Here is a 57,671-nt window from a genome sequence, read left to right as displayed (position 1 = left end):
GCGAGTAGGTCATATCGCCTCATCCCGAAGATCGGCTGCTAAACGCTAAAGTTCAGCCGCTCGTAGGCGATGCCAAATTCAGCCCTACGATAGTTGTCGAACGACGAATCGCGCTCACCCGGGCGCGGAAACTCCGTATCGGCAGTAAGAAGATCGATGCCGCTTTTGACCGCCGAATTTACGCGTGCGGCAATTATGGCTTGTTGCAAACCCTGCTTACGATAGTCGGGCATCGTCGTGTCGAATCCTAACCATCCGCAGCCTGCGTGGACGAACATTGCCCCAGTAGCCACCACGCTATCTCCGTCTATCGCCCCAAAGATCTTCCAGCCCGGCCGCCTCAGCATCTCAGCGCTGCCGGAACGGATCCCGGGCGGGAGATCAAAGACCCTCTCGATGGCGAGCGCGAACTGAGTCGCCTCCCAAAGATGAAGTGGCCGGACCACCAATCCCGTTTCGGGTTGTTCCAAAGCACCAGGCACCCGCAGGAATCTTGCCCAAGAATGATCCGATGCGACCAAGCCGTGCTTGACGAGCATCTGGCCGAGTTGGACATCTGCGGCTCTGATCTGAAATGACGGATGAACGCCGCTCGTCTGACGGAACGATTTGAGAGACGAAACTATGGAACCCACGCCTTCTGAGGTGCTCTTTATAGGCCCGAAGAACCTGTTGAGTACTTGCCCACGCCAGGACGGCAGAGAAATTAGCAACCCGCCCTCGATCTTCTGGTGCTTCGGCGACGCTTCGGAGGCTTTCGCAGACAATGCCTCGAAGTAGTCTGCCCAAGATGCTACCTCTGCATTATCGATGCGATCAAGCGTGCTCACGCTCGGCGGGAGGAGATCGTTGCGGGGCATTTATAAATTCCTTCTTCAGCGCGCCGCTCGTTTTTCGCAGGGCAACTGCAGGTCGTTCGAAGTCGATACACTTGGCCGCATCAAACGTGCGAGGAGGCTTGGTCGGCGAGCAGGGGAACGTTCCGAATCAGCACGCGAGTTCTATCAAAAATGGCCCTGAGCGCTTGTTCGCAATCGTGAATAGGTCGTTGAACTGTTCCATCGTCTCAGCGCGGGCACCCTCAACACCCATTCCCGCGGCAAGTTTGACGAAATCCAGGTCTGGATTTGTAAGCTCAAGCATTGAGAGCGCCGTTTTCCCTGCAGAGGCTCGCACGTTTTCCAACTCGGCGAGAAGAATTGCATATTTTCTATTCGAGAAGATAACGGTCGTCACATCAAGCTTCTGTCGCGCCTGGGTCCAGAGTGACTGGATGCTATACATCGCCGACCCGTCCGCCTGTAAGTTGACTACGCGCCGCCTGCCCGCGGCAGCGACCGCCGCACCGGTCGCCAAAGGCATGCCGCCACCGATTGCACCGCCCGGGACCGCCATCCAATCGTGAGCCGGCGCATTGTGTGTACCTGAAAAAACGGCACGACCGAAGGTTAGACCTTCATCCGCGATGATTGTGTCCTCGGAAAGCAGCGCTGTGAGAGATTGAGCGAAGGCCTCGCTTGTGACTGATCCGGAAGCTGGATGGGGACGAGGTGTTCCAAGCCGCCTTCCCGTTTCCCCTAGCGCTCCAACTTCAATTGCCAAAGCGGCCATCGCGGCGGCCTGGTCGTGTTCGGGTCGGGTCATCACGTGCGTATGGGCGTCGCCAGGAAACGGACTGGCCGGCTTGCTTGGATAAGCAAAAAAGAACGGCGGCTTTGCCGTCCCGATAAGAATTATCTGTTTGATGCCGCTGAACTCCAAAAGTGCCGGCTCAACGACATAAGGTATGCGATCGATCGGCGAGCGCTTCCCGCCCCTTTCGATCAAGGCATTGAAGTTCGGGGCGACGATTTTGGCCCCAGTGGCCAATGCGATCTTGTAAGCAGCGGCGATCGTGCCTGCCCGCAAAGCCCCGTTCCCGAGGATCATCAGGGTGGGCGCGCCGTTTTTGAGCAGGCGAGCCGCTTGTTGAATGGCATGCGGATTCGCCGTCGGCGGTGACGGCACTGCCAGAGCACGAGCGGGCACACCACCGGCATCCCAGCAAGTATCAGACGGAAGGATCAAGGTCGCTATCTGGCCTGGCGATGTCATTGCCATTTGCACTGCGACGGCTGCATCGGCGCCCACCTGCGTCGCATGTGCGGCGGTACGGACCCAGGCGGATACGGTTCGCGCAAGACCTTCGGTATCAGCAGTCAGAGGAGCATCAAGCGGACGGTGGTGAGTGGCCTGATCGCCGACGCAGTTCACCATCATGGTGTTGGCGCGCCGAGCATTATGCAGGTTGGCCAGGCCATTCGCCAGTCCTGGCCCGCAATGCAACAACGTTACCGCCGGTTTGCCCATGACCCGCGCGTACCCGTCGGCCGCACCGGTCACGACTCCCTCGGACAGACCTAGCACACATTGCATCCCAGGCACATTATCCAAGGCAGAGACGAAATGCATTTCGCTTGTGCCAGGGTTTGCAAAGCAAGTATCGAGTCCCGAATTTAGCAACGTCCTAACGAGACTTTCTGCACCGTTCACGTGTGTCATACCCTTCAATTCATCGATGGTCTGATTGCTTGCGAGTGTGCGGCACCGCAATTGAGCCAGACCCCCTTGTGTCAGCACTCACCGGACGCACCCAGATGGGCACCCCATAGTCTGTCGTAAGCGCAGCCAAGCCTCTTACCCCAGCCCATAGCAATAACTGGATCGCCAAGGAGCGACCAACGACTACTGCGTTGAGGGCCACCAATCAGAACAACGGCACGTCGACTCTCTCTTTAGAGCTACCGGCGCGGCACCCATACTAGCCGCATCCGGCGATCATCGGCCAGACGGCGGCAAGCACTCGGGCAAGGTTTCTACCGACAGCCGCGATTGCTGCGTCGAACGCAAAAAGACCGAACCGATCAAGCTCAGGCATCGACTTGCCCCCGGGCAATTCGACGAGCGATAAGCATCGCAATTCCGCCGGATCAGGCAGGACACTCAGACTCCACGCGAATAGCGTCAGGTCTTTGTCTCTGAGGTAGATATGCGTCCCCAGGGAACGCAGCGCATCGGGAGTGGCCTGCAGCCCCGTTTCCTCAAACAACTCCCGCAAGGCGGCTGTCACGAGTGGCTCACCCGGGTTTGCCAGGCCTTTCGGGATGTCCCATCGGGGCGAGCGAGAGGCGTGGCCGAGGAGCACGCGCACACCATCCGTGACGAGCACGCCGCAAGACATCCGCCGCGCTCGGGCTACCACGCTAAGGACCGATCGCAGACTGCGTCGTATTTGAACATCAGCGACAGCGGTCAGCCGCCGAGATCAAGTTGCTCGGCCACAAGACTGGGTCGCAGCTCCTGCTGCAGCTGTTCCCGGGTGCATTGCTTCGGCGCCTTGTCGGGGCGCCACCGGCGTAGCATTGTCCCATGCCTAAAACGACCATCCGTAACCTGATCATAGGTGATTTCCACGACGAGCTCCGTCCGCAGCGGCTGCCAGTCAGCGGACCCTTCGGTGCCCCAGCGACTTGGACCACCCGGCGCATTCCCAGTGAAGCCCTGGCCACCCTTGATGGCCTCCAGCTTCGCGGTCAATGCAGGCCGCTCAGCATTGGAGATGGCGGAAGTGAATCCGACATGATCCAGCGTTCCGTCCCCGTTGTACAGCCCGAGTAGAAGTGAGCCGACCTGCCGCGATCCTTTGACGTAGCGGAAGCCACCCACCACGCAGTCGGCGCTTCGTAGGCGTTTGACTTTCACCATGGCGCGCTTCCCCGGCTCATATGACTCGGCCACGCGTTTGGCCACCACACCGTCAAGAGCACCCCGAGTGTCATCTAGCCAATGCCGCGCCTTGGCGGGGTCGTGCGTCAGCGGAGTGAGGCGCGCCCGATGCGCCCTGCCAAGGCCAGTCATAACGCGTTCCAGCTCGATCCGGCGCTTTGTCAGCGGCGCCTCCATCAAGCTGCCGGTCTTCGCCGTTGCCAGGCAGTCGAACAGGATCAAGAGCCCAGGGGTTTCCACCGAAAGCTTCTTGATGCGGCTCGCCGCGGGATGCACGCGGTCTTGAAGAGCGCCAAACGACAAGGTGTCTCCGATCGGAACGGTCAGCTCGCCGTCCAGCACGAAGTTATCGGCCTTGGCGCCGCGCACAGCGTCCACCATCTCCGGAAAGTAGCGGGAGAGCGACTTGCCCGATTTGGCGCGGAGATCGACGTCCTGTCCGGCCTTGAACACCAGGCAACGGAAGCCGTCCCATTTCGGTTCGAACTGCCACCCCTCGCCCTCCGGCAGAGCGTCGAGAGATTTTGCCTCCATCGGCTCCGTATCCAGCGCGAGCAGGTAGGACATCTACGTGCCCAATCGCTCGCTGAAACTCACCAGGCTGTCCGGTATCCCGGGCACAAAGGCACTGGGATGTTTGATGAGCTTCTTCATGGGTAAGGCTCCACCGTCTCGACGATCAGGTCGCAGGGTGGCGAGCCACCGCTGGCAACGCCCGCCAATACCGCCGCGCCGTAGGCGCTCAACTCGGTCTCGCGCACCGTATGGATCGGGCAGCCAAGAACGCTCGCCCGTAGAGCAAGCAGCGAGCGTGACTGCGCCCAGCCGCCGGCGGCGAAAATCGCGCCACGGGGCACACCCATCTCATACAGCGCTCGCAACCTGTCTCGCGTCATGGCGGCGCTGTTCTCCAGCAGTTTGCGTAGCAGCGGCCCCTCGCCCGGCCTTCCAGGTACAGGCGCGCCAGCCATTACGTCGCGAAAGCCCGTGCCTGTTTCGTCCTCAGCTTCCATCAAGGGCCGAAGCACCGCGGAAAGCTCCATCACACCCAAACAGGCAATACCTGGGCCGAAGATCGGCCGTGAGAAGGCGAAATACGGATGGGCGGGCGGCGGCCGATCGCCCGTCACCTCGCCGTAAAGCAACTCGGCAGTGCCCATGGAATCGATAATCGCATCGGGAATCTGTCGGCGGATCGCGAAGGCAGCCAATGGGTGATCGTGGCCGCCTGCGACTATAACCGTATCGCCATCCGTCACGCCTGCCGTCAATAACCGCGCGGATTGCACTGCCCCGACAATCGTGCCGCCGGACAATACGGGTGGCAGCGGCGGAGCGCCGCTGGCCTCCAGAAGGGGCTCGATCCAGGCGCGCGCGCCGATATCATAGCAAGCCGTGCGGGCGGCCAGGCTTTCGCTCATGAAAGGCCGTCCGGACCAACGCGCCGCCGGATAATCCGTCAATGCTAACCAGCCGGCAGCCGCCGCCAGAGGCGCCGGCCGATGGTCTCGGCTCCAGGCCCATTTCGCGGCCGTTCTGGAGTAGTCGAGCGTCACTGGCATGCGCGGATCCCGCCACAGCCGCTCGGCCGCGCGCGCGCGCGCAAGGGCATCCGCCCTGCGGTCGAACCAGGGGATGGCCAGATCGAGCGCCCGCCCCTCCGCATCGATCGGAACACCGTCCTCGCCCGTACCACCAACAGCGATTGCCGCCAGCGGCTGAGCAAGCGCCGCGCCGTGGTGCCCACGCATCATCATCTTCTCTACGAGGTCGAGGAGGATGTCGGCATCCGCGCAAGGTCCGATGCCGTCCGACACGCGAGGCGTCGGCTGGCTATCGCGCCAGACAACCCGCCCATCTTCCGCCAGGAAGAGGATCTTGACGTTGCTGCTGCCAAGATCGATCCCGCACCAGACGATATCCGGCACCGTCATTCGCCCATCAGGGTTCAGAGAGCGACGTAGTTCTCACGCGCGATACGGTTGAGTTCGGCCATCATGCGCTCTGCCTCGGCAGGCTCGCGGGACCAGACGTTGCGGCCAACGATCAGGCCCTGCGCCCCGGCCGCGACCGTGTCGCGCACCTCGCGCACCGCATCCTCGAAACTGCCCGTCATAGGGCCGCCGGCGATCACCAGTGGCACCTTCAGTTCCTGCACCAGCTTGGCCGTGTAATCAGGCCCTGGGAAAGCGATCTTCACGATATCCGCGCCAATGTCGTAGGCGATGCGCGCAACTTCGAACTCTGCTGCAATCACTTCCTTGCTACGCGGTTCGCCGAGGAGAACGGGTTCGATCATAACGGGCATATCCCACTTCGCAGCATCCGATACGACCTTACCCAGACGCTCGGTTAGATTGACCTTCTCTTGCGTCGAGACGTTCCACGGCATCAACAGCTTCACGCAATCTACCCCGAGACGCACGGCATCTTCCACCGTCGCAATGAGGTTGCCGATGCCAGTGGCCGCGTCGGTGAGGTTGTAGAAGCCATCGAGCGCCATGACGCGCGACAAGTGGCTTGCCTGCCCAAGCTCGACCTGCGTTTGTTTGACGAGGCCCGGACTCAACATGAAGCCGGTGGCGCCGTGGGCGGAAAGTCGGTTGAGCACGGCAACCGGATCTTCCAAGCCCCGCATCAACGCGCGCGGAAAAATTATACCGTGATCGATGGGGCAGATGATCGCGGCACGGCCCTGCGGAAACAGGCGCTGCATGCGGTAGGAATTGAGGAGGTTTGGCACGTTCTTCACTGCGGTCATTATAAATTTCTCCAGGAAATCATGGAAAATGTAAGCCGGGTATCTACGCAACCCGCACCGCCATGCTTTGGATGGGGGCGCCAAAATCTATAACGCTGCAGCGCCCTGTCGCGAGGGCCCTGCGGCAGGCACTAACCTACCCTTTCTCAGCCTTGGCCGGCAGCTCTAGCCGCGGCTGTCCGCGTACGAGCGCTCGGCTTGAACCTCGATCTCGACCGCGACTTCCTCGCTGCGGACCCAGGAAGAGTAGTAGTCGAACACCCGCTCATTCGCGTCCCAGGACACCGAGCGAATCAGCAGTAATGGTTCCCCTGCGCGGATCCCCAGATGCGCCGCTATCTTCTTCGACGCGGCGACGGCCGAGAGTGATCGACGCGCACCATGGACCTGCCATCCGGCCATGCGCAGCACCCGGTTGAGCGACGCCTTTCCACCGAGGGTGCTACCATCACCAATCACAGGCGCGAGGCTCGGGATCAGGTAGTTGATGCCGTAAAGGGCCAGCGTGCCGTCGAGACTGCGAAGACGCTCGATCATCACGCCCGCACTTCCCTCGGGCAGGCGCAACGCGTCGCAGGCGGCATCCGGAAGCGTCGCATGCTCTACCCGGAGTACCTGCGTATCGACGACGCGCCGATGGAAATCAGCCTCAGTCTCCGAAAACCCTTCGGTAAACTGCAGCATCCAGCTGCGCTGCTGGGAGCCGCATACAAAGGCGCCGCGGCGCTGGACGATCTTGATCTTGCCGCGTTCTTGAAGGCTGCGCAGCGACTCCCGAACCGTAGAGCGGGACAGCGAGAACTGTCGGCACATCTCACTTTCGGTCGGAAGCTGATCCCCAGATCCATAGCGGCCGGAGGCAATCTGCTCTTCCAGCCAGCGGCCGAGTTGCAGGTAGAAGGGCTCTGGAGAACTCCGGTCGATATCGCCTGCAGACATCATTGATAAGTCTTTACGTGTTGTACGGACAAGCCGTACGAATCCGACTAAGAGAGTGAAAGACCGATGTCAAGTAGAATTGTCTAGCGCCGATAAGTTAGTACATCCGTCCGCCGCGACACCATTACGGGTCAGCCAGCCACGCAAGGCAATTGTGGCCTTGAACAAGCAAGGCTTTGGGAGATTCGTTGTAACTACAGCACCGCTCTACTCAGAGCCTATGACAGACAGCCTCGATGTTGTTGCCATCGGGATCAAGAATATACGCGCTATAGTAACTCGGATGATAGTGTGGACGAAGTCCGGGCCCGCCATTGTCTCTGCCACCCGCTTCCATGCCCGCGCTGTAAAACGCGTCAACGTCGGCTCGTGATTGTGCGGTGAATGCGACATGGACCGTCCCGGCAGCACGACCGCCATCTCCAATCCAGAAGAACGGCTTGCCGTCCGCCCCGAACCCCGCGTGAGCACCGCCGCCGGTCTGTTCCGCGGTTACTTCAGCGAGAAGCTCAATGGAGAGTGGGGCCAATGCCCTGATGTAAAAGTCCTTACTCCTCCCGAGATCAGTGACCGCGAACCCGGTATGATCGAGCATGTCGGACTCCCTTTGGTGATATTGGCGCGGTATACCGCCCTCTGCGCTACAAGCTAAACGAACGGTGTCGAGGCTCAGGGCTTTGCACTAAGGATTATTGTTCCCGTAGTCCGTGCCGGCGCCCTTATCAGTCGGGCCAAAGATCGCATGGTCATGTTTCTTTTGCGGCGCACAAGACGTCAGAGAAACCGAGAGCAGAAGAATTAGGAGACGGGAAATCCCGCGCATCGAGCCGGAAATCCCTTTTTGCTCAGCGATATCGTTAGTCAAACGAGTGCAATGGCGTCGAGTCAAATAAAAAGATACTTGCAGACGGTCTAGCATCAGCATAGACAATAGAGAGTTCATTTTCTCTGCTCCACCACGCAGTTAGACACGGCCACACGCTCGCGGAGCCTTGCGAAATAATCGAACACCGACGTAAACGCAACCGGATAGTGCGACTGTGTTCAGACTGACACTGCGCCTCAGCCGAATCCAAATTTTAGTCCAAAACTTGGCCCGAGAGACACTGTCCTAACGTCCAGGGCGAACACGCGAGAAGGCCACGGTTGTGTACACATCTTCAACCGCGGATGCTCATCCTTGAGCGCGGCTACACGAGAGCGGCCAGCAGAGCATGCTGGAGAGCCTAGCCTGAGAGGCTATAGCCGACGCCGAGTTCGTTGATCACGATAGAGGGCCGATCTGGATCCCTCTCAATTTTCTGGCGGAGGTTCCGGACGATCGAATGTAGCCGGTTCAGTCGATGCTCAATCTCACGATTCCGCACATACTGCATCAGCTGACCGTAAGTGATGACCTGACCACGATGCTTCGCGAGCTCGGAAAGCACAGAATACTCGTTCCAGGTGAGACGCAATTCCTTGTCGGCTTTTACGACCCTGTGGTTTACGAGATCGATCTCCAGTTCTTCCACAACAACCTTGGTCCGGGCGCTTTGCGCATTCAGGCGGTGGCGGAGCCCCGTCCGGATACGAGCGAGTAGTTCCTCGGCAATGAAAGGCTTCACGATATAGTCGTCGGCACCCAAGCTTAACGCCGTCACTTTCTCATCAACGGCGTCGCGAGCAGAAAGCACGAGAACAGCCGCAGTCGTGAGCTGCCTGATCATCGGAACGAGATCGAGCCCCTCCCGATCGGGCAGTCCCAAGTCGAGAAGGACCGCATCGACTGCAAAGTCAGACAGTGCCTTGAGTGCTTCCTCACCAGACGATGCTTCCAATACGTCGTAGCAATCACCACGCAGGATGGTATGCAACGACCGCCGTATCTGGCCGTCATCGTCGACAACGAGCACCGTCTCACGCCCAGTCATGGCGATTCCTCCAACCCACAAAATCCGGCCCCGACCCGAACCGGCGGAATACCCTCGCGGCGCTTATCTCCGAAAGGTCGTCCAAAACGTAGTGGGGGCGTCTTCAAAACCATTCCTATGCGAGCTCCTAAGAGGGATGCACCACGCATCATCGGCACAAGGGCACAAGTGGCGCCGTTGCATCCTCTTCCAGAGCCTTTCCCAGGACGAAAACGTCGTCCTGGCACGGTCCCTCTTCGGCTGAGGGAATGGATGTCGTGGGTCCAGCGTAAATCCTGAACGACCACTTATGAGAAGATGACACCATCCTCATAGGATTTCGATGGGGGTCGTCGCGGCGCCATATAGTATTCTCGTATACTGAGGCGCTGGCTCGAGCCAATCTCAACCATAGCGAAGTGGGTTTCGCATTCCCGCACCCGTCTATGCATGCTCATGGCGGGCCGCCTTGCATTCGCTCAGTCGGCAGGCTCTCCGTGGGAACAACCGACTATGCGACGGCGTAGCGCAACCATCGCCATCCCTTACTCGGTATGTTCCGAAATATTGGTGACGATCTGTTCCAACAACGCGAGGGAAGCCTCGCCGGTTTCCGAGATCGCGCTCAGTTGAGTGGGGTTTGGCAACGTTTCTGGGCCGCTGGGCGTGGCCTCCGGCGCCGAGGCGCTTGGCGAGCCTCTCAAGGCGGCGCGCCGTGTCAGCGAAGCCGGCGGATTCCTGGTCCTCCCTGCCAATCCGGTACTCGGCAAGGTGCCGTCGCCACCCACCGTCGACACCGTTAAAGCCTATTCACTCCCCGACCTGATCGACCTGCGGAATCGAGCGGTCCGGCGACGCGAATCGCCTGGAACGATGCGCGGAACCGCGGTCGCCGCCGGGATTGCCGAGAGCGCCTTCCTCCCGAACATAACGGCGAGCGCCATTGGTGGTTATCAGGGCAGCAGCGATCATCAAACCACGCTCGGGGCAAGCTCCAGCGACAATTCCTCGCTGGACAGAACGGTGTCCGCCTTGCCCCGCAATAGCTCCTCTCGACTTTGGGGAGCGGACCGCCGTTGTGGTTGCGGCGAAGCAAGGATCGGTGATCTCGAACATCGCCTTCACCGTCGCGCATCAGCAGCTCATTTGCAGCGTCACTCTCGCTTCCTACAATCACGCCCCTGCGCGAGCCCACCTCGCCACCGCGACGCGATCCCCGAAACGCGCACGATGCATCGGGCACAAGGCCGTCGCCTGCGGCGAACGTCCTCAGAGGCGCATCGAGCGTGATGAATCGCTTCTATGAAGAGATCGACGGTCATCGCGGTGCTATCCCCAACGCGTCTGTTGCCAACGCCGATGCAGCGGCGGCCGACGGGGCTGTGCTGTAGGCGTTGATGGACGCATTCGTGTCCAATTGGCCGCCTCATTTAGGCCGCGCGAGACTGGCCAGCGGCGCTATATTGCCCCAACAGGCGCAGTGTCTCAGACTTGGCGTCGAAGATCGCAAACTCGGCGGCCAGGCGTTGCGCGTTCCTCAGGTAATCGGGATTCTCGAATGCCGCCCGCACGGCGGCTCTGATGGCTTCTGGCGTCGGATGGTTCGTCCCCAGATTGATTCCTGCGCCTGACCAATCAATGCGGGCATTGACGTCGGCCTTATCCTCCGTCATCCCCGCGGCAACGATCGGTATTCCACAACTCAGCGATTGATTGACGCTGCCATAGCCGCCGTTTGTGACCATCACATCGACCTTTGGAAGCAGCCATTCAAACGGCAGATACTCCGCCAGGCGAGCATTGGATGGAATCGGACCCGGTATGGCGTCGACCGAACGGCCGCCGCCGGTCGCCACCACGAGAATGTCGGGCTCATTTGCAAGTGCCGCGAGGGTAGGGCCAATCAGAAGACCGAAATCATGATTGGCGACGGTGCCCTGCGTGACGATGACAACCTTGCGCTTCCCATCCAGATCGGCCGCCCAAGACGGCAGTGGAGCCTGATTGGGGATGATCGGAAGCGCACCGATGAAGTTCACGCAAGACGGCAGGTCGCGGGGGAACTCGAAGCTTGGCACGGACAATTGCATGTAGGTGTCCGCCAGCGCGACGATAGCCTCAAAGATGGGGGTCGTTAGAGCGCCGCGCCCAAAACCCTTGAGTTCAGCGTTGGCTTTCTTGAGGGACGGCTGCGTAACTTTTTCGTCATAGTCAGCGGCAATACGCTCATACTCTTCGAGTTCGGCGGACGTGGTGGCGGGCGGCAGGCCGAGGAAAAGGGGCGCCCCGTCAGCCCGGCGGCAGTGGAGAATGGAGGTCCCACAAACGATGACAGGGGGCCGGCTCGCGCGCGGCCCTAGCAGCATCGGCAACAGGCCAAAGAACATATCATCGGCGATGATCGCATCTGCCGAAAATTCTCTGAGTCCTTTCTGGATACTTTCAGTCTGGTCGGCAATCCTGTCGATGAAGATCCTCTCCAAGGCGATACGCAGCCAATCCAACCCAGGTTCCATGCTCGCGAGTTCTGGCGCGATGGCCGGCAGGTCTCGGAGATCGACATCGGCTTTGCCGAGAAGCGCTTGGAACCTGGCCCCGCTGCTTTCGATACGACGCTGAAATTCGCTTCCCGAATGGAAGACAACATCATGGCCGTCATCCACCAGAAATCGGGCGATCGCCACGAGCGGGTTGATGTGGCCCGTCGCTGGCGTCGAAGCCATCAGTATTCTCATGAACGCATCCTTCGCTGCAGCACTGCCACTGATCGACGAGGCAGTCTGATCGCAGAAGGGTGCCAGCCCTCGATTACGAGACTATTTGCGCTTGGCCCATTAGCGTTACCACTGCAACACTCGAACCTAGCGGCCGCTGCGTATCTCGGCGTCAATGTCGCGGACGCATTTCACATGGCGGAAAGCACGGGTACGTAGAAGATGAGTCGGCCGATCCCCTGTCACGAAGCCGCGTTCCTCGCGTGGAACGATCAAGGTGGCGGCCGCCATCTCACGCTAGCTGCCGCCGACTTACGCTCCTCGCATGCGCCCTATATTATTCCCATCGCTTGGCGTAGGCAGATCGCTCATTCTGCGCTTCGACCTGTCGGTGACATCAGCGCCAATTGAGGGCAGGCGCGACGTGCGTGAGAATCGCCTCGATGCCATGCGCACAATAGGCGACACCCAGCTGATTTGGGACCGTCAGGAGCAGCGTGTCAGCCTCGGAGATCGCCTCGTCACCTCTGAGTTGTTCAATGAGAACATCCGGCTCAGCGGCGTAGCTCCGACCGAAGATGGCTCGGGTCGTCTCGTGGATAAAGCCGATTTGGTCCTCCTGCTCGCCTCCGCGTCCGAAGTAAGAGCGATCGCGATCATTCATCAGGGCGAAGATGCTGCGGCTGACCGAGACACGTGGCGCTCGGGCGTGTCCAGCCTCCTTCCAGGCGGCGCGGAATGCCCGGATCTGGGTGGCTTGTTGAATGTGGAAAGGCTCTCCAGTCTCGTCATCCTTCAGGGTCGAGCTTTGCAGGTTCAAGCCCAGCTTCGCCGCCCAGACCGCTGTGGCGTTGGAACCGGCCCCCCACCAGATCCGCTCGCGCAGCCCCGCCGCATGAGGTTCGGGGCGTAGCAGGCCCGGCGGATTCGGAAACATCGGTCGCGGGTTCGGCTTCGCGAAGCCTTCGCCACGGAGCACATCGAGGAACACCTCCGCGTGGCGCCGACCCATATCGGCATCACTTTCGCCCTCGGTCGGGTTGTAGCCAAAATAGCGCCATCCATCGATGACCTGCTCCGGCGAGCCACGGCTGATCCCGAGTTGCAGCCGGCCGCCGGCGATAAGGTCGGCCGCGCCCGCGTCCTCAACCATGTAGAGCGGGTTCTCGTAGCGCATATCGATGATCCCGGTGCCGATCTCGATACGGCTGGTCTTGGCGCCCACGGCCGCCAGCAGAGGAAAGGGCGAAGCCAGCTGTCGCGCGAAGTGATGGACGCGGAAATAGGCGCCGTCCGCGCCCAGCTGCTCGGCTGCAACGGCCAAGTCGATGGATTGCAGCAGGGCATCCGACGCCGATCGTGTCTGCGACTGCGCGGACGGCGTCCAATGCCCGAACGAGAGAAAGCCGATCTTTTTCATGAGGCGGAACCTACCAATGTAATGGAGCCGCCCGACACCACTGCAATCACGCGGCGGCCACCGGCGCCCGAAGCGGTCGGTCCGGCCATGCTCAGAGGTCCAGCAGCTTGGTGGGGCTGGCGGCGACGGTTTTCGCGCGTTTGCGGTAGCGGCGCGTCGTGTTGACGTCCTTTTGCCGGGCATGCGCCATCACCTGCTCGTCGAGCGCGCCGTTCAGATAGGCCTCGGTAATGAAGCCGGCGCGCATGCCATGCGGCGAGAGGCGCTCGCCGTCATCGACCACCATTTCGACTTGCGCCGCCAGACGGCGGAGGATCTTCCACACGCCATTGCCGGTCAACCGCCCTTCATTGGTGCCCGCCGCGGTCAGCCGCGGGAAGATCGCGCCATAGGTGATGCCGGCACGGCGCAGCCAGATCTCCATGGCCCGCACCGGACAGGTATGCGGCCGGCTGCCACGGGCGATCCCGACATCGGCCCCCTCGCCTTCCTGGTCGCCTTTGGAATGGCGGATGCGCAGCACCAGCCCCTCCGGCGTGAAGCGGACATCCTCGCGGTCGAGCCCCACGAGTTCCGAGCGCCGCAGACCGCCGGCGAAGCAGGTCAGCAGCAGTGCCCGATCGCGCAGGCCCGGCAGTCCGGCGGCCCCTCCAGGATCGTCGCCGCAGCCGCTCAGCAGCAGGCGGATTTCCGTCGAGGTGATGGCGGCGGCCGGCCGCACGGGGCGCTTCTGCTCGCGCAGGATGCCGCGCATGACGGTCGCGATGACGGGATCGCCGGACGACCAGAGATGGCCGGCGCGGCGGTGATGGAAGGCGATGGCGGCGAGCACCAGGCGCAATCCGCTGCGCCCGAGTGTCGCCGCGCGTCCCGCGAGATAGGCGGCGACGATCGCGGGGGGTGCCGGCAGATAGGGTGCTCGATGATCGAGGCACCAGTCGCGAAAGGCGTTCCAATCGTCGGCGTAGATTTTCTCGGTGGTCGGCGACACGGACCGCTGAGAGTAGTTGACAGCCTTCGCCAGGGCATCGCCGAGTGCCCCGGTCGCGAGATGGGCCAGTTCGGGCGGCAGCGCCTCGCCGGCGATCCGCATCACGCGCCGCGCCGCCGGCGAAGTCTGGTCCACGTCCGGCGGCAGAACCGCGATGCTCACCTCAGCCGCCATGCTGCCCCAAAACCCTCCGCCACACTTGCCCGCGAGGCTGCGCACAGTCTGAGTCCTGCCGGCAACCATGGCAACTGGTTCTTCTCACCTAAAATCAGACGCCCGGCTCAGGTCACCATCACTCAATGAGAGGAAGTACCGTCCAAGCTGCGCAAGCTTGCTACAAGGTATCCACGAAGCGACGGAACTCAGCGGTGTGTTTGCCCTTGCTCCGCGGCGATGTCAGTCAAGTCGACGTCAATAAAATGTCAGGAGCCTTCGAATGAAGCCGCCTAAAAGCGGCATTGTGACAAGTCGTGCGGAGACGATAAACCTTGCGCAGCTTGAGGAATGATGGACGCAGTCGCTCGGCAGCCTACGCAAAACATAAAGACTTGCGGACTAACCCTGAGTGCCTCGTGGATAACGTCGTGCGGCTATGCCGCGCTAGATAATGAGAGCGCGGGTTGCAAAACTGGTTCGAAACAATGCTTCGTGTGCTTGCGCGTCCGGATCATAACAGCAATCGCGCAGGATATGGATGTGATAGTCGGCATCGCTGGACCAGCCCATACTAGATAGCAGCACGCCACTGCTCGCTACCCCGGCCGCATCAAGTCCAGTTACGGGCGTCGGCTCGCGAAATAATCCCGTCTTCTTGATATTTACTGTGAGAAAATTGTTTTCATAGACCGATTCGTGGTTAGAACCGAGAGTGAAAATTGGCGAAGACTATTGGACGCCCGGTGTCGCGCCACGCTCCGATGAGCGCTTTTGCACGATCAAGCAAGTCAGTCGGAACGCTATCCGAAAACTGCAGTAAGTTACGTCCGCTTGAAAGAGCAGTATCAATCGTGCCGCACGGTGAACGTCAATAGTGTCCAGATCGTCATGGTATCTACCCGGTAGATGTCAGAAGCGCGCCTGTCCTGCTGATCAGACCCGTCGCTTTGAAGCCCCGGGTTGCAACGGCCGCCACCTCACCCTCCCTCTCCCCACTCTCGATTATCGTCCACGTCCGGAGGGTCAATTCGTGCGGGCAAATTCAGCATCGATGACCAGCTGCACGGTGGGACCAAGAACGGCTGGAAGGCCAAAGTCGGCCGTCTTGAGACTTCCCACCGCTTCGGCGCCGAGCCGAGGATGTCCCATAATGCCCTTGCCCGCACCGATGAGTTCAACGTTCAACGTCAGAGGAGCGGTTTTCCCGAACAGGGTAAACTCTCCTTCAACCCGCGCGTGCGTGGGGTCGATCTTTGCGAAGCGTGTCGAGATAAAGCGCGCCTGCGGAAAGCTTTCGCTGTTCAGGAACTCCGGCCCAGCCAGCTGCGCCGAAAATCCCGGCACGGGGGTGGAGATCGACGCCGTTTCAACTGCCGCGTCAAGGGCGTCGGCCGCGCCGCTTGGGTCCCAGTGTAGCGTTCCTTCGACCCGATCGAAGCGGAAGACGCTCAGGGAGTAGCCAATGTGCGAGACCTTGGCGAGCACCGCCGTGTGAGCGGTGTCAAGGGCGTAATCTCCTGGGGGCGCCAAGGTTGCGTCAGGTTCACCCGCGAATACACCTGGGGGCAGCTGGGCGCGCGCTCCGGAAGCCGGGTAGATGGCGGCGCCGATCGCCAGGGCAGTCAAAAGTCGCTTCCACATGTGGTCCTCCAATACAAGTGACCTCGGGACGGCTGAAGCCGTGGGAGCCGACATGATGGTCGCATCTTTCTTCTCGGTTGTCTGGCGATGCCGCGCCGTCCAGCGCGTGATGATCGCACGGAATGCGCTCCATGGTCTCCGGCAGGCCTGGGCAGCCAGCTCGCTTCAGAGCCTTGTGTCTAAGAGCGCAAGGCGACCATCCACAAACTGATAGCGCTCAGCACCCAGCTCGGCCTCGCCCAAACCTCAGCCCCTATTTTGCTCGAGGCGAATCGGCTCGTGGCAGGGCGGCAAGCCGTTCCCGACCGACCGACCAACCGACCGAGCCCAGCAGTGCTCAGTTCGGCCGTGACTTCCGCTATCTCGCAACTCCAAGGAGAGGGCAAGCGCGCAACAGAGAATGAGGCGCTTGCCCATAACCCGAGCTCGCCATTACTTGATGATTCCTATCTTCTTGCGGTCGATCGTCACGAAGACCGCGCAGATCAGCACAGCGCCCTTGATGATATTCTGGAGGTAAGGATCGACGCCTGCCATGTTCATGCCACTCGACAGCAAGGTGATGATCAGCACACCCAACATAGTGTTGACGATGCTGCCCAAACCGCCAGTCAAAGGCGTGCCTCCGACCACGACCGCCGCGATGACGTCGAGTTCAAGGCCCAGGCCAAGCTGCGATGTCGCCGCCATGGTGCGCGCGCCTTGCAGCAGCCCGGCCATACCGCTCAGCGCTCCCAACAATACGAACATCAAGATTTTGACGCGAGTGACAGAAATGCCGGTGAGGATCGAGACACGCTCGCCGCCGCCGATCGCCCGAACCTCGCGACCGAAGACGGTGTAGTTGATGATGCCCCAGGCCAGGAGCGCCAAAGCGAGACCGATCATCACGGAATGCGGGATGCCCCAGGAATAGTCCGAATAGGTTCCGAGGAAGCTATCGTCATCGATCGAAACCGGTGCGCCGCGGGTGAAATACAGCACGAGACCGCGGTAGACGACCATGGTGCCCATCGTCGCGATGAAGGACGGCACCTTGCCCACCGCCAAAAGCAGGCCGTTGATGCAGCCGCATAGCGCCCCGGCCGCGATGGCGGGGATGATCGCCCAGGCACCGAGCGTATCCGCGGTCAGGGCCGCCACCAGCGCCGAGACTGCCACGATCGCGCCAACCGAGATATCGATCGACCCGGCCATGATGATGAAGGTCATCCCCAGCGCCGCGACGAGCAGCACAGTACCTTGTTCGAGCACCGTCGAGAGGTTGTCCAGCGACAGAAAGCGCGGCGACATGATGGTGAAGACGGTGATCAGGATAACGAGGAAGATCAGCGGGAACCCACGCCGCAGCAGGTCGATCCGCGGAACTTTCCAGCCGCCAACTGGAATGACGGTATCGTCTCCGGCGTTCACACCGCTTACTTCGTTCATCACCCTGCCTCAGGTCATATACTGGACGACGTCATGCTCTTGGACGCCTTCTGCCGAGGGAAATTCACGAGCAATCACACCCTGGCGGAGAACAACGAGACGGTCCGACATGCCGATGAGTTCCGGCATATCCTCCGACGACAGGATGATGGCAAGGCCCTCGGCCGCCTTCTGGCGGATGAGCCCATAGATCTCAACGCGTGCACCCACATCCACACCGCGCGTCGGATTGTTGAGGAGGAGCAGCTCCGGACCCACCGCGAGGCATTTGCCCAGCACGACCTTCTGCATATTCCCGCCCGAGAGGGAGCGGCAGGGCGCATCCGCGCCCGAGGTCCGGATGCCGATGAGCTTGATGAGCTCCTTGGACATCGCGCGGGCGCGCGACCTGTCGAAAAATGGCCCTCGCCTCGGCGGCCGCGCCATGACCAGATTGTCGAGCACGCTGAATCCCGCGATCAGCCCTTCATTGCCGCGATCGCCCGGAAGATGGGCGATCCCATGCTTCCAGGCGGCGCGCGGGTTGCTCGGATGATAATTCTTGCCCGCCAGCTGCATAAATCCGTGGCGCAGAGGCTCGTCACCGACGATGCCGGCGAACAGCGCCTCCGCCCCGGCACCCTTCAGACCGGCGAGGCCGAGGATCTCGCCGCGCCGTACCTCGATGGTGATCTCGTTCAGCTCCCGGCCGACTGCGACCTTCTCCGCGCGCAGAATCGCCGGAGCGGATAGAGCGGGCGGCGATGCCCGTGGCGGATAGGTGCCGTGCGTAAGATCGCGTCCGACCATGAGGCGATGGATCTCGCCCTCCTCGACCTCCGTCGCGCGAAAGGAGCCGACGAATTGTCCGTCCTTGAGAATCGTTAGATCATCGGCGGCGGCCAGCACTTCGCTAAGATGATGCGAGACGAAGCCAATCGTCATGCCCTGAGACTTCAGCTCTCGCATGACACGGAGCACGGCATCCACTTCCCGATGATCGAGATAGGCCGTCGATTCATCGAGCAGGAGGGTGTTCGGATTGGAGGAGATCGCCCGGGCAATCTCAATGCACTTCAACTCACCGAGATTGAGGCGGTCGATGCTGGTGGAGACGGAAATATCGACGCCGATGCGATCGAGGGCCGCCTGCGCCACCGTCGCCATCTGCTTCCGCTTCATGATCCCAAGCGGTCGTGCGTAGCTCCGCAGGTTGCCGATGAAGATATTCTCGGCGATGTTCAGCGAGCGGTTGATGGTGATTTCCTGATGCACCAGCGCCACGCCGCGCAATGTCGCATCGACGATGGACTGCGGAGCATAAGGTGCGTCGCGCAGCGTCATCTCTCCGCTGTCGGGGCGTGTGGCGCCGCCCAGCATGCGAAGCGTGGTGGACTTGCCGGCACCGTTCTCACCGACGATGGCGTGAACCGTTCCCGTCCGCAGCGTGATCGACACGTCGCTGGCTGCTCGCGTCGGTCCGAACTGCTTGTAGAGATGCGCGGCAACCAGCGTCATGAATCGGATCGTGCCTGAAATAGCCGGTTCGCCAGACCACGCCGCATGCGGCGGGCCTGGCGAATAACCGGGCGTGTCGGAGTCTTAGTTGGAGTAGTGCAACTCATAGGCAGGGGAAGGCGCATTCGCGGTGTAGGTCTTGGAATGGGCCTTGAAGTCATAAGCAGGCTGTCCGCCCGGATAGTCCTTCACATACTGGTCGACCTGCGCCTTCGTCATCGGCAGCAGCTTGAGCTTGATGGTGGCGTCGTCCGCGGCGATCTTGTGGCCGTGCAGGTAGTCATACATGACGACCAGCGCGATGCCGCCCTGTACCCAGTGGCCGCCGATATCATAGAGCTGCTCGCCGCTCTTTACCTCGTCCACATTCTCGGGGTTGAGGTCCATGGCGGAAATCAGAACATCCTTGCCGGGAACCTTGCCCTTACTCTTCAGCGCCGCGATGACGCCCATAGCCTCGGCGTCATTGCCCGCCCAGACGCCAGTGATTTCAGGATGCCCTTCATACAGCGCCTCAAAGGCGGACTGAGATTGGTCGCGCACAAAGTTGCCGTCGACTTCGCCGGCGATCTTGACGTTGCCGTCTTCGGTGATCGCCTGGGCGAGGCCTTTGCGGCGATCGATGGCGACCGAAGTGCCGGCCGTTCCGTTGACGATGCCGATCACCTTTTTGCCGTCCGCGCCGGGCTTCACTTCAGCGAGAAGCGCCTTGCCCATCCGATAGCCGGCGTCGAAATCGCTCGGTCCGACGAAGGCGATGTAATTCGTGTATTTGCCGGTCTGGGGCGAGAACTTCGGATAGCTATCCGTCAGGATGACCGGAATGCCCTTGCGCTTGGCGAAGAGAATGGTGGGAGCGCCTGTCGACCAATAGCCCACGGAGATGATGCCGTCGACCTTCCGGGCAACGAGATCCTGGATCGACTGGATCATCTGGTCGGGCTTGTTGTCGGCGTTCAGAACTATCAGGTTCACGCCGAGCTGCGCGGCCCCCGTCTTCAGGAAGCTTATATCCTTGTTCCAGAACTGCGCATCGAGGGTCGGCACGACGACGCCGATGGTCGGCTTGTCCGCAGCCATCGCTGCGGAAGAAAAGCCCAATACCGCCGCCGCGGCTATAGCCGCTTTGATAGTAGACAGTCGAGACATGTTTCGTTTCCTCTTTAACTCTTGTTTGGCGATGCCCAGTCCACCGGCGGCTCGACTTTCGATGCCGGCTCGTGCTCTTCCCTTCGTAAGCCTCTCTACTGGCCTTGAATATAGACCACATGCGTCTCCGTGAACTCGTAGAGCCCATGCTTGCCGTCCGCGCCACCTATGCCGGAACGCCGGCGCCCGGCGTGGAAGCCTTGCATGGCTTCGAAGCTCTCCCGATTGACGTAGGTCTCGCCAAATTTGAGCTCACGACTGGCTTTGAGGGCCGCATTGATATTGTTCGTGAAGATCGCCGAGGTCAGTCCGTATTCCGAGTTGTTGGCGAGTGTTATCGCCTCGTCCAGGCTACCGATTGCCTGAATCGGCAGGACCGGGCCGAAGATCTCGTCGCGCATTATCCCCATATCTGCTCGGCCACCCGTGATGATGGTCGGTTCGTAGTGATACCCGCTCGGCCGATCCGCTATTTTACCACCGCAGACGATGGTTGCCCCGTCTTTCCTGGCCTGCTCGACCGCAGCGCTGACCTTGTCCAGGCCGGTTTGGTTGACCAAAGGCCCCATATGAAGATCGTCCTCGGCCGAAGGATCTCCATACCGGGTCGCTTCGAAGAGGGTTTTGAGCTTCTCCACCAGCGCGTCGTGCACGGCATGCTCGACGTAAACACGCTCCGTGCAGTTGCAGACCTGGCCGGTATTGATGACGCGGGAGTCGTAGATGGCCTTGGCGGCGAGATCCAGATCAGCGTCGGCGAGGACAATCGCGGGCGCTTTGCCGCCCAGTTCCAGGTTGACGCGGGTCAGGTTCTTGCCGGCAAGCTGCATGATGTGCGAGCCCGTTTTAACGCTGCCGGTAAATGTGATGAGATCGACGCCCGGATGGCTGACCAGGGCCTCCCCGCAGGTCGCGCCCCGTCCACCGACGACGTTGAATACGCCAGCGGGAAGATCGGTCTCGGCCACAATTTCGGCGAAAGCGAACGCGTTGAGCGGCGTTTCCTCACTTGGCTTGATGACGATGGTATTGCCCGTCACCAAGGCTGGCGCCATCTTGCGGGCGATTAAGAAGAATGGGAAGTTCCACGGCAGGATACCGGCGACAACGCCTATGGGCTTGCGTAACAGCAATATGGTCTCGTTCGGCCGGTCACTTGTCAGAACCTCGCCCTCAAGCCGGCGCGCCCATTCGGCCATGTAATCGATATAGTCGGCCGTAAAATCCACCTCGATTTGCGCGAGGCTCCGTATCTTGCCTTGCTCGCGGAGAATGAGGTCGGCGAGCTCGAGTCTGCGTTCACGCAGCTTCGCCGCGATGGTGCGCAAATATCCCGCACGCCGGACTGCGGGGGTCTTTTCCCAACCGTCTTGGGCCTTGCGAGCAGCCTTGACCGCTGCATCGACATCGGTGGCGCTGCTGTCTGGTATCCGCCCGATCAAAGCGCCGGTCGCAGGATTCTTGACATCGATCAAACTGGAGCCGGTTCGCACGAACTTGCCGCCCACAAAATTGCGATAATCGTGATCGACGTTGGTGTAGTGCTGGAAATGGTGATCAGATGCAGCCTTCGCACTCATGGTTTCGTCTCCCGTATCGGCCGGATCGAGCAAGTCCGTCTTATGCCTTGGGACGACCATGCTCTGTTCGATACCGGCCGTCACTCGCCTACGGTGATTTGCATCGGCCTAAGTGGCTCAAGGATGAGCCACTTAGGCCGATGTTCCTGGCCTGAAATAGTTAGTCCTATCCATTGACGGGACTACTTGCCGGGTCAATGCTCTCGGCGAAGATTGTGTTGCTTGACCTTGCGCTTCATTGTCGCTCGACTGATGTCGAGGACTTTTGCCGAGGCTGAAATATTGCCGCCAGATCGCGCAAGCGCCCGCCTGACTGTTCCGCGCTCGGCATTGGCAATCGTATCGTCATGATCGATTGCCCCCCTCTGGAGGTCTGATGCAGGGATGCCGCTGCGCAAGGCGCCATCGGTGACGCCTAGCATCAAACGAGCCGCTCGCGTCGCTCCCAGCACGATGTCGTCTTCATCGACTGCGAGCAAGCCCATGCAGGCGCGTGTGCCATCGGGTATGGAAATGAGCCGGGCGCTGCCGAAGGCACTGCGGAAGTTGGCCGCTTCGATCTGCCAGGCGGCTTCCCGGACGGCAAAGGTCAATAAACCGATCAAGCCGTCGGAAGGTGCATTTCCGTAATAGGCAATGTCGAGAGCCGCGGCCAACTCACCTTGGTGATCGAAGATAGGTGCGACGGCGCAACTCATCTCGACGTCACGTGCGTGGAAGTGGTCCTCTCGATGGATAGTCAGTTCACGTTTCTCGACAAGGCATGTGCCGACACCGTTGGTTCCCTCGTTCCGCTCACTCCAATCGACCCCAGGCCAAAGGCCAAGGCGGCGTAGATCCTCGATATCCGCGTCGCGACCGCGCCAGTGGACGGGAACACCGTCGTGACCCGCCAAAAGAATGCAGCAGCCCATGCCAAGGACCACGGCCTGCAACCGATCCAGGGTCGGGCGTGCCACTGAGATCAATGGCTCGAGACGCTGGTGGGACTCCCTCAACTCGGCACCGGAAAGCAGCCGACGGGGGACCTTGCCAGCGGGGTCGAGACCATAATTGAGTGTGCAGCGTCGCCAAGACGCGACAATTGCCGATCGAGCAGCCTCATCCGAGGCGACTGCGGTTCTTACGCGTTGGACATGCTTGCTTATCACTTGTGTCATGCGTTTTCCGCAGCGGTGTGGCCCGGGAGGCTCCGCGGCACCGCGAGAACCGTCGCGGACGCTTAGACCTTTTGAGCCTGGCGATCACACTTAGGCGCCTTCTGGCTGTCAAGCCGATAAACGACGAGCGTTCGCTAAATGTTCGCCGCGCGCATAGATCTTTATATCGGCGGCCCTTATTCATCCGGATAAACGCGCCCGTCGCTGAATCGCCGTCGACGCTGGGCCGTCGCCCCAGCCGCGACCTGATTCCAGTCGTACAGCATGGGCACCATATCGCCAGTCGCCCATCGCGCATTTTGATTGAGATACCAGGAACTGTCGGGATCGCCAGAGGCCCCGTGGAACACGATCCAGCGGCAATTGTCCCAAGCGCCGACATCGAACACGTAGCGGCACAGTGAACCAGATACGGCGCGGGTACCGACGCTCGCCAAACAACCCGTCGCGAAGACGGTGTCGTTGTCGCCACCGACCTCCGCCGAGAAACGATCGAGCGCCGCCGCTTGCTTAGGAAACGCCGCCGAAAGAGCATGTTTGAAACGGGGCAGATGTAGGCGCCCCCAGGTTTCGAGCTTGGTGTTGGCCGCGTCCCGCAGCGCCATTCGCAGAACGTCATCCCAGGACGCTCCTGACAGCAGCGACGTGTCATCGGCGCGCAGCAAGCTGGGAACGATCCACCAGAGCTGGTTTTCTGGAATGACCCCGGGCGCCGCCTGGGCATAGGGGGCGTCGCCCGCCGCGCACAGGCCCGAGCGCAAGGCAACCAACCGAGTCAAGGCGAGGCGCACGGCGATATAGGCGCTTGCTCCCTCCGAATCCCGATCCATGCGCCCATCCCACTCCATGATCAGGCGATGCAATGCGATCGCCACGGACTCAATCCCGGCCAAACCGCGCAGGCGGTCCCGCAATTCCTGGCCGGGAATGGTTTCTACATCGCGGTGGATCGCGGCCATGTCATCGACATTCGCTTTAGCGAGCATCGCCAGACGCCGCCAGATGCGTCGCGCCCGATGCGGCGGCATGGCATCGGTCGATAGGTATTCATCGTCATCATCGCGCGTCACGCGATTGTTCGCGGTCACGATGACGCCACCCGGCGGATTGATGGCGGACGGCATGCTTTCCCACGGCACCATGCCGTCCCATTCATGGGCACCGGTCCAGCCCGGCACAGGCAACCAGCCGTTCGATCGTGGACGGCGCGGTACCTTGGCGCGCACGCGATAGCCCACATTACCGGCAACATCACCAGCCACGAGATTGTGGTCCATCATACCCCAGTCCCGCGTTGCCTCGTACAGCGCGGCGACGTTTTCGGCCCGCATCATCGGGATCATGCAGTTGAACGAAAGGTCGGTCTCCGCGAATTGCATCGAGCGCAACGCGAGCGCTGAGCCGCTTGCCGGGTCACCCGCGATGACCGGTCCGTGCCTGGTCTCCACCACTTCGACCGCGACATCCGCACCGCCCCGTACCCCGATCGTCTCGCGCCGGCGTCGCACCGGTTCCCATGTATCGCGAAAAAGCACGGTGGCGCCGCCATCGCCGAAGCATTCGACATAGAGGTCGTGGATATCCACAAAAGCATGCGTGACCGACCATGCGACCGACTCGCTATGGCCGAAATGTGGAAAGCCCGGAACGCCAGGCACGGTAAGCCCGATGACATCAAACTCGTCGCAGGCGAGATGCACCTGCGCATACATGTTCGGCATTTCCAGCACGCGATGCGGATCGCCAGCCAGCAAAGGCCGACCGGTCTCGGTGCGATCCGGCGCGAGAATCCAGTTGTTGCTGCCGCCATCGCTGACATCCGGAGCGGCGGTTCCGAGCAGGGCTTCGATGCCGGGCTTCAACTCTCGCAGTTCGGCCGTAAACGCACCCGTCTCCACTCCGGGCGGCAAGCACAGCAATTCGTTGCCGCCATCATCGAAACGCAGCTTGGCCACGTTCGCCACGCCGACGATCGGCAGCGCGACCGCTCGCCACAACTTCCACCACACCGACCCCATCAGAAAGCCGATCTGCCGCATCACTGCGATCGAATGCCATGGCTGCCAAGCGTCAGGCTCGGCGTTCAGGATGCCGTATTCAACGGGGCGATGACCGATCCCGATGAAGGCGTTGACGCCTGCGGCATAAGCCTCAAGCATCGCGCGCGTTTCGCTGTTAAGAGCAGCATAGTCACGCTGCGACGCGCCCGCGGTGTCGAGCCGGCGCGCCACAACGTCACCCCCCACGGCAGCCTGCCCGAGCCATTCCGCGTATCGGCCGGTTCCACGGCGCAGCAGCGCCTCCATTTGCCAGAGGCGATCCTCCGCATGCGCATAGCCGAGAGCGGTGAACGCATCCTGCCTGCCACGCGCCTTGATATGGGGAATACCCCACTCGTCACGCAACATCTCCACAATCGCGCCGGGCTTTGACATAATCAGACGCCAGACTCTTCCGTTCGCAGGAAGTTGTCGAGAACATTGCGTGTAATTTGTTGCGTATAGAAGCAGCCACGTTTTAGACCCATGACCCATTCGCAGGTAGCGGCCGTCACCACCTCCCCCCGCCCGCGCTTCATGGCGATGAGCATGCCCGCGCCATATTTCGATTTAGCCAGCACCTCAGGCGTCTGGGCGCCATGGACCATATCCGCCTTGCTGTATTGGTCGTGGCTGCCGATGTAATGCCTGTAGCCAAAGCCGTTATACTCTCCCTCGGCAAGGACGGCTGGAGACATCGCCAAGATCTCGACCTCCGCTGGCGTGCCATCCGCCCCTGTCGGATATGGCAGTCCGTCACGGAAAGTGTAATCCACGCCATCGACCTCATAGGCGAAAATCCGGGCTTCGGCACCGAACACGTCCCCATAGGTCAGGTCGGTATCCGCAAAGACCCAGTGCTCCGGCCGATAGAGTGTAAACCCCCGCGACCCGCGCGGAACAAAACCGCCCCAGGAGGCATAAACGCCGCCCAGCCCATTGACCCCAACGGTGGACGATCCTGGCCAGGCGACGCGATGATCCTCCCAGGCAGTGCTGAGGAGATGCGCGTCGGGCGTGTCGCGAACGGGATCTTCGGCAGGCGCGCGATGCTTGTAGCAGACCTGCTTGCGGCCCCGCTCCTCAAGCCGAATTTGCCAGGTGAAATTCGCCCCGAACCGTGCCAGCTTGCCGCCCTTTTCGACGTAGTTCTCTATCGCAACTCGCATATCCCGTGACCAATATTCGTCGTGACCGACGATTACCACGCAGTCATAGCCATCGAGAATTTCGGGATGGTAATGCATGTCGGTCTGCGTAATCGTGTCGAAGCCATATCCTTCGGCTTCTGCCCAAATGGCGAAGTGCCGGTCATACTGTGCCCAGCCGGAGGCCGCGTAGAAAAAGCCGAAGCCATTTGCGTAAGCCCATTCCTTCACTTCGTAACGCGGCGGCGCTTTGGGTTCCTGGCTGCTGGTGCAGAGCCGGGGAGCGCCATCCGGCAGCCAGACGATGCCGCGCGTCCAGGGGCGCTCAAGGCTTAGTTCGGGCGAAGCAAGATTGGCATCCGGACCGCTGACGCCGAGGTAGCTATTGGCGCCGCCCCAGTCGTTATAGGCCATCCATGTGGAGGTCGGCAGGACATGCAGCAGCCGTCCTTTCGTCGTCCGCTCCATCGGGCGCACGACGAAGAAGTGATGCTGGACGAAAACGCCTTCGTCCCGCCGGGCACAGGTCGATTCCACACGGTAGAAGCCGGAAGGCGCATCTTCCGGGATGCGCCAGCGATGCGCCGCCGGCCAGCCGCAGCCGTGGCTGTACGCGTCCTTTGGCGCGGCTGTGAAATGACCGGGCAAGTTCGCGGCGAGATGCACACGGACAGGATGCAACCCGTCCCGCACGATCGCGAGGGTCCAGACGGATGCCGTGGTGCTGCTGTGAAAGACGACTTCCTCGCCCGGCAGGTACGAGATGGCGTTTGTATAGGTGTGAACTTCCGGCCAGGCCGGATCCTCACGCGGACCATCATACCAGCGAACCTCGTTCCAGCTGTGATCCGCGTGCCTCGGGCCAAGATAGCTGGGGCCGACATTCATGCGGTTGAATGACAGGCGGGCCGCGTCGTTTTTGTAGAGCATGACAGTAATCCTAGAGCGATCGCGAGAGGTGCCTAGATATCGATCGAAACGAGTCGGCCAGGAAGACCCAGCGTCACCCATAATCTTCGGTCGTGGACGCAGCAATTCGTCGGGTCGCTGCCAATCCCGGTGTCGATGACACTCACTACCCGCGCGGCAGGATCAAGTACGGCGACGCGATCGCCGGTGCTGCCGGTGACATAGAAGCGATCATCGTGAAACACCATGCCGTCGGGCGCGAAGCGGTCGTCAAAGCTGTACCACTCCTCCGCCGGGCCAACCGCATCTCCGCGCCAGGGGAACCGCAGGATGCGACTTTCGGTCGAAAGCCCGACGAGGAGGGAGCCGTCGGGGTGAAAGACAAGACCGTTGGGAAATCCCGTCAGCTTCGCCAAACGCGACACCGTGCCGTCCGGCTTCGCGAGCAACAGCTGCCCGCCATGATAGCGCTCTGCACCCTGCGCCTCGTGCAGCACATCCCAATTCTGCGGATCGGTGAAGACAACGATTCCATTCGCGGCAAAAACGAGGTCGTTGGGGCGGTTGGGCCGCTCGCCCGGCAGATCGGTGGCGAAGTCGGACCAGCGTCCGTCTAGGGTTACCTTCTGCAGGCGGCCGTTAATCTGCGGATCCGCAAAGCCCAGCAAGCCTTTTGCAATCGGCCCAATACCGCCGTTGTTGCAGACCGTCAAAACGTCGTCAGGCCCAAGGCGCATTCCATTAGGTGCGCCTGGAACCGAACAGAGTTCCCGGCAAACGCCGTCACGATATGCCAGTATCTTGGAATGAACGAGATCCACGAAAGCGATCGACCCATCCGGCAGCGCGACCGGGCCTTCGGGAAAGCCTAGACCCTCGACATGGACTTGCAGCGTCGTCATATCCGGTCCCCCGATGCGAGAACCCCATGCTGTCCCGGCGAGATCGTCGGCGGGGGATCGCCATCGTGCCCGAGTCTCGCCGCGGCGATCGCCCTGCCTTGCGTCTGAGTCTCCTCGGGTGCGTAGTGGCAAGCCACCTGCGTGCCATCGGGGCCAACCGCCCGCAATACAGGGACGGTCGTTCGGCAGTCGGGCTGTACAATGGGGCAGCGAGGATGGAAGCGGCAGCCAGCGGGCACATGCGCGGGGCTAGGGGGATCGCCTGGCAGCAGAACGCGCTTCCACTGCTGGTTACGGCGTGCACGCGGCGTAGGTGCCGCGGATAGGAGCGCCTGGGTATAGGGATGCAGCGGACCGGCCATCAATGCCGGTCCCGGGCCGGTTTCCACCACCACGCCCAAATACATGATCGCAAGCCGGTCCGCGATATGCCCAAGTACGTCGAGGTCATGAGAGATGATGAGAAAAGCGACATTCCGATCGCGCTGGATCGAAAGCAGAACATTGATGATTTGCGCCTGGATCGAGGGATCCAGCGCAGAGGTCGGCTCGTCGCCGATCATCAGCTCCGGCTCTACCGCAAGAGCCCGCGCGATTGCGATACGCTGAAGTTGACCGCCGGAGAATTCGTCCGGGCGTTTGTCCAAGTCCGTCGCCGAGAGACCAACCGAGGTCAGCAGCTCCTCTATCTTCGCGTCGATGCCGCCGGATGGGCTGAGACTGTGAACGTTGAAGGGCTCGCGCATGATCCGGCGCACGGTTTCACGCGCGTTGAAGGAGGCGAGCGGATCTTGAAAGACAGCTTGCATCCGGCGGCGCACCGGCAGCAAGCCCAGCGACGAGAGATGCGTTACATCCTGGCCGTCAAACCGAACCACACCGTCGGTCGCGTCCATGAGACGCAGCGCGAGACGGGCGAGGGTCGATTTCCCGCAGCCGCTCTCCCCGGCGACGCCCAGCGTTTCACCGCGACCGACACGCAGGGTCACGCCATCGACGGCCCGAACCGTCGCGCCGGCTCTGCGACCACCAAACACCTTGGTGACGTCTTCAAGCTCGAGCAGCGGCGTCACGCAACCAGCTCCGAGTGCCGAAACCCAACCAGCGGGTGATGACAAGCGGCCAGGCTGCCTGCAATTGGACGCAGCGACGGCATCGTTGCCCGACAATCATCTTGGGCATAGGCGCAGCGCGGGTTGAAGCGACAGCCGAGAGGTCGCGCATCCAGGGTCGGCGCCGAGCCAGGAATGACTTGCAACACGCTCTTAAATGGCGCGTCCGACATCGCGCCGCTCAGCATCAACGCCTTTGTATAGGGATGCGCCGGCTGGTTCATGATGGTCTCCACCGGACCAACCTCGGCAACCTTGCCGGCATACATGACCAGCACGCGGTCCGCGAGTTGCGTGACCACGCCCATGTCATGGGTGATCAGGATGATGGTGAGCGAACGCTCGCGCCTGAGTTCCGCGAATAATTCGAGGATCTGCGCTTTGATCGTCACATCCAGCGCCGTCGTCGGTTCGTCCGCTATCAACAGGCTCGGTCCGCAAGCGAGCGCCATGGCGATCATTGCGCGCTGCCGCATTCCACCACTGATCTCGTGCGGAAATGCCTGCGCGACGCGGGCCGGATCGGGGATATGCACGCGTTCCAACAGTTCGATGGCGCGGGTCGCGGCCGCGCGGCCGCTTCCCTTGCCGTGAACGATGATCGATTCCGCGATTTGATCACCCACGCGGATGACCGGGTTCATCGCGCTCAAGGGATTTTGGTAGACGATACCGATCTGGTCGCCACGCAAGTGGCGCAATTCCCGCTCCGGCAGCTCGAGCATCTCGCGTCCCTTGAAGCGAATGGAGCCGGTGCGGGTGGAACCACTGGGATTGAGTCCAAGGATTGCCCCTCCGGTCAGCGATTTTCCGGACCCGGACTCGCCGATCACCAGGAAGAACTCGCCCTCCTCCACGTCGAAAGACACGCCATCGACCGCGCGCCGTCGGCCGAAACTTACGGAAAGATCGCGGATTTGCAGCATCACGGCGCGACACCGCTTTCCCGATGAGACGCAAGTGAGTCACCAATAATCGAGCAGGCGGCGGTCGTTGCCATGATCATCACGCCGGGGAAGACCAGATACCACCAAGCGGAACCGAAATAATCCTGTGAATCACGGATAAGCAATCCCCATTCGGGTGTCGGGGATTGCGCCCCGAGCCCGAGGAAGGACAAGGCCGTGACGGCGACGAGCGCGTAGCCGATATCGGTTGTCACGCGCACATTCACTTCCTGCATCACGAAAGGCAGGATATGCCGCCAGATCAGTGACGTGGGCGATACGCCGATAGCCCGTGCCGCTTCGACATGCGGTCTTTCTCGAATACGCTGCACCTCACCCCGCACCAGCCGCGCGATGCCCGGCCACCAGATGAGGGACAGTGCCACGGCCACGCTGGTCAATCCCCGCCCGAGAGCGGCGGCAACCGCCAGGGCGAGCACCAGCGCGGGAAAACCAAAGAATATGTCGACGATGCGCATTAGGATTTCGTCGAGCCAGCGCGGTCCCACGCCTGAGAGCGCGCCATAGACAACGCCGAAGACGGCAGCACTCAGAACGATGGCGGCCGAGATGCCAAGCGAATACCGCGTACCATATACCACGCGGGAGAAGACATCACGCCCGCCCTCATCCGTGCCGAAGAGATGGGCGAAGCTGGGCGGTTGCAGGCGATGGAGGATGTCGAGTGCGACAGGGTTGCGCGGCGCAATGAGGCTCGGCGCAACAGCGAAGCAGACCAGCATCAGGACGAAAAGCCACGACAAGACAACCATCACACGCTCCGCCGAGACGCCGTGCGGGCGCCCGGGAGTGCTCGACTCACTCGGGGGTGCGGCCGCGCTCACGCGCGAAGGCTCCGCATGCGGGGATCTATGATGGGATAGAGGATGTCCAGGAGCACGTTGATGATGGAAAAGACGGCGGTCGACACCAATGCGAGCGCCACGACGGGTGCGTAGTCGAAGACTTGGAAGGACTGATAGGCGTAAAGTCCGATGCCCGGCCAGTCGAAAATCACTTCAACCAGGATCACCCAGCTTATCATATAGCCGAACTGGATGCTGGTGGACGCCAGAATCGGCGTCATCGCATTGCGTAACACGTGCCGGTACAGGATGCGCCGAGGTCCAACGCCCTTGCCCCTCGCCGTCCGCACATATTGCTTACCGGATTCCGAGATCAGCGCGGCCCGCGACATCCTGGTCCCCACGGCCAACAGGTTCAGGACGATTGCTGCCGACGGCAGGATAAGGCAGCTGAGCGCGCTAAGAAAGGCGCCCGGTTGGCCAGCAAGCAAAGTGTCCACCAAGAGGAAGCCGGTGACCGTTGGTGGGGCGATGGCCCGGAGAGGAAATCGGCCTCCCAGGGGAAGCAGTCCCAGCTTGTAGAAAAATAGAAATTGTAGGGCCATGCCTAACCAGAAGACCGGCATGCCGCTGCCCAGCATGGTAAAAAGGCGGATCCCGGAATCGAGCCTGCCGCCTGGCCGCTTCGCCGCGATGATTGCTAGAAACAAGCTGGTCGCAACGTAGATCGCGAAGCTGAAAAACAGGAGTTCGAGCGTCGCTGGCAGAAAGCTCGCCAGATCCTCGGAGACCGGTCGCCCGGTCCGCAAGGAGATGCCAAAATCTCCGTGCAACAGACCTCTCAGGTAGCTCAGATATTGTATCAGCAATGGCTGGTCGAGCCCGTATTCGGCGCGAATGCGCGCGACTGTATCGGCAGTCGCATTCTGGCCCGCCAGGAAGGCTGCCGGATCCGCCGGCACGACGTGGCTCAACACGAAGGTCAGTGTCGCCACGACAAACAGAACAAGGATCGCCCAGCCAACCCGCCTGAGCAGGAAAACCGTCATGCTTCGACCTGCCCTATTTCTTGTACAGCTCCCACAGTCTTACGTTGATGTATTCCGCCGGATCGATACGGTATCCACCGACGCCGTCCGGAACAGGCACAATCGTCGTCGGCCGTGCGGCCCAGATAATGGTATGCGAATTCACCACCATCTCGGATGCCTGCTTGAGCATCTCATAGCGCTTCTGAGGATCCGTGACCGTCGGGATTTCCTGGACGAGCGCATCGAGCTGCGGGTTTGAGTAATTGGCGGAATTGTAGAAGCCGCCCGTCAGATAGTGTGCCGCAAAAAACCGGGTCGGATCCGTCGGGCTTAGATTTGCATTGCCCAGCACGAAACAATTGCTTTTGTTGGACTTGATGGCTTCGATGGCCTGGACAAAGGGCAGCTGTTCGATCTGGACATTGATGCCGATCTGCGCCGCCGACGCCTGAAGAACTGTAGCGGCGAAGGCGAATTCGGAAAAACCCGATGGGATGGAGCATTTCATCGTCGGGTTGGAAAGACCCGATGCCTTGAGATCGGCCTTGGCGGCATTGAGATCCGTCTTGATGACCGCAAGGTCCTTTTCGGGACTGCCGGGGACCCAGGCAGGTACCGGCCCGCGAGGCGTGACAGAGGCGCCCAGAAAATACTGGTTCATCGCGTCGTAGGAAAAGGACTCCACCAGCGCCTTGCGGAACGATTCGTTGCTGGTCGGCGCGAGCTTCGTGTTGAGATAGATCGCCGGCCAGGCCCAGAGGTTGTTGCCTTCAACAAGGTAGAAGCCCTTGCTCTTGCCGATGCGCACCGCTTCGTCACGCGGGACGAAATTCGCGAGATCGTATTCACCGCCTTCAAGGCCGCGTGACCGGTCCGACGCCTGCGTGACGAACCTGTCGATCACATGGTCGAAGGGCTTTGCAGGAAACTGACCCCACCAGGACTTGTTGCGCTCCAAGTCGATTTGGGCGCCCCGGGTCCAACTGAGCATCTTATAGGGACCGGTGCCATCGGCATGAGCGGAGAAATAGCTATCGCCGTGATCGGAATCGGCTGCGTGAGCGGCGATGTCCTTTGCCGACATGATTTCGATGCGCGACAGATTGGCTGCCAGATAGACATCGGGCTTCGCAGTTTCGATCTTTACCGTATGTGGATCGAGTACCGTCACGGTCTTGATGTCGCCCACCAGATAGCTCTGGCCCTGACCAATACGCAGGTCGCGCTCGATCGTGGCTTTGACGTCATTCGCGTCGAATGCCTGGCCATTGTGGAATGCAACGCCATCACGCAGCTTGAAGGTCCAGCTCGTGCCGTCCTCCGTCCAGCTCGTCGCAAGCGCGGGAAGGATATGGTCCGGGTGATCGAGATCAAAATTCGTCAGATGGTCGAAGACATTGCGCGCGATGGTCATCTCTTGATTGACGTCGCTCTTCGCTGGATCGACCGTACTCGGCTCGACCGCTTCCGCCCACACAAACAGTTTTTGGTCGGCGGCGCGGGCGCCGGTCACACCGCTGGCGAGCATCACGCCGGCGGCGAGTGCCATGAGGCAGGGCTTGGACGGCAACACGTGTCCTCCTTTACGCTGCGGTGCAGCTTCTTAAAGCAAGCGACCTGCCATCAACTGGGACGATGATAGGCTTGTGCAAGCGCGCGGATCAGGCGCGATAGTCCCCAGTGGCGGCGTCACGTACGAGAGCGACACCATACACCTCCAAAGCCTTCTCCGGGCTGAGCCAGCCGCGGCTCACCACATCGGCGACGCGCGACCTCGCACGCCTCCGCGGATCACCATAGCCGCCACCGCCGGAGGCGACGAATAACATCTTCTCGCCGTCCTGACATTTGGCTTCATGAAAGGACGGCAAATCCACGATCGTACCATCGGCGAGTTGCTTGCGGCTGATGACAGGCCGCGCGTCCGTGCCGCCCAGAACCCCGCGCGCGGGGAATTCCGTGGCGTCGGCCGCGTAGATCACCGTCATTTCATGTTCCAACGGATAGAACGCGCCGCCGACGCCAGGAGCCCCTTCGAACTCGCCAAAACCCTGGCTATCCGCCTCCACACCGCGGCGTTCGATGACGATGGGATACATCGACTCATCGACCTCGACCGAATCAAGCGAGATCATGCCGCCATTCGCCGGACCGCAATAGGTCAGCCAGCCGTCGAAGCCGCTACGGGCGCCCGCGCCGGCATAGCCGATGAAGACCTGATTGACGTAGACCTTGCCGTTCTTGAAAGGATCCGCGCCCGAGATCACGCCGATACCGATCGGCAGATGCGGTCCGCCTTCCGCCTGGCCGTGCGGTTCACCCATGCGGGAGAAGACGCAGTTCCCGGCCGTGATCAGCCGGTCGTTGACATTGGTGGTGGCGACCGATGTGCCGACCGGGTAGCGCGGCTTGCCGACCACGCTGCCCGCGCGCATCAGAATGCGGATCCGGCTGACGCTGCCATGATTATGCGGCAGGTCGGCGGGCAGATTGTTGAAGACGCCCATGCGGCAGCCGCTGGTGCAGGTATTCTCCGACAGATTGAGGCCACCCGGCACGTTGTCGGGATTGTCCCGCACATCGACCGTGACCATCCCCTCCTCCGGATCAACGGTAAGTGTGACGCTAACGGGGATCCCCTCATCCGCGACGCCCGGGACCGGGTCATGCCGCGTCTCATAGGTGTAGGTTCCCGCAGGCAGTTTGCGGATTTCGGCGACCATGCGGCGGGTGCCGTATTCGAACCATTCCTCCACGAAATCCAGCACCGCCTGCTTACCGTAGCGATGAAGCAGCTCGTGCAGCCGACGCTCCCCCGTGCGGCACGACCCCATCTGCGCGCGCAGATCGCCGAGCCACATGTCTGGCGCGCGGATCTTATACATGCCGATGCGCAGGATATCCTCCCGCTCGATCCCGTTCTCGACGACGCGGACGCAGGGGAAGTGAACGCCTTCCTCGTAGATGGTCTTGGCGTAGGGCAGGTAGGTGGAGGGGATCGGCGCGCCGACATCCGCGTGATGCGACAGCGCCACCGTCCAGAACAGCGGCTGGCCCTCGAAGAAGATCGGCGCGGCGATGATCATATCCGCATGGTGCGTGGCGCCGGTGAAAGGGCAGTTGTTGAGGAACATGTCGCCCGGGCGGATCTCGTCGAACATCGTCAGGATCGGCTTGATCGCCATTTCCATCGACATGACATGGATCGGCAAAGCGTCTTCGGTGGAGACCAGCTTGCAGTCATAGGTCAGCAGCGCGCAGCTGAAGTCGCGCCCGTTCTTGATGACGGCGGAGCGGCTGGCTTTGAGCACCACCAGCGTCATCTCCCGCACGATCGCCTCCATGCGGCTTTTCAGAACCGACATCAGGAAGGGATCGATGCGGCGCTGGCCGGCGAGGACTGTGTCTTCATTCATGTCAGGCCACCTCAACCAGAAGATTTCCGAACCGGTCCATCCGCGCCGTGTGCTGGCGTTTCAGCACGGCGGTGAAGGTTTCCGTCTCGATCAGGCAGGGGCCGTGGACGGCCGCGTCCCGCCCCAGTTTCGCGCCGTCATAGACCGGAACCGTTTGCAGGCCACCGGCCTCCTGGATGAAGAGCGGCCGTTCGGATTTGGGTTTCGCCATGCTGTCCTGGCGAGCGATCTCGAACCGCTTCCAGGCGTCTCCGCTGCGGCGGGCGCCATTGGCGCGCACCTTCCACGTGGTGAATTCCACCACGTCGCGGTCCGAACGAATGGCGTAGATGCGTTCATGCATGCGGTGAAACGCCTCCACCAGCTCGGGCAATTGCGCGGGCGTCACGATGCCGTCGGCGGCATCGAAACCGACCTCGATTTCCCAGGACTGGTATTCGTAGCGGCCTTGGAAGGAATAGACGTAGCTGCGGAGCGAAGGTTCCACGCGGGCCGCTTCCAGGAAAGCCTCGCCCTCCTGCCGCAACCGGGCGAGCAGGGCGTTCACGGCGGCGAAATCGAAATCGCGGTCGTTGGTTTGGCAGACGCCGTTGCGCTCCCAGCGGATATCGGAGATGAGGCCGCCGAAGGCGCTCAGCCCCGCCATGAAGCGCGGGACCATGTAGCGCCGCAGGCCCAGGATATCCGCCATCTCGGCGACATGGCAGGCGGTGCCGCCGCCGCCGCAGACGAAATAGCTGTCGCGCGGGTTGATTCCCTCGCGCACCGTGATCTCCTCGATCGCCGCGACCATATTGTGATTGCTGGTGGTGTGGATTGCGTAGGCGGCATCGAGCAGCCCGATGCCCAGGCGCTCCGCCACCCGGCCCACGGCCTGCTCGGCCAGCGCGCGGTTCAGCGTGATGCGTCCGGCGAGAAAGTAATCCGGGTCGATGATGCCCAGCACCACATTGGCATCCGTCACCGTCGGCTCCGTGCCGCCGGCGCCGTAGCAGGCGGGGCCCGGCCGCGCGCCGGCGCTGCGCGGGCCGACATGCAGCAGCCCGCCATCATCGACGAAAGCGATGGAGCCGCCGCCCGCGCCGACCGAGCGCACATCCACCTTGGGGATGCCGAGTAGATCCTTGTTGATCATCGATTCCGGCGTCACGATGATCTGGTGGTCGCGCAGCGCCGAAACGTCGAACGTGGTGCCGCCCATGTCACCCACGATGATGTCGGACTCGTCACTCAGCGCCAGCGCCGCCATCGGTGCCAGAGTGGGACCCGACATCACGCTGTAAATCGGTTTGCCGAGCATTTCGGCGACCGGCATCATACCGCCGAGGCAATTCGCCAGCAGCAACTCGCCGGTGAAGCCGGCGCCATCCAGCGCTTCCTGCAACGCCGCGATATAGCGCCGGATGGTCGGGCTGATGGAGGCGTCGATCGCGGCGGCGATGATGCGGCGATATTCGCGCGGGATCGGATTGACCTCATGGCTGAGCGTCACCGGCAGTTCGGGCCATTCGCGTTTCAGGATTTCGCCAACCCGCAGCTCATGCGACGGGTTGACCACCGACCACAGCAGACCGACCGCCAGCGCCTCGACATTCAGCGCGCGCAGATGCGCGATGGCGGCATGCACGTCGGCTTCGGCCAGCGGCACCAGTTCGCGGCCGCGCGCGTCGATGCGACCACCAACGGTGCGGGTCAGCGCGCGCGGCACGAAGGGGTCGGGATAATCCAGCCGCCACTCGAAGCCCCGTTTGCGGGGGCCTTCGCGCAAAACCAGGATGTCCTGGTGCCCCTCGTTGAGGAGGACGCCGGTACGGGCGACCTTACCCTCCACCAGCGCGTTGGTGGAAACGGTCGATCCATGCACCAAAGTCTCGATGGCGGCGATGAAGTCGCGCGGTTCCAGTCCCAGGCCGGCGGCGGCGACATGCAGCACGTCGATGAAGCCGAGATGGAAGGCGCCGGGCGTCGTCGGCGCCTTGAAGATGCGGATCTCGCCGCTCTCATCCGCCACCAGGCAGTCGGTGAAGGTGCCGCCGATATCGATGCAAATCTGGAAAGCCATCTTGTACCTTCGGGAAATCAGGAGCGCCTTGCGGCGGTCCAGCGGTCCAGCACCAGGCTCGCGAGAATGATCGCGCCGACGCAGACCTGTTGGATGTAGCTATCGACGCGGACCAGGTCCATGCCGTTGGAAAGCACCGTGACGAATAGCGCGCCGGCGACGGCCGAAAGCGCGCTTCCCTCTCCGCCCTGCAACCGCGTGCCGCCGATGACGGCGGCGGCGATGGTCTGCAAGGCGAGGCTGCCGCCGAGATTGGGCTCGCCCGATTGCGTGCGCGCCGTCAGCAGCAGCGCGCCGAAAGCGCCGAGGCCGGAACACAACACGTAGACGGCCCAGAGATGCAGCCGCGTGCGGACCCCCGCGACGCGCGCCGCGGCGGGGCTCGATCCGATCAGATACAGGCTGCGGCCAAAAACCGTGCGTCCCAGGATGAGATGGACGACCAGCACGACCAGCACCGCCGCCGCGACGGGCACCGGCACACCGGCAAAAGTGCCGCCGAACAGCGACAGGAAGCCGGCGGGCAGGCCCTGCACAGGAAAGCCACCGCTGACGATGGAACTCAGCGCGAGGAGGATGTTGAACATCCCCAACGTGACGACGAAGGGATTGACGCCGACCAGCGACACCAGCGCGCCATTGATCGCGCCCACCGCGGCACCAGTGCCCAGCCCCGCCGCGATGCCGAACAGGACCGCCTCGGGTCCCGCATGCCCGCCCGCCGTCATGGCCAAGGCCGCCACGACGCTGACCAGGGAGACCGTCATGCCGATGGACAGGTCGAAGCCGCGTGTCAGCAACACGAGGATCTGTGCGGCCGCGAGGATCGTCAGATAGCTCGCCTGCACCGCGATGTTCAGCAGATTGCCGGGCGAAACCACGCGCGGCTGGGCAATCGCGAAGCCGACCAGCATGATGACGATGGGTGCGATCACCCGCAGGATCGGCGAGCGCAGCGCGGCGCGCAGCGTTTCGCGGCCCGGCCGCTCCGCCGTGGCGCTCATGACTGACGCCGCCGGGCGAAGGCGCGTTCCAAGGCGATGGCGATGATCACCACCGAGCCCTGCACCAAAGTCTGTAGCTTGCTGTCGATCCGCAGCAGATTCATGCTGTTGGAGACGACGGTGAGGAAGATCGCGGCCAGCACCACCCGCTCCGCCCTGCCGGACCCGCCGCGCAGCGGCACGCCGCCGATGACGGCGGCCGAGATGGACTCGATGACCAGCGACGCGCCGATGCTCGCCTGGCCGGAACCGATGCGCGCCGTCACCAGCAGGCCCATACAGGCCGCCAGCAGCCCGGCGGCGCCGTAGACCAGCATCAGGATGGGAACCGGCCGCACGCCCGATAGGGCGGCGATGCGGGCTTTGCTGCCCACGGCGTAGATGTGGCGGCCCAGCGGCGTCGTGCGCTGCACCAGGCAGATCAGCGCGAGAAAGACCAATGCGACCATGACGCTGGCTGGAACATGCAGGAACGAACCCCGCCCGAAGATCTCGCCGAAGCGTTCCGGCAGGCCGTAGATCGGAATGCCCTGGGTGTAATACAGCGTGCCGCCGGCGACGACCGAGGTCATCGCCAAGGTCGTCATGAAGGGTGACAGGTCCAGCACGGACACGCAAAAGCCATTGGCGAGACCCACCGCCGCGCCGGCCGCCAAGGCCGCGAGAACCGGCCACAGGATCATCGTGACCGTCACATCCCCGCCGCCGGCATAGAGCATCGCCATCAGCGAGGCCGCGACGACCGAGGCTAGCGCGCTGACCACGCCCACCGACAGGTCGAAGCCACCCGCGATCATGACCAGCATCTGGCCCAGCGAGACGATGGCGAGATAGGCGGCCTCGCGCAGCATGTTGAGCATGTTGAGACGGCTGTAGAAGCGCGGCTGGACATGGCCGGTGATCATCGCCAGCAGCACGATCAGCACGATCAGCAGCCCGCCATCCTGCAGGATACGCAGCGGCAGAGCCCAGCCGCCGTGCCCCCGCATGGCACGGGTCGGCGCCGTCATGCGACGGCTTCCCCGGCGGTCGTGGCATCTTGGAGGAGGGCGCTGCCGAAGAAGCAGGATAGGATGGCTTCTTCAGTCCGCTCGGCGCCCGCCAGTTCACGCACGATCACGCCTTGATGCATCACGTAAATCCGGTGCGAGAGATGCAGAATCTCCGGCAGGTCGGAGGAGACCAGCAGCACCGCCGCCCCCGCCTCGGTCAAATCGCGCATCAGGGCATAGACCTCGGCCTTGGCACCGACATCGATCCCGACGGTGGGTTCGTCGAACAGGAAAACATCCGTCGGGCGCACCAGACCGCGCGTCAGCATGACCTTCTGGCGGTTTCCGCCGGATAGATTGAGCACCGGCGGCTCAGGCGAAGGGGGCCGCACTGACAGGCGTTCCAGCAAGCGTGCCGCGACGCCCTTTTCGGCGCGGAGGCGCAGCAGCCCGCCGCCACCCAATGTGCTTGTATCGAGCGCGGCCATGGTGACGTTCTCCCGCACCGGGCGGTTGAGGGCGAGACCCTCGGTGCCGCGATCGGCGGGCAGGTAGCAGACGCCTCGGCGAAGCATGGCGCGCGGATGCGGCGCCGCCACGACCTGACCATCGACCGTGATGCTGCCCGCGGCAATCGGCAGCAATCCGAAGACGGCGCGGCCGATCTCGCTTTTGCCGCAGCCGACGAGGCCGGCAAGCCCGACGATCTCCCCGGCATGAACCGACAGCGATACGGTGCGGACCAGACCATCCGGCGTGGCGAGGTTCTCGATCCGCAACCGCTCGGCCGCGGGCGTGTGGCGGATCGCGGGATAGAGTTCGCCCGAGGGACGGCCGGCCATCATCTCGACCAGCGCCGCTTCGGTAACGCCGCTGGCCGCGATTGTCGCGATCCTGCGGCCGTTGCGCAAAACGGTGATGCGGTCCGCCAGCAGCCGGATTTCCCGCATGCGGTGCGAGACATAGATGATGCCGACACCGCGCGCCTTCAGCCGCGCCACAACCGCGAAGAGCCGGTCCGCGTCCGTGTCGGTCAGTGACGCCGTCGGCTCGTCCAGGATCAGGATCGGCGCATCGAACATCAACGCCTTGGCGATCTCCACCATCTGCTGTTCCGGCCGCGACAGGCTGCCGACCAAGGTGGAGACTGGAATGTCGAAGCCGAGCTCCGCGAAAAGCTTCGCCGAACGGCGCCGCATCGCCGTACGATCGACAAAGGGTCCGTGCCGCATTTCACGGCCGAGAAACAGATTTTCCTCGACCGTGAGGTCGGGCAGGAGGCTGAATTCCTGAAACACCGCCGCGATGCCGGCGGCGCGCAGCGTTTGCGGGGAGAGACCGGCGGCGGGCCGGCCCTGAACACTGTAAGTGCCCTCACCGAAAGCAACGTTGCCGGTGATGACATTGATCAGCGTCGATTTGCCGGCCCCGTTCTCGCCGAACAGGACATGCACTTCACCCGGCCGGAGATCGAAATCCACACCATCCAAAGCGCGGAAGGCACCGTAACGCTTCGTCACCCCGCTCAGAACGAGTAGCGGGGTGACCGCGCTTGCCTGCTCCACGCTCACGCCGCGTTGTCTAGGCCCTCAATGCACGTCGAAGACGGGGCGGAAACCTTTGGCCGCGAAGATCTGCGTGAGATCGGTCTTATCGAGATTGGCCTTGGTGACCAGGCCGGGAACGACGTCGTATTCCTGCCCTTTCAGCGTCTTCTCCAAGGCTTGCACACCGAGATCGACGCTGATGCGAGCCATGATCACCGGATATTCCGCCGCGAAGCCGAGAATTTTGCCGCTTTTGACAGCATCGAGCATCGCCTGATTCTCCCAGGAAGACGCGATCGCGACGGTACGGCCATCCTCGGCCACCGCGCCGAGCGCCGCTTCCACCGTGGGCGCGCCGCCCCAGATGGCGTTCATGTCGGGATAAGCCTGCAAGGCGTCGGTTACGAGATTGAGCTGGTCGGGCACGTTGGCGCCGCCGAACTTCGCCGCCATCAGCTTCACCTTGCTGCCCTTCAGCGAATCCTCGAAACCCGACAAATAGCTCTCCGCCCAGCCGGAACCTTGCGGACCTGGGAAGGCCACGACCTCGCCACCGGCGCTGCCGAGGTGCTGCACCAGAAGATCGCCAGAGGCCTTGCCCTTAGCATAGTGGCTGACGGTGATCTTGGCGGTGACGGGCGCTTTCTCGATCGGGTTCGCGACGCCGATCACGATCAGGCCCTTCTTCGCAGCCTCGGCCAGCTTCCCGGAAAAACCCGCTTCGGAGATCGCGCCCAAAAGGATCGCATCGGCGCCCGAGGAAACGCAGTCATCGAACTGAGAAATCTGCTTTGGCAACTGGTCATAGCCGCCGGCGGCGAGCGTGGTCAGCGTGATGCCCAGACGCTTGGCTTCCTCCACCATACCATAATTGATGGCGAGCCAGTAGCTGTCGGCGAGGTTGGGGATCAGCGCGCAGAGCTTCCAATGCTTCGTTGGGGCATTGGGCGGCGTATATTCGATTTTCGTCGTGCTGGGCCCGCCATTATGAACCTCGACCGCAAAGGGCCACCAATTGGGATCCGCATGCGCAGCTCGGGGTGCGATTGCCATCGCTGATATAATTGCGCCGACAAGAGCCAGGCCTGACTTCATCAGTATTCTCCATGACGGTTGACAGGCGCGGCGACGCGGCGACGCTGCTTTGCAGGAGACGGAGGCGCGCAAGGCGTCACTTTTCCTATAAGTTATAAAATCGAATTGCAATGGTTACCCGGCCTTAATTCCAGACTTCGCATCATGGACGTTTCATGCCTCTAGCAAATTATTGCGATCCCGCGCCGATCTTTCCCAAAACATCAGGGTGCGAGCGCGTATCATCTCCATGCCGTACAGGATGTCACCCGCCGAGCACAGTGCCGTCGCGCGTCAAGTCGTCCGCTACCTTGTCCAACGCGCCGCGCAAACGCTCTACAAGGGCATCGACCTCGTCTACCGAAATCACATAGGGCGGACACAATGCAATGGTGTTGCCCATATTGCGGATGATCAGGCCACGTTCCAGGCAGGCGCGCTCCACCTGAGCGCCCACGCGCGATCCGCGCTCGAATCCCTCGCGGCTCCGCCGGTTCGCCACCAATTCTATGCCCGCGATGAAACCTACGCCGCGAATGTCCCCCACCAGGGGATGATCGCGGAGCGTGTGCGCAAGCCCCGTCTGCAACTGCTCGCCGAGGCGCCGCGCGACCTCGACTACATCCATCTCCTGGTAGATCCGCAGTGCCTCGACGGCGACGGCGGCCGTAACGGGATGGCCGGAATAGGTGAAGCCGTGGCCCAGCACCCCAAGGCCATGCGCTTCGTCGGCGATGACCTGGTAGACGGCATCACTGACGGCGACGGCCGCGATCGGCACGTAGCCAGAAGACAGACCCTTCGCGACCGACAGCATGTCCGGCTGGAAGCCGAAAGTCTGGCTGCCGAACCAGTTGCCGGTGCGCCCGAAGCCGCAAACCACTTCGTCCGACAGCAGCAGGATGTCATGCCGGCGCAGCACGGCCTGGATTTTCGGGAAGTAATCGGCGGGGGGCACCGCTACGCCGCCCGCGGCCATCACGGGCTCCGCGATCATGGCGGCGATCGTTTCCGGACCCTCGCGCAGGATGAGCGCCTCAAGCTCTTCGGCGAGCCGGGTCGCGAAATCAGCATCGCTTTCGCCCGGCAGGGCATTCCGATAGGCGAGGGGCTGCGCGGCATAGAGGATTTCGTTGGTCGGCAAGTTGAATGCCCCGTGCATATGCGGCAGGCCGCTGAGCGCCGCGCCCATCACCGTGCTGCCATGGAAGGCGCCGGAGCGGCTGATGATGCGACGCTTGTCCGGCAGCCCGCGCGCCGCATTGTAAAACCAGGCGAATTTCACCATCGTGTCGCTCGCCTCCGACCCGCTATTGGCGAAGAAGAAGTGCGCGGGCTGGATCGGCGAGAGGGTGGAGAGCGCATCCACCAGTTGGACACAGGGCTCGTTCGAGCGATGGTTGAAGGTGTGATAGGTGCCGAGACGACTGATCTGACGTTGCGCCGCCTCCGCCAGCCTCGGCTCGTTGAAGCCGAGCGACGCGCACCACAGGCCCGCCATTCCTTCGATATACTGTCGTCCTGAAGAGTCTACGACCTGCGCGCCTTTCCCTTCGACGATGAGGAGCGGCCCCCTGTTTTCGTGCAGTCGTGGGTCCGTCTGCGGGTGGAGATGGTAGGCAACATCGATATGCGCCAGAGAATTACTCAGCATCGCATTCTCCAGGACCGTCGAGCGCCAGTTGGAGCCTTTCCACTTCCTTATAACTTATAAATTGGTATGAGAAGAGAAATTTGCCATCATGGCGCTGTGGCCGACTGCGTACCGAAACGATAGGCTGGCCGGGAACCTGGGGAGATGAGCGTGGAGCTGATGGATGCTGGCAGCCTCTCGCAGCGGGCCTACCAGCACCTACGAGAAGAGCTGATCGCCGGCAACTTCCGGCCGGGGCAGCGCTTCATCATGCAGGATCTCGCCGACAGCGTCGGCACCAGCATCACGCCCGTTCGTGAAGCATGCATCCGCTTGGTGAGTGAAGGCGGCTTGGAATTGCGCTCCCGGCGCTTCGTTCATGTTCCCGATCTCTCTTTGGCGCGCTACACAGAAGTGCGGACCATTCGCATCGCCTTAGAAGGACTGGCGGCCGAACTAGCTGCTTCTCGCGCGACGACAGCAGACGTAGAGACTCTAATCAAGTTGAACAAGAAGTTCGCGACAGCCGTCACTTCCAGCAAGGCGGAGGTTGCCATTCGGGCCAACCGCGCCTTCCACTTTTCTCTGTACCGCATAGCCGGCCTCGATATGCTGACGAAGCAGATTGAGAGCCTGTGGATGTCGATGGGTCCGATCCTTAACGTCTTCTACAACGACGTCGCGACAGATTACTTGGGCGACGAGCATCTCCAGGTCATCGCGGCCTTATCGAAAGCAGACGGTGCGGCGGCCCGTGTCGCCTTGCAGCGCGACATTCTCAAGAGCAGTCCCAGCCTCTGCATTTATTTGGAGCAACATGAGGTTAGGAAGTCCACATTCTGAGGTCTGTGCCGAGTGGTTCGGGCGCCTGACCGGCGCTCAACGCGATCGTCAGCACCAGGGACCATTCTTTTTTGACTCACTGCTCGATGGCCGCACCTTCGATCGCTGATCGTTGGGCAAGTCAACCCTGGTTGGATTCTTTTACTCGCACTGCACCTAGTTGCGGAAGAGACCGATGTTCTCGGCAAGCCACTCCGGCAACGACCGGGGTGCTTCCCCCGTCAACTCCTTCACAGTCGAAGTAGTCTCTCCAAGAACGGACTCGCGGAAGGTCTGCTCCAGTCCCATCATCAGATCCGCCACGAAAGGTGTGAGGCCTTCTGCCAGCAGTGCGACCCGCTGTTCATCGAGCGTCCGATTTATATAGACGACGGGATGGCCAAGCAGGCGGGACAGCTCTTCCGAGATCTCCTGCATCGTCCACGCCTTCGGTCCGGTCAGATGGTAGGCTCGCTGGCATTCCGGATGGGTTTCTTTAAAAAGCGCGACACGTGCAACTTTCGCGATGTCGCGAACATCGATGAAGTTGATACGTCCGTCGCCCGCGGCGCCCGCCCATGACCCCTTTCCGACAGATCCTGCCGCGCGTCTGATGAGGACGTCGGCATATGCCGAAGGTCGCAGGACAGTCGAGGCAATCATCTGGCGTGCCAGATGGGCTTCGATCTCCATGTGCCACGCGAAGGGGTAAAGCCGAGTTGCCGGCCCCATGGCCGAAACCTTGACGATATGGCGGACCCCGCCGGCGACGGCCGCGTCAATGAGCGCCTTTTCGTTGGCAACCTGCTGCGGCGAACTGCCTTGTGAGATGAAGAGCCGATCGGCTCCGCGAAGGGCTTCACGAACCGTCTCCGGCGCGCCAAAATCAATAGCAGCGACAGCAATGCCCCGCGAGGCCTGAGCTTTGTCCGGTTGGCGAGTCAGGGCGACAACCTCAACCTGATCGGCCGCCAAAAGTTCCGTCAAAGCCGAGCCAACGCGGCCGGTCGCTCCTGCGATGGCAATGCGTGGCCTGACTGAAGCCGAGGCCACTTTAGACATTTGCGACGCTCTCCTATATGTTGGAACGCTCGGTCTATCATCTTTGGAACGTTCGGTCCAAGATGTCAAGTGAAGGTGCAGAAGTGAGCGGCAAGCCGCAATTCGATGAGATCGCTGTTATCGGCGCGGCCGTGAGTGTTTTCTGGCATCGCGGCTACGCCGCCACGTCCATTAGCGAACTGACTGAGGCCACGGGCCTCTCCCGCTCCAGCCTTTATCACCGCTTCACTGACAAAGACGGCCTATTCCGGGAAGCGCTCCAGGCCTATACAGCACGCGTGCTTCGGCGAATGAACGCGGCGCAAGCCGGCGCCGCGCGCTTGAGGCTGCATACGTTGCTCAGCGGCTTCTTGCCGGACCTGTCGGCACCACGCCCCGCCGGATGCTTGATCGCGAGAAGCATCACCGAAATGTCGGAACTATCCGCGGCCGGACAAGCGGTGGCCCTGGCGTCCGCCGAGCGCCAACGCGAGGTCTTTGCGAAGATTCTGCGAGACGGTGTGGAGAGAGCCGAGTTGGCGACCGATGCCGACATTGATGCGCTCGCCTGGCATTTTCTTGGTGTGCTCCAGGCCATTCTGAACTTCCCGCAGATTGGCGCCGACGAGGGCATGCTGAATCTCATGATCGACCTTGGCATGTCAGCCTGGCCCCTTACAGGTACAGGTCGATGAAGACGCTGAGATACTATTTTGATTTTGCTTTCGCGCCAGTACCTTGATTGCTCCTGGATCAATCTGATCGCATTCGGCTAGCGAAGAACCCGTGCAATCGCGGAAAGATAGCTGCCACTGGGATCTTCGACCGTCGGGATTAAGCCGCCCCCCTCATCGCATTCATCCCAGGAGTAGATAAGGAGAAGCTGAGAGGGACACGCTCGTGCATTTCGCCCAATGTAATCGACGGCAGCCTGTAGGTGCGCGCCGAGTTCCGCCGGCTCGGGCAAAACATAGTATTGGCGCAAATTGGGCGGTGCTGTGCTTTCGGACCTTTCCCAGGGCACGGGATGCGCTCGCCGCGCACGCGTGTCCCAACCGACCATGGCTATGGGGACAATAGGCACTCCCGCCGCCGCCAAGGTTCTCCAATAAGCTCGAGTTTGCCGATCGAGGTCACGATACGGCCCGACCATTTCGTGACGGAAACCAGAAATATAATTGGAAATCGCATCCGCACCGCATTCCGCGGTGACTGATGCTCCTTCCGGGCCATCGAGGATGACGATATAGGGGCTATCGAGGCCAGACTCTTTTACCAGATCACGTAAGTAGCCGAGCGCCAAACGTACATTGTCTACGCTATCAGCAAAATAGTTCTTTACGTCCTGGGGGTGCCACAACAGGAATAACACCGGCCGGACGGGCGCATCGTTCACAGTGACTTTCTGATAGTGCGGCTGACTCATATAGCCGGCCCACTCTTTCATGCGGTTTCGCCATTCTCCATTTTTGAACGGCAACGAACCCAGCAAATCAAGCGTAACGATCCCGCACCAACCCACCATATGGCGCAAGCTACTACTCTGATAAAGGTTCCACGCCGTTCTGAAGCTCGAATTCGGCCCATACCAAACGAACGCCCAGTATTTCAGACCACTGCTGGCGGCTTCTCGGATTTCTTTATCCAAGGTTTCCTGCGTTCCAACGCAAGTGACCTTGTGATCGGCCGCGACTCTGCAATGCGCCGGCGCGCGTCCTTCATATTGCTCCCAGCTCAGGCTGCGTTGTGCGAACACGGAATTGTCCCTGGGGTCATACCAGGCATCCCATCGGATCGCGCCGGCGACGACACTGTTCGACATGGCGTTGCAATCGCTGCTAGTTACCATTGCCGCGGCTCCAAGAAGAAACCCTCGGCGGTTCATATTCGACAGCGCAGCGAAATATTTCTGGCAACCACTCAAATCCTCGGGACTCTTTGGGTTAAACGTCACGCTGCTGCCCGTGCAATTGCTATGCCGGAGCACGGATCAGAGAATAGACCACCCTCTCACCGGCAATCAAGCAAGGTTTGAAATGAAGTAGTCGAGCCAACCCGAGTTTGACACTAGTCTTGCTGCGATTCTCGCGCGGTACGATTCAACGGTCATACGGAATGTAGGACATGTGGGGTGATGTCGAGCGGTTAGGCGATCTATCCCAAGGGCGAGCTCCTTACGCGGATCGGAAAAGGCCAGCGAAGATCCGGCCGAAGCGGCCTGGCTTCGGCCAGGGTCGCTCAGCCTCCACATTTGCCGAAGATGCGGGAGCGTTTCGCTTCTGGTTTTTGATGATGTCGGCAAAGTCACGCGGCACAGCAAGTTCCCGCTCCAACCGCTGCGCCCAGCGAGCAGCGGCTTCCCGGTCCCCGCGCTGTGCGGAGAGATGCTTCATCTCGCGGAGAAATTCACATTCGAAGGGTTGCAGTAGAAGTGCTGCGAGGGCGATTTTCTCCGCGCCGATCAAGTCACCTCTGTCTTTTAAGAGCGTGAACAAGGTCATGTAAGCGTCGGAAAAGCCGGTGCTAGCCTCTACCCCGTAGCGCGCCCAATCTACCGCATGGATGTCGTCCCCCAACTTTTGATACCGGTCGGCAATGAAGAGGCAAAGCCACACGTCCCTTTTAAGTAAAAGGCTTTGGCCGGGGGTAAGTTCGTCGGGCAACTCGTCAAGATACCGATCCAAGCTCGTAATAGCGTGCAAATTCTGAACCAGGATTGCGAATACTTCGCGGGAAACTAAATTATCAAGGTCAAGGTCGTGAAAGCCCGAATCTAAAACCGTAACAAGACTGCGACCGTTCCGAGCCCTAACTTGCCTGGCGACACTCTCGACATCTTTGATGATGGCTAGCGAGCTCGCGTAGAGTCTGACAGTTTCGTCCAAGCACCTTATGAAGAACCGCAATTCGCGCTTCTTTACCCTGAGGTCGAAGTGAGGATGTGATTGCTCCTCGACCTCCCAGCCATGCGTCTGGAAATGCCGCTTCGTCGCCTTCAACAGTTTCACTCTGGGCCTGGAGTCAGTGAGATACACCATCTAGCTCACTCCGTGGCTCAGCGCGACTTTCCCCAAGACGGAAGCGGCAAACCGACGCTTGTTACACGAGGACTCGTCCGGAAATCGGCGGATGACGATGGTGTTTGGGACGATCATCGGCGCGGCCTGTGCAAAACGCTTCAACCGGCGATCATTCCGCAGTCACAGAGAAATTTCAAGCTGCACATTGGCATAAGGCGTGGATGGTCCAGGTCTACTAAGTTGTAGGAGACATTGTGAATGCGATATGGCGTTGTTAGCCTATGCAAAGTGGGGCCTTTGCGGAGCTAGGTATGGGGTAGCGCCAGATGACCGAGCAGAATGAACTGACGGCGGAAATGCCTTGGATCGACCGCGCGGATGCGAATGTTGACGCCTTTATCTTTAACTACAGCAAGCCTGTATCCTTCGATCTCTCTGAAAAGCTTAGGTTTTGGAGTAAGAATGGATACGTTGTGTTTCGCAACGTGGTACCACTCGATCTGATCGATCAGTTCATCGCTGAAGTCGACCATTTGCGTGAGAACTTTCACGACTACGCAATTCCGATCGAAGTTCGCGGCAAACAGACTTGGTCCAAGGCTGTCTCGCGTGAGGTCATCGAAGGGATCGGCGTGAAGTTCAATCACCTGCACACTTACTCTCTGCACGCCGCGCATTTGAGCCTCACTCGCGAAGTAACTGAATTCCTTCAGGCGGTCTTCGGCTCGCCGGCTGCTCCAATGCAGAGTTTGACGTTTTGGATGGGCAGTCAGCAGTCGACCCACATCGACTACCCTTTCGTCAATATGCAACGCCGTCTTGCCTATATGGCTGCCTCCTGGATTCCGCTCGAAGACGTGCATGCCGATGCGGGGCCGCTCGCCTATTATCCGGGAGCCCATCGCCCAGAGGTCACCGGCTTCTTCGATTGGGGTGGAGGGGACATCATCAGCCGCGAAAAGACCCGATTGCGAAATGGGAGAGAGTTCGCGGCGTATCTAGACGATCGGCTGCTTCAAGCTCATGTCGAACGCGAGATTTTTCTACCAAAAAAGGGTGATGTGCTTATCTGGCATTGCAATATGCCCCATACCGGCACCACCGTACGGGACGATCGACGGACCCGGAAGTCATACGTGACTCATTTTACAGGCTTGGATGATTACCCGGCCAGGTGGATCCCGCAGGACGGAAAGGGCTCGACCGGAGTGATCCGACGGCACAGCGGAGTGATCATGGATTTTCCCTGGAACAAGGCGGAAGGGAAGTTGCCGAGTTGGCGGGACCATTTCGCGAGGAAAACGGAAGGCGGAGGCGACTCCGGATCGGCTTCGTAGCACGTGAAGGCGCTGTCAAGGCACTTGGCGGGCAGGATTCGAACGAAGATGGACAAATCGCCGGGGCGAGCAACGCTCTTGCCAGATAGCAGCTGGCGGAGTTCCGACCTTGAAACACATAGGCCGTGCGCGGTAGCGCGAGAAGCGGTCATGAACTAACATTCGTCCTGAGCCAGTTGAGCGGGGCCTATGATGATGACGGGGAAGCCATCCTTGCGAGCGGCGATGAATCCACTCAGGTGGTTTCTCGGTGGCTCGGTTCAGGGCGACCTGGCCAACGGCCTGGTACCGAGCGTGGTTCTCGGCGGGCCTGGCGCTTCGCGCGATCCTGCAACTGGCAAAATTCCTGCCGCTGTACCGGGAATGGCCGCGACCGCAAAAGCGGTAGAACCGTCTATGACCGTCTCCAGAGCCAGCAGCTTTAATGCGCTGGAGAGGTTTTATGTTACGCGGCCCTTCACTTTGTCGCGTGAGCGGCTGCAGGTTGAAGTAGCGGAAATGGCCGCGGATGCCTTTGGGCGAGACGCGAACTATTCTCATATAAAAGATCTCATCGAACGGCTCTTTCTGGGAAATTCAATCGAGATGCCTCAGGTGCTCGACCAGCAAGGCGAGGTATTCGTAGAAAATCTCAAAAGGACTCTGGGTCTTCGATTTCCCCAGGCTGGAACATCTCCGCGCCCCCGACAAATCATTGCGAGCCCGCCAGTCGAAGATTTTCTCGCTGCCGACGAGGCGGATTGGACCCCAATGCGACTGGCCAATTTTGCTCTCCAGCTCGCTATCCCGCCGACGCGCCGTGCTGCTGTAGTTACGTCCGTGCGGAACGAGGGCGTAGCCATTCTTGAGTGGCTTGCCCATCATCGTTCTCTCGGATTCGACGCGTTTTTTATTTACACGAATGACAACACGGACGGTTCGGATGAGCTTTTGCGGCGCCTGGCGCAACTGGGAATCATAACACTTATCCGGAACTCTGTCTCCGACGGCACCAGGATCCAGAAGAAGGTTTTCGAGCACTCTCTTCACCTGCTTCCCGAACTCCGTCAGTTCTCCTGGGTTTTCTATATAGACGTTGACGAGTTCTTCGTCTCGCGCTGCGAGCCCACTCTGGATATGAACGGATTCTTTGCCAGACTCTCGAAGCGGTTTGGCGACGAGACGCCTTCCGCGGTCAGTTTCAACTGGAAATGGTTCGGGAGCGAGAACGAATATAGGATGACGGATGGCCTCGTGGCCGAGCGTTTCATCTACTCGATCCACAACAAACACGTTAAGAGTCTCGTCAAGCTATCCGACGTCCTCTCAATGTCGAATATACATTACCCGACGCTGTTTCCCGGCACTTTTTGCGTCGATTCCGAACTCGAACCCGTGGTGCCAGCTTTATTCCTTAAGCCAACTTATGGCAGTGGCCAATTAAACCACTATTGGAACAAGTCGTTCGAGGAATTCGCGATCAAGCGAGCACGCGGAAGGATATCTTCCGGTATCAGCAGTCCGACTCTCGACTTCTCATCCTTTTTCGACTGGGGCGCCAATGATGAACGGGGCAATTTCGATCCTCCAAATTCGAGAGTGATCAGCCGCATGAAGAGGGACTATCAATCGCTGCTCGCGCTGCCCGGAATTGAGGAAGAACTCGCTAACATACGAAAAAGGACGAAGGAGATAATCCGCCGTCTCGAGCAAGAGATTGATTTGAAAGCTGTCTATGGTCGACGTGGACGCATATCTGATGAGAGTTAAGTCAACCGGAGTTTGAGCCCTGATATAGGGATATGCGAGCCGCCGCCACAAGTAGCGAGATTCACTTAGCGTTTGGCGCGTGCCTTGCGGACGAATATTGTGCTTGGCGCGAAGGCGATCGTGTCGGAAGGGACATTGGTTGCCACCACGGCGTTGGCAGTGATATCGATATTGTCTCCAATCCTGATGGGTCCGACGACAACGGCCCCCGTGCGTATGGTGACTTTATTTCCGATGCTGGGAATGCCGCGGTGGGACCCGATCGTGACATTGTGGTTGATCCAGAAATCGGAACCTATTTCATTTGCCAGGATGGACGTATTCTGCCCGTGCTGAATACGAAACCTTGGGCCTATGGAGGGCGAGGAAATATAGAGTTCGGTGGCGCGCCGTAGCGTCTCCTGATGCTGGCGATGCCCTGCCGCCGCCCGGCCGAGTGTTCGGTAGTCGAAGAGTGACCGAAACTCGGCGAGCGCCAGAAATAAAGCCTGCAGGTGGAAAGGGAGGTTTGTCTCTGTGACCGGCATTCCCTGGCCAGCGTACCATGAGGCGGTTTTGTACCATCGCGCCCAGCAAGCGACATCTTCGGCGAGCAATGCCCCATCGCTGCTGCGCAAGAAATCTTCCGCCGCGGCTGGAAGGGCGAAGCCGGCTCTCGTAAGAGCAGCCATGGATCAGGCATCCTTGTTAACCCGGAATCGGCGCGATGAAATGGTACCGGCATAGCCGGTGAGAGCTTTGCCTGGAGTGCCATGGCGTCCCATCATGCTGCGGGCGAATTCCGGCGAGGCACCGTATTCATCCGCTTCATGACGGTCTCTGCCATCCGCTGCGTCACCCCGTTTCGAAGCGTTGCGACGCGGCTTCGAGGCTCTAGTCCCTGACCAGGACCTTCTTCCATTGCGCGGCCACGGTCTCATATTTTTTGCTCGGGCTTCTGCCTTCGCCGGCACCAACAACATTGAAATGCTCGGAGGCGGAACCAACCTTCTGCTGTTCGACCGCATCGGCAACATCGGGATTGCTCTCGAGATACCAAGGGACATCCACTTCAGGAATCGCACCTAGCCGGCCCTCGAAATATCCGAAGCCGATGTAGTGCATCTTCGCACTCTGGATCTCACCTGTCTTCACGGCGGCCGCGATGTCAGGATTCTCTCGGAGATAGCCGATCTCGTTGAAGTCCGAGGCGGCATTGGCCATCTGCAATAAGATTTTAAGCAATGGAACAGGCAAGGTGATCTGGTCCACGCGATTGAACTCTTTCCGCGTGGCTCCGAGTGCCTTCAAAAGGGAGTCGAACGGCGGAATATACATGCTTTCCTCCTAAGCCTATGGCGCATCCAGGCACCGATTTGGGTTCCGCTAGTTCATATCACGACAACAACCAAACCTGAACTACCCCATACTGATAACTCATCGGCCGGCGTGCTACGGGAGTTTAACTACGTCGCATTCAACCTCGCTTCGCAAGCCAGGTTTTCGATCTCGTCCTGCGTGCCACGGGTGTCGCCTTTGTCACCCCCAGTTGCCGCGAGACTTCCACCAGGTAAGACCCTTGCGCCTGACGAACTTGCAAAGGGGAATTGAAGCTCTTGTTGAGAAAACGATGGCAGGAGGCGATCTCTCGAATATGCTGCTCAGCGTCGAGGGCATGCGTTACGCTGTCACCATGCCGTCTATGGACATTGAGCGGCAGCGCTTCATAAGCCACGCGTGCTCCTGGAAATGACAGTGCCTCCAGGTAAAGACGCCAGTCCCCAGCCATCTTGAAGGCCAGCAGTTCAGCCTGGCATGATGCCAAAGCGCGAAGCAATGCCTCGCGCCGCCAGACGACCGCGCTCGCGTTGAGGATGAGATTCTTGACCGACAGCATTCTCTCAACGAATTCGGCTGCATCGAAAATCTCCGTATTCGTGAGCGCGGAGGGCTCGACGGTTGCATAGTAAGCCTTGTAATCCGCCCATTGGTCGGATCCGTCGCCTTTCACCGAGCGGGAATCGCTGAACGCAAAGCAGATGGAGGGATCGTCGTTGAGAAGCGCCAGAGCGCGGGCGGCAAAGTCGGGCTCAGACACGTCATCGGCCTCGGCGATCCATAGATACTCGCCGGTGGCCGCCTCGGCCGCCTTTCGCCACTGGGAGAATACCGAACCCGAGTTCGCGGAATTCTCCATCACGCGAATTTCACGGTCCCACTCGTCGGCTATCCGAGGAATAACCTGGAGACTGTCGTCGGAGGAGTGATCATCGAGCACGATGATCTCGTGAACAGGGTGCGACTGATTGAAGATGGAGCTCAGGCGATCAGGCAAATATCGGCTGTAATTGTAGTTCGGCACCGCGACAGAAAGGGAGTGCAAATCAGGTGCGGCAAGTGCGAGCAATCGTTGAACATAAGGACGAAAGGCGAATTGCCTGGAAACCGCGGCGCGCCGGTTCGATCGCTTCTCGTCAGTCGGCTCATCCGCCAGTGACGCCAGGATCGCGGTGGCCAAAGCGCCCACATCACCGTGCGGCACGACATCGCCATCCCCCAGATCCCTCAGCATATCCGGAATTCCGCCGGAGCGATCGAAAGCCGCGACCGGAATTCCCATGCTGATTGCTTCAAGCACGACGGATGGAAAGGGGTCTTCCCGGGAGGTCAGGGCAAAGGCGTCGGCGGCGGAGAAAATAGCCTCCATGTCCTCCCGGTAGCCCATGTGGTGAAATGATCCTGTCGCGATGGCGTCCGCGATCTCCAGGGATAGCCATTCGGCGAGGCCCGGATCAATGGCACCGGCCCAGGCGAGGTGAATCCTTGTTGTTTCCGGAGCCCCTCTCAACTGGCGCCACAGTTGCAAGAAAAGATCGAAGCCCTTTCGCAGATCCGCATAGCCAGCGCCGATGACAAGCTTGTCGCCTTCGCGAAGGCCGAGCTCCTGGCGAATTGATTGCCCAAGCGCGGGGCGCCTGACCATGCCGCGATAAAGCCCCTGTGGCTGAACAAGGATACGGTCGGTCACACGGTTGTCGAGTTCCCGTAGAACCTCATCGCGCACGAAGGGAGAAGGAAAGACGATGTAGCGGGCCTCGTCCAAGGCGGCTTTCGCGCCGGCAATCAGGTGCTTTTCGCGCATGATCCGGGGAAGCTCATGGATGAGAACCACGGGATCCATCTCCACCGCTCGCACAAATCCGACAACCCGTGCCGCCGCCGAGGTGTTTATGATCGCGCTCGTGAATCCGGACCTCGCCAGGGATTCGAGGCGCGCGCTGAGTGCTCCGTCACTGGCGCAGACCGAGAGAGGCCCGGCGGCCCGATAGGCCTCTTCGAGCTGGCCGCCCGCAAGGAGGATGACGTGGATATCGACGCCGAAGCTGCGCCGAAGGGTCTTGCCGATATTCAGCAACAGCATTTGCGCGCCGCCCGGAAAGGCATCATGCCCGATCAGCACTAGTCGCGGGGCCGCGGTGTTGCGTGACGCGCCGGCCACCGCGCGGGCTGTCGCATTGAGATAGGCCGAGCCAAAGTGAAGGTCAGGCTCGAGATAGGCGCCTTCGCACCACTCGTTCCAGGCATTGATGCAGATGATGGGCTCGCCAAAGAATGACTGCCGCTTCGAGCGCTGGATGAGCTGAGTGATCCAGGCCTCATATTTTTGCGGCGTGGATCCGGTCATTATCAGGCCATGGCCCTGGCGCCGGGCATCATTGTCCCAACTGGGCACAGCGGTTTTGATCAATGGATAGGGGGGCGCGGCCTCGCCCAGAGAAGTCTCCACGACCTGCTCGTAGTGGTAGACTTTGCCGGAGAACTCCTGGTCCAGAAGCTCAACCTCGAGATTCGCCGGCTTGAGGTGTTGGGTGAGCTTATGTGGCGGGAACTCGATCGCACCGTCGAGCCCGAAAGCCGCCGGGTCAGTGTCACCGAAACTCTGTGCCATTATGATGATCGGATTTTCGTCGAACCGCACCCGGAACATGTCTCGCCATCGCAGGATGGTCGAGGCCGCGTTTGGTATCAGCTGAGGCCGATAGATCATGAGGAGTGGGCGTTCCGCTATGCGGATATAGCGCGGATCCCTGAAATGACGCGAGAACTCCGCCACCATGCGCTCGTCATCATCGGCGAGATAGTCTTGCGAGATGAGCACGTCGCTTTCCGCGCCATCCCATCGGCGGGTCCAATTTTCATTCGCCCACATCAAGCAGAAGGGCATGTCGTTTGCCGCATCCTTGAGGAAGCGCTCGACCGGCTGCTCCATCAGCCGCTTGCCGTTGAACCAGTAATAATAGAACACGAAGCCAAAAATGCCGCTTTCCTGGGCCAGCCTGGCCTGGCGCCGCATGATGTCGTCGTTGTCCAGGGTGTAGAATCCGAGATCACGCGGAATTCTAGGCTGATAGTGCCCCTTGAAGCGGGAGGAGCCTCGCGCGATATTCGTCCATTCCGTAAATCCCTTTCCCCACCACAGCTCATTTTCGGGGAAGAGGTGAAACTGCGGCAGATAGTAGGCTAGAACCTTCGCGTGCCGGCGGGCCGACCGCGGCAGAGGCCGATGCTCCTCGAAATGGCTGCCGGGCCTTGCGAAACGCTTCAGTTCTCTGTGTAGCGTGATCTCATCATCGAGCATCCGGCCATGGATGCCGGGTTCGCCGCGATGCCGAAGGTAGTGGAGGAACGGATTTTCGGAGAGGTCGCCGCTCAGATAGCGGTCCGCATAGAACTTTACATCGAATTGGGCGGATGGATTCCGCGCCTCGCGATAGCCCCAAAGCCAAAAATGCTCGAAGGGATCGATGTCTGGCGCTGCCGCCACGTCGGGGTTGTGTTTCAGATAATATTCAATGTCAAAATCCGAATTCGGACTATAGCTGCCGGTTTTCCTGTTTCTGAGGAAGTGGCTCAGCGCCAGCTCGTCGTCTTTCAGCTTGTAGTGCTTGCGGTACCACGCGGGGTTGAAAACGGCACTCGGCGAGAGCCCGCCTTTGTCACCATAGAGCGCATAGTGAAGCAGTGGCTGCCGCCCGGAGTCACGAACATCTTCATTTTCGCTCAGGTACCACGCCGTGTCGAAATATGGATTTGGCCGGCGTCCCTCGAGATATCCATGGTCGAAGAAATGCTCGAATACGCTGATTTGAGTTTGCGCGACATCCGGATAACTGGATGCATAGTAATCCAGGTCGAAAAGACCGGTCTCAGCCAGGAATGCCAGCTGGCTCAGGCGAATGAGTTTGTCCGATGGTTCGTCGCTGTCCTCGCCAACCGGTTCGGCAAAGCCTGGCTCACGGCCGGCTTGAACGAGGAGTGCCAGGAAATCAGACATCAAACCCCTTTGACCGCTCGCGCGGCACGCTCATCTGGCGCCGATCTTCTCAGTCGTGCTCCGCTTGCCGCAGAAGATCGTCGGCCGGGCGCTCCCTTCGAATCGCTAGCTGAAGAGCTTATGGTCGATCCCGATCAACGTGATCGTCGTGCCGTCACTGAGTTTAATCGCGTCGCTGCCGTGGCTCACCGTCTCGCTGGCGATCGGATTCTTGCTGTACCCGCCGAACAATATCGCGTCGTTGGGCTTCAGGCCAAAGATCGTCTCCGAACCGCCGGCATGACCGGCGATGAAGGCATATAAGTCCGGGCCATTGCCGCCGATCACCGTCGAATTGCCCGTGCCGCCCACCACCGTGTCGGCCGCATTGTTCAAGGCGATCAGCGCGCTGGCATCCTTGCCGGCGACACTGGTGAAAACGAGCTCCTGGCCCGAGCCCGTGGCGCCGTCAATAATCGAATGTCCCGCACCGGCGATGAATGTGGTGGGGCCGCTCCCTCGGGCAAACTCCACCACGTTGCCATTGCCGATGAGCGTCGATGCGCCAGTACCGGAACCGCCGAGAAGCGTGCTGTTGCCACTACCCGCGCGGAGATAGCTGGACGCCGCGCCCGTCCCGCCAAACATGGTTGAATCGCCCGAACCCCCCGCCACCGATACGGCGCCGGAT

General features: G+C 60.9%; 45 protein-coding genes. 4 read left to right on the top strand and 41 right to left on the bottom strand.

Annotation, left to right across the window (positions count from 1 at the left end):
- Positions 1 to 38: 38 nt before the first annotated feature.
- The 34 genes from GSQ83_RS16735 to GSQ83_RS16570 form a co-directional block, all read right to left on the bottom strand.
- Positions 39 to 860: a hypothetical protein gene (locus GSQ83_RS16735; protein WP_158804007.1), complete on the bottom strand. Its 822-nt coding sequence runs from the start codon at positions 858 to 860 to the stop codon at positions 39 to 41.
- A 127-nt stretch (positions 861 to 987) separates the two neighbouring features.
- On the bottom strand, positions 988 to 2,541 hold the full coding sequence (locus GSQ83_RS16730) for an acetolactate synthase large subunit (RefSeq protein WP_254065756.1): 1,554 nt from the start codon (positions 2,539 to 2,541) through the stop codon (positions 988 to 990).
- Between the two features lie 259 nt (positions 2,542 to 2,800).
- A complete protein-coding gene (locus GSQ83_RS16725) occupies positions 2,801 to 3,220 on the bottom strand; it encodes an NUDIX domain-containing protein (protein WP_254066543.1) in 420 nt (139 codons plus the stop codon).
- Positions 3,221 to 3,291: 71 nt separating this feature from the next.
- Entirely contained in the window at positions 3,292 to 4,332 is a 1,041-nt protein-coding gene (locus GSQ83_RS16720; RefSeq protein ID WP_158804004.1) for an ATP-dependent DNA ligase, read from the bottom strand.
- An 83-nt stretch (positions 4,333 to 4,415) separates the two neighbouring features.
- Positions 4,416 to 5,699, bottom strand: a complete 1,284-nt coding sequence (locus tag GSQ83_RS16715) for an FGGY family carbohydrate kinase (protein ID WP_158804003.1) — start codon at positions 5,697 to 5,699, stop codon at positions 4,416 to 4,418.
- Between the two features lie 14 nt (positions 5,700 to 5,713).
- Positions 5,714 to 6,526 carry a class I fructose-bisphosphate aldolase gene (locus GSQ83_RS16710; RefSeq protein WP_216850257.1) on the bottom strand — a complete coding sequence of 271 codons (813 nt, stop codon included), beginning with the start codon at positions 6,524 to 6,526 and terminating at the stop codon, positions 5,714 to 5,716.
- A 165-nt stretch (positions 6,527 to 6,691) separates the two neighbouring features.
- Positions 6,692 to 7,468, bottom strand: a complete 777-nt coding sequence (locus tag GSQ83_RS16705; RefSeq protein WP_216850255.1) for a GntR family transcriptional regulator — start codon at positions 7,466 to 7,468, stop codon at positions 6,692 to 6,694.
- Between the two features lie 208 nt (positions 7,469 to 7,676).
- Positions 7,677 to 8,060: a VOC family protein gene (locus GSQ83_RS16700; protein WP_158804002.1), complete on the bottom strand. Its 384-nt coding sequence runs from the start codon at positions 8,058 to 8,060 to the stop codon at positions 7,677 to 7,679.
- A gap of 631 nt (positions 8,061 to 8,691) precedes the next feature.
- Positions 8,692 to 9,378, bottom strand: coding sequence for a response regulator transcription factor (locus tag GSQ83_RS16695; RefSeq protein WP_158804001.1), 687 nt, complete (start codon positions 9,376 to 9,378; stop codon positions 8,692 to 8,694).
- A gap of 789 nt (positions 9,379 to 10,167) precedes the next feature.
- Positions 10,168 to 10,329, bottom strand: coding sequence for a hypothetical protein (locus GSQ83_RS16690; RefSeq protein WP_158804000.1), 162 nt, complete (start codon positions 10,327 to 10,329; stop codon positions 10,168 to 10,170).
- Between the two features lie 458 nt (positions 10,330 to 10,787).
- Positions 10,788 to 12,092, bottom strand: coding sequence for a glycosyltransferase (locus GSQ83_RS16685; RefSeq protein ID WP_158803999.1), 1,305 nt, complete (start codon positions 12,090 to 12,092; stop codon positions 10,788 to 10,790).
- 376 nt (positions 12,093 to 12,468) lie between these two features.
- The gene (locus GSQ83_RS16680) at positions 12,469 to 13,491 is read right to left on the bottom strand and encodes an LLM class flavin-dependent oxidoreductase (RefSeq protein WP_158803998.1); all 1,023 of its coding nucleotides are present in this window, start codon (positions 13,489 to 13,491) and stop codon (positions 12,469 to 12,471) included.
- Positions 13,492 to 13,582: 91 nt separating this feature from the next.
- A complete protein-coding gene (locus GSQ83_RS16675) occupies positions 13,583 to 14,725 on the bottom strand; it encodes a site-specific integrase (protein ID WP_158803997.1) in 1,143 nt (380 codons plus the stop codon).
- Positions 14,726 to 15,661: 936 nt separating this feature from the next.
- Entirely contained in the window at positions 15,662 to 16,279 is a 618-nt protein-coding gene (locus GSQ83_RS16670; protein ID WP_256367239.1) for a YceI family protein, read from the bottom strand.
- 432 nt (positions 16,280 to 16,711) lie between these two features.
- On the bottom strand, positions 16,712 to 17,710 hold the full coding sequence (locus GSQ83_RS16665; protein ID WP_158803995.1) for an ABC transporter permease: 999 nt from the start codon (positions 17,708 to 17,710) through the stop codon (positions 16,712 to 16,714).
- 9 nt (positions 17,711 to 17,719) lie between these two features.
- The gene (locus tag GSQ83_RS16660) at positions 17,720 to 19,207 is read right to left on the bottom strand and encodes a sugar ABC transporter ATP-binding protein (protein WP_158803994.1); all 1,488 of its coding nucleotides are present in this window, start codon (positions 19,205 to 19,207) and stop codon (positions 17,720 to 17,722) included.
- Positions 19,208 to 19,291: 84 nt separating this feature from the next.
- Entirely contained in the window at positions 19,292 to 20,356 is a 1,065-nt protein-coding gene (locus GSQ83_RS16655) for an ABC transporter substrate-binding protein (RefSeq protein ID WP_158803993.1), read from the bottom strand.
- Between the two features lie 95 nt (positions 20,357 to 20,451).
- Entirely contained in the window at positions 20,452 to 21,996 is a 1,545-nt protein-coding gene (gene aldA, locus GSQ83_RS16650; protein WP_216850251.1) for an aldehyde dehydrogenase, read from the bottom strand.
- 134 nt (positions 21,997 to 22,130) lie between these two features.
- Complete coding sequence (locus GSQ83_RS16645) at positions 22,131 to 23,096, bottom strand: GAF domain-containing protein (protein WP_158803992.1); 966 nt, start codon at positions 23,094 to 23,096, stop codon at positions 22,131 to 22,133.
- Between the two features lie 176 nt (positions 23,097 to 23,272).
- The gene (locus GSQ83_RS16640; protein ID WP_158803991.1) at positions 23,273 to 25,531 is read right to left on the bottom strand and encodes a penicillin acylase family protein; all 2,259 of its coding nucleotides are present in this window, start codon (positions 25,529 to 25,531) and stop codon (positions 23,273 to 23,275) included.
- A 2-nt stretch (positions 25,532 to 25,533) separates the two neighbouring features.
- Positions 25,534 to 27,213: a N,N-dimethylformamidase beta subunit family domain-containing protein gene (locus GSQ83_RS16635; RefSeq protein ID WP_158803990.1), complete on the bottom strand. Its 1,680-nt coding sequence runs from the start codon at positions 27,211 to 27,213 to the stop codon at positions 25,534 to 25,536.
- A gap of 32 nt (positions 27,214 to 27,245) precedes the next feature.
- On the bottom strand, positions 27,246 to 28,094 hold the full coding sequence (locus GSQ83_RS16630) for an SMP-30/gluconolactonase/LRE family protein (protein WP_158803989.1): 849 nt from the start codon (positions 28,092 to 28,094) through the stop codon (positions 27,246 to 27,248).
- Positions 28,091 to 29,167 (bottom strand): ABC transporter ATP-binding protein, encoded by a 1,077-nt coding sequence (locus GSQ83_RS16625; protein WP_158803988.1) that lies wholly within the window; start codon positions 29,165 to 29,167, stop codon positions 28,091 to 28,093. Before GSQ83_RS16625 ends, GSQ83_RS16630 begins: the two co-directional genes overlap by 4 nt.
- The gene (locus GSQ83_RS16620) at positions 29,164 to 30,132 is read right to left on the bottom strand and encodes an ABC transporter ATP-binding protein (protein WP_158804205.1); all 969 of its coding nucleotides are present in this window, start codon (positions 30,130 to 30,132) and stop codon (positions 29,164 to 29,166) included. Before GSQ83_RS16620 ends, GSQ83_RS16625 begins: the two co-directional genes overlap by 4 nt.
- The gene (locus GSQ83_RS16615) at positions 30,132 to 30,926 is read right to left on the bottom strand and encodes an ABC transporter permease (RefSeq protein ID WP_158803987.1); all 795 of its coding nucleotides are present in this window, start codon (positions 30,924 to 30,926) and stop codon (positions 30,132 to 30,134) included. The genes GSQ83_RS16620 and GSQ83_RS16615 overlap by 1 nt, the downstream gene beginning before the upstream one ends.
- A 68-nt stretch (positions 30,927 to 30,994) precedes the next feature.
- The gene (locus GSQ83_RS16610) at positions 30,995 to 32,008 is read right to left on the bottom strand and encodes an ABC transporter permease (RefSeq protein ID WP_158803986.1); all 1,014 of its coding nucleotides are present in this window, start codon (positions 32,006 to 32,008) and stop codon (positions 30,995 to 30,997) included.
- A gap of 13 nt (positions 32,009 to 32,021) precedes the next feature.
- Positions 32,022 to 33,563, bottom strand: a complete 1,542-nt coding sequence (locus GSQ83_RS16605; RefSeq protein ID WP_216850249.1) for an ABC transporter substrate-binding protein — start codon at positions 33,561 to 33,563, stop codon at positions 32,022 to 32,024.
- Positions 33,564 to 33,651: 88 nt separating this feature from the next.
- Positions 33,652 to 35,406 carry a hydantoinase B/oxoprolinase family protein gene (locus GSQ83_RS16600; protein WP_158803985.1) on the bottom strand — a complete coding sequence of 585 codons (1,755 nt, stop codon included), beginning with the start codon at positions 35,404 to 35,406 and terminating at the stop codon, positions 33,652 to 33,654.
- Between the two features lies 1 nt (position 35,407).
- Positions 35,408 to 37,468: a hydantoinase/oxoprolinase family protein gene (locus GSQ83_RS16595; protein ID WP_158803984.1), complete on the bottom strand. Its 2,061-nt coding sequence runs from the start codon at positions 37,466 to 37,468 to the stop codon at positions 35,408 to 35,410.
- A gap of 17 nt (positions 37,469 to 37,485) precedes the next feature.
- Positions 37,486 to 38,472 carry an ABC transporter permease gene (locus GSQ83_RS16590; protein WP_158803983.1) on the bottom strand — a complete coding sequence of 329 codons (987 nt, stop codon included), beginning with the start codon at positions 38,470 to 38,472 and terminating at the stop codon, positions 37,486 to 37,488.
- A complete protein-coding gene (locus tag GSQ83_RS16585; RefSeq protein ID WP_158803982.1) occupies positions 38,469 to 39,482 on the bottom strand; it encodes an ABC transporter permease in 1,014 nt (337 codons plus the stop codon). Before GSQ83_RS16585 ends, GSQ83_RS16590 begins: the two co-directional genes overlap by 4 nt.
- The gene (locus GSQ83_RS16580; RefSeq protein WP_158803981.1) at positions 39,479 to 41,029 is read right to left on the bottom strand and encodes a sugar ABC transporter ATP-binding protein; all 1,551 of its coding nucleotides are present in this window, start codon (positions 41,027 to 41,029) and stop codon (positions 39,479 to 39,481) included. The genes GSQ83_RS16585 and GSQ83_RS16580 overlap by 4 nt, the downstream gene beginning before the upstream one ends.
- 24 nt (positions 41,030 to 41,053) lie before the next feature.
- The gene (gene torT / locus GSQ83_RS16575; protein WP_216850247.1) at positions 41,054 to 42,106 is read right to left on the bottom strand and encodes a TMAO reductase system periplasmic protein TorT; all 1,053 of its coding nucleotides are present in this window, start codon (positions 42,104 to 42,106) and stop codon (positions 41,054 to 41,056) included.
- Positions 42,107 to 42,350: 244 nt separating this feature from the next.
- Positions 42,351 to 43,739, bottom strand: coding sequence for an aminotransferase (locus GSQ83_RS16570; protein WP_158803980.1), 1,389 nt, complete (start codon positions 43,737 to 43,739; stop codon positions 42,351 to 42,353).
- A gap of 144 nt (positions 43,740 to 43,883) precedes the next feature.
- Here GSQ83_RS16570 and GSQ83_RS16565 point away from each other — a divergent pair, with 144 nt between their 5' ends.
- The gene (locus tag GSQ83_RS16565) at positions 43,884 to 44,561 is read left to right on the top strand and encodes a GntR family transcriptional regulator (RefSeq protein WP_158803979.1); all 678 of its coding nucleotides are present in this window, start codon (positions 43,884 to 43,886) and stop codon (positions 44,559 to 44,561) included.
- A 156-nt stretch (positions 44,562 to 44,717) separates the two neighbouring features.
- On the opposite strand, the gene GSQ83_RS16560 is transcribed toward GSQ83_RS16565, so the two are convergent.
- Positions 44,718 to 45,602 (bottom strand): SDR family oxidoreductase, encoded by an 885-nt coding sequence (locus GSQ83_RS16560; protein ID WP_158803978.1) that lies wholly within the window; start codon positions 45,600 to 45,602, stop codon positions 44,718 to 44,720.
- A gap of 83 nt (positions 45,603 to 45,685) precedes the next feature.
- Between GSQ83_RS16560 and GSQ83_RS16555 the strand changes: the two genes are divergently transcribed.
- Positions 45,686 to 46,276, top strand: coding sequence for a TetR/AcrR family transcriptional regulator (locus GSQ83_RS16555; protein WP_158803977.1), 591 nt, complete (start codon positions 45,686 to 45,688; stop codon positions 46,274 to 46,276).
- A gap of 77 nt (positions 46,277 to 46,353) precedes the next feature.
- On the opposite strand, the gene GSQ83_RS16550 is transcribed toward GSQ83_RS16555, so the two are convergent.
- Positions 46,354 to 47,403: a hypothetical protein gene (locus GSQ83_RS16550; RefSeq protein ID WP_158803976.1), complete on the bottom strand. Its 1,050-nt coding sequence runs from the start codon at positions 47,401 to 47,403 to the stop codon at positions 46,354 to 46,356.
- A 352-nt stretch (positions 47,404 to 47,755) separates the two neighbouring features.
- Entirely contained in the window at positions 47,756 to 48,619 is an 864-nt protein-coding gene (locus GSQ83_RS16545; protein ID WP_158803975.1) for a type IV pilus biogenesis/stability protein PilW, read from the bottom strand.
- Between the two features lie 308 nt (positions 48,620 to 48,927).
- Here GSQ83_RS16545 and GSQ83_RS16540 point away from each other — a divergent pair, with 308 nt between their 5' ends.
- Both GSQ83_RS16540 and GSQ83_RS16535 read left to right on the top strand, forming a co-directional pair.
- The gene (locus GSQ83_RS16540; RefSeq protein WP_158803974.1) at positions 48,928 to 49,938 is read left to right on the top strand and encodes a phytanoyl-CoA dioxygenase family protein; all 1,011 of its coding nucleotides are present in this window, start codon (positions 48,928 to 48,930) and stop codon (positions 49,936 to 49,938) included.
- A gap of 189 nt (positions 49,939 to 50,127) precedes the next feature.
- A complete protein-coding gene (locus GSQ83_RS16535; RefSeq protein ID WP_158803973.1) occupies positions 50,128 to 51,687 on the top strand; it encodes a glycosyltransferase family 2 protein in 1,560 nt (519 codons plus the stop codon).
- 65 nt (positions 51,688 to 51,752) lie between these two features.
- Here the strand turns inward: GSQ83_RS16535 and GSQ83_RS16530 are convergent, their stop codons facing one another.
- The 4 genes from GSQ83_RS16530 to GSQ83_RS16515 form a co-directional block, all read right to left on the bottom strand.
- The gene (locus tag GSQ83_RS16530; RefSeq protein ID WP_158803972.1) at positions 51,753 to 52,358 is read right to left on the bottom strand and encodes a hypothetical protein; all 606 of its coding nucleotides are present in this window, start codon (positions 52,356 to 52,358) and stop codon (positions 51,753 to 51,755) included.
- Between the two features lie 202 nt (positions 52,359 to 52,560).
- The gene (locus GSQ83_RS16525) at positions 52,561 to 53,004 is read right to left on the bottom strand and encodes a hypothetical protein (protein WP_158803971.1); all 444 of its coding nucleotides are present in this window, start codon (positions 53,002 to 53,004) and stop codon (positions 52,561 to 52,563) included.
- A 139-nt stretch (positions 53,005 to 53,143) separates the two neighbouring features.
- Complete coding sequence (locus tag GSQ83_RS16520; protein ID WP_158803970.1) at positions 53,144 to 57,001, bottom strand: glycoside hydrolase family 99-like domain-containing protein; 3,858 nt, start codon at positions 56,999 to 57,001, stop codon at positions 53,144 to 53,146.
- 105 nt (positions 57,002 to 57,106) lie between these two features.
- Positions 57,107 to 57,628: a hypothetical protein gene (locus GSQ83_RS16515; protein ID WP_158803969.1), complete on the bottom strand. Its 522-nt coding sequence runs from the start codon at positions 57,626 to 57,628 to the stop codon at positions 57,107 to 57,109.
- Between the last annotated feature and the right edge of the window lie 43 nt (positions 57,629 to 57,671).

The organism is Acidisoma sp. L85 (assembly GCF_009765865.1).
Classification (GTDB): domain Bacteria; phylum Pseudomonadota; class Alphaproteobacteria; order Acetobacterales; family Acetobacteraceae; genus Acidisoma.
The sequence above is the reverse complement of the archived record's forward strand: the minus strand, read 5'-3'. Positions and strand labels throughout refer to the sequence as shown.

Coding starts and splice junctions, on each gene's coding strand:
- GSQ83_RS16735 (WP_158804007.1), bottom strand. CDS start 860: ATGCCCCGCAACGATCTCCTCCCGCCGAGCGTGAGCACGCTTGATCGC.
- GSQ83_RS16730 (WP_254065756.1), bottom strand. CDS start 2,541: ATGACACACGTGAACGGTGCAGAAAGTCTCGTTAGGACGTTGCTAAAT.
- GSQ83_RS16725 (WP_254066543.1), bottom strand. CDS start 3,220: ATGTCTTGCGGCGTGCTCGTCACGGATGGTGTGCGCGTGCTCCTCGGC.
- GSQ83_RS16720 (WP_158804004.1), bottom strand. CDS start 4,332: ATGTCCTACCTGCTCGCGCTGGATACGGAGCCGATGGAGGCAAAATCT.
- GSQ83_RS16715 (WP_158804003.1), bottom strand. CDS start 5,699: ATGACGGTGCCGGATATCGTCTGGTGCGGGATCGATCTTGGCAGCAGC.
- GSQ83_RS16710 (WP_216850257.1), bottom strand. CDS start 6,526: ATGACCGCAGTGAAGAACGTGCCAAACCTCCTCAATTCCTACCGCATG.
- GSQ83_RS16705 (WP_216850255.1), bottom strand. CDS start 7,468: ATGATGTCTGCAGGCGATATCGACCGGAGTTCTCCAGAGCCCTTCTAC.
- GSQ83_RS16700 (WP_158804002.1), bottom strand. CDS start 8,060: ATGCTCGATCATACCGGGTTCGCGGTCACTGATCTCGGGAGGAGTAAG.
- GSQ83_RS16695 (WP_158804001.1), bottom strand. CDS start 9,378: ATGACTGGGCGTGAGACGGTGCTCGTTGTCGACGATGACGGCCAGATA.
- GSQ83_RS16690 (WP_158804000.1), bottom strand. CDS start 10,329: ATGATCGCTGCTGCCCTGATAACCACCAATGGCGCTCGCCGTTATGTT.
- GSQ83_RS16685 (WP_158803999.1), bottom strand. CDS start 12,092: ATGAGAATACTGATGGCTTCGACGCCAGCGACGGGCCACATCAACCCG.
- GSQ83_RS16680 (WP_158803998.1), bottom strand. CDS start 13,491: ATGAAAAAGATCGGCTTTCTCTCGTTCGGGCATTGGACGCCGTCCGCG.
- GSQ83_RS16675 (WP_158803997.1), bottom strand. CDS start 14,725: ATGGTTGCCGGCAGGACTCAGACTGTGCGCAGCCTCGCGGGCAAGTGT.
- GSQ83_RS16670 (WP_256367239.1), bottom strand. CDS start 16,279: ATGTGGAAGCGACTTTTGACTGCCCTGGCGATCGGCGCCGCCATCTAC.
- GSQ83_RS16665 (WP_158803995.1), bottom strand. CDS start 17,710: ATGAACGAAGTAAGCGGTGTGAACGCCGGAGACGATACCGTCATTCCA.
- GSQ83_RS16660 (WP_158803994.1), bottom strand. CDS start 19,207: ATGACGCTGGTTGCCGCGCATCTCTACAAGCAGTTCGGACCGACGCGA.
- GSQ83_RS16655 (WP_158803993.1), bottom strand. CDS start 20,356: ATGTCTCGACTGTCTACTATCAAAGCGGCTATAGCCGCGGCGGCGGTA.
- aldA (WP_216850251.1), bottom strand. CDS start 21,996: ATGGTCGTCCCAAGGCATAAGACGGACTTGCTCGATCCGGCCGATACG.
- GSQ83_RS16645 (WP_158803992.1), bottom strand. CDS start 23,096: ATGACACAAGTGATAAGCAAGCATGTCCAACGCGTAAGAACCGCAGTC.
- GSQ83_RS16640 (WP_158803991.1), bottom strand. CDS start 25,531: ATGTCAAAGCCCGGCGCGATTGTGGAGATGTTGCGTGACGAGTGGGGT.
- GSQ83_RS16635 (WP_158803990.1), bottom strand. CDS start 27,213: ATGCTCTACAAAAACGACGCGGCCCGCCTGTCATTCAACCGCATGAAT.
- GSQ83_RS16630 (WP_158803989.1), bottom strand. CDS start 28,094: ATGACGACGCTGCAAGTCCATGTCGAGGGTCTAGGCTTTCCCGAAGGC.
- GSQ83_RS16620 (WP_158804205.1), bottom strand. CDS start 30,132: ATGCTGCAAATCCGCGATCTTTCCGTAAGTTTCGGCCGACGGCGCGCG.
- GSQ83_RS16615 (WP_158803987.1), bottom strand. CDS start 30,926: ATGGTTGTCTTGTCGTGGCTTTTCGTCCTGATGCTGGTCTGCTTCGCT.
- GSQ83_RS16610 (WP_158803986.1), bottom strand. CDS start 32,008: ATGACGGTTTTCCTGCTCAGGCGGGTTGGCTGGGCGATCCTTGTTCTG.
- GSQ83_RS16600 (WP_158803985.1), bottom strand. CDS start 35,406: ATGAATGAAGACACAGTCCTCGCCGGCCAGCGCCGCATCGATCCCTTC.
- GSQ83_RS16595 (WP_158803984.1), bottom strand. CDS start 37,468: ATGGCTTTCCAGATTTGCATCGATATCGGCGGCACCTTCACCGACTGC.
- GSQ83_RS16590 (WP_158803983.1), bottom strand. CDS start 38,472: ATGAGCGCCACGGCGGAGCGGCCGGGCCGCGAAACGCTGCGCGCCGCG.
- GSQ83_RS16585 (WP_158803982.1), bottom strand. CDS start 39,482: ATGACGGCGCCGACCCGTGCCATGCGGGGGCACGGCGGCTGGGCTCTG.
- torT (WP_216850247.1), bottom strand. CDS start 42,106: ATGAAGTCAGGCCTGGCTCTTGTCGGCGCAATTATATCAGCGATGGCA.
- GSQ83_RS16570 (WP_158803980.1), bottom strand. CDS start 43,739: ATGCTGAGTAATTCTCTGGCGCATATCGATGTTGCCTACCATCTCCAC.
- GSQ83_RS16565 (WP_158803979.1), top strand. CDS start 43,884: ATGAGCGTGGAGCTGATGGATGCTGGCAGCCTCTCGCAGCGGGCCTAC.
- GSQ83_RS16560 (WP_158803978.1), bottom strand. CDS start 45,602: ATGTCTAAAGTGGCCTCGGCTTCAGTCAGGCCACGCATTGCCATCGCA.
- GSQ83_RS16550 (WP_158803976.1), bottom strand. CDS start 47,403: ATGTCGAACAGTGTCGTCGCCGGCGCGATCCGATGGGATGCCTGGTAT.
- GSQ83_RS16545 (WP_158803975.1), bottom strand. CDS start 48,619: ATGGTGTATCTCACTGACTCCAGGCCCAGAGTGAAACTGTTGAAGGCG.
- GSQ83_RS16540 (WP_158803974.1), top strand. CDS start 48,928: ATGACCGAGCAGAATGAACTGACGGCGGAAATGCCTTGGATCGACCGC.
- GSQ83_RS16535 (WP_158803973.1), top strand. CDS start 50,128: ATGATGATGACGGGGAAGCCATCCTTGCGAGCGGCGATGAATCCACTC.
- GSQ83_RS16530 (WP_158803972.1), bottom strand. CDS start 52,358: ATGGCTGCTCTTACGAGAGCCGGCTTCGCCCTTCCAGCCGCGGCGGAA.
- GSQ83_RS16525 (WP_158803971.1), bottom strand. CDS start 53,004: ATGTATATTCCGCCGTTCGACTCCCTTTTGAAGGCACTCGGAGCCACG.
- GSQ83_RS16520 (WP_158803970.1), bottom strand. CDS start 57,001: ATGTCTGATTTCCTGGCACTCCTCGTTCAAGCCGGCCGTGAGCCAGGC.
- GSQ83_RS16515 (WP_158803969.1), bottom strand. CDS start 57,628: ATGTTTGGCGGGACGGGCGCGGCGTCCAGCTATCTCCGCGCGGGTAGT.